Origin of the sequence: Bacteroides oleiciplenus YIT 12058 (assembly GCF_000315485.1) — a bacterium.
Taxonomy (GTDB): domain Bacteria; phylum Bacteroidota; class Bacteroidia; order Bacteroidales; family Bacteroidaceae; genus Bacteroides; species Bacteroides oleiciplenus.
In genome coordinates this window covers 115,343-173,013 of sequence record NZ_JH992946.1, presented here as the reverse complement: position 1 = coordinate 173,013, position 57,671 = coordinate 115,343, and the positions used below count along the sequence as shown (strand labels likewise).

The following is a 57,671-nucleotide window of genomic DNA, read 5'->3' as shown; positions in this document are numbered from 1 at the left end:
TCTTTATCAGTTCAAAACGGTCCGTCTTATAGAAAAGGGAACAATATTCCCCTGCCTCCTTTCCATCCGCACGCCCCACGCCCAGAGCGGTATATTGGGGAAGACGGTTCTTTAAATCGTCCAACTGGTTCTTCACGACTTCCTGCATGCCCACCACATCGGGAGCATAGTAGGCAATCATCTTTGCCGCATTATCCTTGCGGTACTTCCAGTTGTTCAGACTATCTGCCACGTGGTCCAGACGAATATTGTACGACATGACATCAATCTTAGCTTCCGGCTGCCTGCCGCACGAAGCGACAAGCAGGACGAAAGCAACTAATACACTATTAAAAAACATCTTTTTCATGGTATCTTGTATTTATTTTAAGTAAGGGGACGTAAACCCTAATTTCTTCAGTCCGCTCTGTACATCCGGATGGCTCATAAAGAGCTTCCAGATGAGACCCGTGCGGTAGTTTTCAATCATCACCACAATAGGTCCCTGGTCGATGGCCAGATACGAAGGTGCAAACCAGTTCTCCGTCAAGTTGAAAGCATCCTTAAAACCATATTCCCCCCAAAGTTTACCGCCCAACTCTTCATAGAAGTAGCGCATGGCCTGAAGCGAATATTCCGGCGCGTAAGGGATGGAAGACAAGGCAGCTGTGGGAGTAATCACTCCACGGTCGTTGCCGGGGCAATGGGCCGAATAACCTTTATCCCCGTCACTGGCTGTCAGTCCCCAGCATTGTGCACCATATCCTTTGTATCCCTTCGGGTTGTCGATGCAATAGGCACGGTTTATCAAAGTATGAGCCTTCATCTGCTCCTCGTAATCTGCATAACGGTCTTTCAATCCGCGCGGGTCGAGCCCCATATAGGAATAATGGGTAAAGAACAGCGGGCCGCCAAAATCAGTTCCCAAAGGCAATGTTATATCATAGAACTGTTTACCGTTCCTGAAAACGATGGAGTTGGCCCATCCTTTATGATACACCGATTCCGCAATGGGATAGGTGGGCGAAGCAGCGGCAAGGATATAAGTGATGTGACACTCATTATGCCCCTTAATCTGATGGTTCATTGCCCAACCGTTATTAGGCGACCAGTGCCAGTAAAGCACGTCTTCGCCATTGGTGAACCAGTTCCATTCCGCCTGACGCCACAATCCGTTGATAAGCCCCCGGATGTTTCTTTCCACCGGGGTATCTTTGTCAAAGTACTGGTGTGCAGCCAGCAAGCCTTCGAACATAAAGGCAGATTCCACCAGGTCGGCTCCATCATCTTTCCGGCTGAAAGGGACGGTCTTTCCTGTCTGCCCGTCTATCCAGTGCGCCCAGATGCCATGATAACTGTTCGTGCTCTTGTCGTTCAGGAAGCTAACAATCTTCAGCATACGCTCCGCTGCCTGCTCGCGGGTAACGAAACCACGCTCCGCACCGACGATGATAGCCATCACTCCGAAACCCGAACCGCCGATAGTCACAATATCATCGCTACCATTACTACGTTCGCGCGCCAGCCCCGAAACCGGATGCCCGTAATCCCAGAAGTAACGAAAAGTTTGCTTCTGCACCAGAGTCATCAGTTCTTCATCGGACAATGACTTCTCTTTCTTGCCCCCCGAAGCTGCCGGAAGCAGGCTGAATGGATAGAGCAAAAGTATTAAATATATCAATATTCTCATAATAATCAATCTATTAGTTTAATGCCGGGCTCTCAAAACCCAATTTCTTCAATCCTTGCTGAATGTCCGGTATAGCCATGAACAAATTCCAGAGCATTCCTGTCCTGTGGTTCTCTATCATGCAGATAATCGGTCCCTGGTCGATGGCGATACATTGATTATCATACCAGTTGGCTGTCAGGTTAAAAGCATCTACAAAGCCATAGTCCCTCCAGAGTTTGTCACCCATCTTATAATAGAAGAAGTGTAAAGCGGACAAAGACTCTTCCGGTGTATAGGGGAAAGCCGAAAGGGCAGCCGTAGGAGCAATCACACCTTTATCGTTGGAGGGTGAATGGGCGGAATATCCACTGTCGCCATCGCTGGCCGTCAATCCCCAGCAGGAAGTTCCATAACCGGCATAGCCTTTGGGATTCTCTTTACAATAGTTGTAGTTTATCAAGGTGTGGTTCCGGTTCTGTTCCCAGTAGTCTGCATATGAGTCTTTTAGCCCTTTCGGGTTAATGCCGAGAAAGGAGTATTGGGACAAAAACAACGGTCCGCCCTTCTCGGCACCTAACGGGAGTTTATAACCGTAATAAGTGTTGCCATTCCTGAAGCCGCCATTCCTTGCCCATCCTGCCTCATAGACAGTCTTGTCGATGGGGTACGTAGGCGAAGAAGCAGCGAGTACATACGTAATCAGACACTCATTCCACCCTCTGATGGGCAGGTTCTTCTCAAATCCGTAGTTAGGACTCCAATGCCAATAGAGCACTGATTCCCCGTTTTTCTGGAACCAGGTCCATTCGATGGCTTCCCATAGGCGGGTGATGTCGGAACGCAACTTGCTCTCGGCTTCCGAAGCTTCTTTGAAGTAAGCACGGGCTGCCAGTAGTCCCTGAAAGAGCAGGGAGGTTTCCACCAGGTCGGCACCGTCATCTTTATCACCGAAAGGCTGGGTCTTGCCCGTAGAGCCGTTAATCCAATGCGAATAGGCACCGTGATAACTCGTGCACTCTTCATCCAGGAAAGTAACAATCTTCTGCACTCTGCCGAGAGCTTCCTGACGGGTAACAAAGCCTCTTTCGGCTGCCACCAGCATAGCCATCACCCCAAAGCCTGTGCCTCCGGTGGTTACCACATCGGCGGAAGTGGTACGTTCACGCGCCATTCCCGAATGTTCGTGCCCGAAATTCCAGAAATACTTGAAAGTTTGCTTCTGCACCAAGGTCAGCAATTCTTCATCGGGAATACGGTCGAATTTATCCGAATCGTCCATTCCGGTTTTAATTTCATAAACCTTGCCGTTGGAGAGTAATACTCCGGAGGTGGATTTCACCCCCGGATTGATTACCAGTTTGTATGAGGAAAAGCTCTTAAAGCCACCTGTTGGTGTCAAAGAGAGTTTATCGGCACCCGATAAACTGAAGTTGCATGCCACTGCCTGATCGTTCTGTTTCAGGGCAATGTTGGCACGGGCCGATGCCTCATCCACCGCATCCGTAAAGGTAAGCACGATACCGGCATCGGGAGCTACATTGTCGAAAGAGCTCTGATCCTGCTTGTCACCGATAGAGATGCTTTTCAGTTCAAACGCACCGGGTGTTTCCGGGGCATCATCTTTGCTGCAAGCCGCCAACAACAGGCATAGCATGAAATAAATGACTCTCATATTCACTACGTTCTTCATGTTTGTTATTCTTTACCGGAATAAAGTTGTTTTATCTCAGATGCGGATATAGCTCTGTCGTAGAAACGGAACTGGTCTAACTGTCCCGGGAAATTGGATGCCCAACTCTGTGCACCCGCACCTTCCGTCAGGCTGGGCTTAGTGCTGAACTGGAATGCTCCGATAGCAAACGTACCCCAATCTTTGAATTTAAGCTTTCCATATCCGGGAAGTTCCTTTGTAAGAGCACTTTCACCGTTCCGGTAAACCGTCATCATCGAGTTATCCCCGTCGTAAACGAATGCCATATGCACCCATTCAGTACCAAAGACATTGTCAACCTTAGCCTCCACCCATCTCTCGTCATTGTCCTTCACTGATGTACAGTTGTAGAGGTGCATCTTGAAGAAAGCCTGGGTTTCGCTGCCCGTATTTTCCAGGTAGATATCGAAATTACCCCAGAAAGTCTTGGTGTTGGGGATACTGAAAATACCGTAAGCTGACGTGTTTCTCGTTGTTTTCATCCAGAAAGCAACCGTACAGCTTCCCAGTTCGGGTATGGTATCGTTCAGGTAAGAAGGGACACGTGCCAGCAGGTAAGAGTCTTTCGTTCCCTGATAAGCCTGTCCGTTGACTCCGTCAGTATAGGTGATTTCTCCACCGGCGCTCATCAAAAAGGTGTAGTTGCCTTTATCGCGCATATCATTCTCAAAAGGCAGGAATAGTTTCATCGGTGAATACTCTTTCCCGGCGGAACTGTCCGGATAGTCGAAAGCCGGATGATCCATATCCTGGAAGCAAGATTGCAGTGTGAATGCCGACAAACCGAAGGCCAGCAATAAGTTTATATATCTTTTCATGGTCGTTACTATATGGATTAATAATTAGGGTTCTGAACTAATACACCGTTTGATTTGTCAATCTCGTCCTGAGGCAGAGGCAACAATGCGTGCTTGTCCTGATAACCGGTCTTTCCGGCAGCATGCAGCACTTCTTTGGCAATTCCCCAACGCACGAGGTCGTAGAAACGGTCGAATTCCATGCCCAGTTCAACCCGACGTTCGTGACGGATAGCTTCGCGCAATTCGTTCTGGTCATCGGTAGTCACCTCCGGCAGGATATTGCCGTTCGTGCCGCGGGCACGACTACGCACCATCTCAAGGTATCTCTTCGCATTAGTCTTGTCGCCCGTTTCGCAAGCTGCTTCCGCAGCCATCAATACTACATCAGAGTAACGGATCAGACGGATGTTCACCCAATATCCACTCTTTGTGTACAGTGTACGCAAAGCCGGATCAGTATATACTTTCTTATTGAAATACTTAGCTATCACGTCAGCATTGGCAATCGGCTTTTCACCATAAGGTTTGTTGGCAGGAATTGTCGATGGGTCTTCTCCCGTCTTGATGAAATACAACAGGGTCTCATCTTTTCGGGGATCACCTTCTTCAAATGCGTCGGCCAATAATTGGGTAGCAGTATGTTGTCCCCAACCTAAATTCCATTCACCGGCTCCACGACATCCCTGCACTTGGGCATACTGGCTACCGATATCATTGGAACCCGGGAGAGCCGTAGTAGAAGTACATTGCAGTTCCAGGACAGACTCACTACAGTTTTCTCCTTTTTCACGGAAAATGGTTTCGTAAGGTGTATTCAGGTTATATAAACCGGAAGCGATCACATCTTCTGCCGCAGCACGCATATTATTCCAGTCATTACGCATCATGTAGGTACGGGCATGCAAAGCGCGGGCTGCCCCCCAGCTAAGACGGCCAACGTATTGTGCCTCCCAGGTACGCGGCAAACAAGATTCCGCATTGCTCAGGTCTTCATCAATCAAGGTGTAAATCTGGGCAACAGAAGACTTGGGTATATTGGCATCTGCCACAGTCTCTACCTTAAAATCAATCAGAGGCACTTCACCAAAAGCACGCACCAGATTGAAATAGCAGAAAGCACGCATGAATAGGGCTTCCCCTTTATTTATCAGGTCGCCGCCTGTCAATGACGGGTTCGACTTCATCTCTTCCAATACATCATTGGCTTTATGAATCAACGTATAGTTAGCGTTCCAGTAACTTTTTATCATGCCGTTACTTGCAGCATATTCAAAGTCATCGAACATCTTTCCCGTCGCAGCTCCGTCAGACAATGTACTTCCCTTTTCCGCATCTTCCGAGCGCATGCCATGAATAGCCAGCGCCGTGTTTCCCGACACGATATGATAACCACGGAGCAGAGCATACATATTAAAGATCTGTGTCTCATAGGTACCTCCGGTCAGGTCATCTTCGGTCAATGATCCCTGAGGTTTCTGGTCTAACAGGTCACTGCATGACATCTGAGAACATCCCAGTGCCAAAGCCATTATATAATAAAATATCTTTTTCATACTGATCGTCTTTCTTTTATTAGATTTCATGTTTAGAATGATAAATTAAAGCCCAAGGTATACACAACCGGCATCGGGTATCCTCCACCATCAATACCGAACGAGGTTGCGCTACCACCCACTTCCGGAGTATATCCGGTGTTACGACTCCACGTCTTGGGGTTCTGGATGTTACCATAGATGCGCAAAGCTTGCAACTTGATGCGGCTCAGCAAACGGGGATCGAAGGTATAGCCCAATTCTATGTTACGGATGCGGAAGAAACTGCCGTCCTCTACGAAGTAAGAAGAGGCTTCCAGGTTTACGGAACGGGACGGATCAAGAATCGGTTCCCAATTGGATGTTCCTTCGCCATGCCAGCGGTTCAGACGCTCTGTGCGATAGTTGAACTGTGCATAAGCACTGCCATCCCAATCGCGATAAACCTCATTTCCATAAACTCCCATCATATCCACACTCAAGTCAAAGTTCTTATAGCCCAGACTTACATTAAAGCCATACGTAAAATCAGGAGTAGGATTACCAATCATCGTACGGTCTTTCTCTGAAATGATACCGTCTCCATTGACATCGGCAAACTTCAAGTCACCCGGCTTCACGGAAGCTACCTGATTGGGGAATGAGGTTTCGATATCCGTCTCGTTCTGATAAACTCCTGCCACTTTATATCCATAGAAGTAACCGATGGGATAACCTTCGGACACACGGGAAACACCGTTGATGATGGAGTAGTCCTTGCTTATCAGTGACACCACTTTATTATCAATGGTAGTCAGGTTGGCAGAAACGCCATAACGCCAGTCTTCACCGATTTTATCGTTCCAGGATGCCGACAATTCAAAACCACGGTTACGAATCTCACCTGTATTCTGCAATGCAGGAACCGTGCCTGAAAGCCCGGGAACAGTGGTCAGCAAATCTTTCGTTGTCTTGTTGTAATAAACGGGAGACAACTGCATGCGACCACCCAGCAGATGCATATCGAAGCCTACTTCCCATGAGTAGTTGCGTTCCCAGCCCAATGTCTGCGAAATAAGTTTGTCCGGTCCTTTACCTGCAATCACATTGTCACCGAAGACGGCTGAGCCCGAACTTGTGATGTTGGGATAAGCCGGATACCGGGAACCGCCTGTGTTCTGACTTCCCAAAACTCCCCACGAACCTTTCAGCTTCAGATAATCAATCACATTTTGTTTCTTCATGAAGTCCTCTTCACTCATTACCCAACCGGCACCGAATGAGTAGAAGTTATCCCATGTATTTCCTGTTCTCTTGAATACGGAAGAACCGTCGCGACGATAAGAGGCATTAAACAAGTAACGGTTTTTATAGTTATACAGTGCACGGAACAGATAGGACATGGTGAAACGCTTGTATTGGGATGCTCCGTTAGTAGCTGATGTGGGATCGTCGATAATGGAAATCCACCACTTATCCTCGTCTTCGCCAATGGGAACACCATAACCCGGCAACTGGCTGCGACCGCCTGACAAGTCAGAGTACTCATTATAGTTTGTCGTAAGACCGGCCGTCAGTGTCAGTCCATGATCGCCGAACTGGTTGATATAGGTCAATACATAGTCAGACTGTGCAGCCATTGAGGTAGACTTGGACTGGCTGACACTTTCTTTATCCGTCAGCCTTTCTTTACCGCCTTCCACATCCGGATTGTACACATAGATGAGCGGAGAATAAGAACGTGACTGGTTGGAAGCATAATCCAGAGAGAAAGTAGCTTTAAAAGTCAGGTTCTTCATCAGGTCAAGTTCACCATAGATATTTCCAGCCATACGGTAATTGGCAGACTTGTTATGAGCACCTCTCAATACGGGCTCAATCATCGGATTCCATACCTGGGCGCGCTGGAAATCGGGAAGCGTGTGCAGTAGACCGCTTTCCTGCTCATAGACAGGAGCAATCGGAGCTGCTTTCAGGGCAGAACCCACACCCTTTGCATCAGGATACAAGGCACGCACACCGTTCACCTGAAAACCGAAGCGCAGGAAGTCGGTTACTTTATGTTCGCTATGCAGATTTACTGTAAACTTATTCAGCTTTTCACTTTGAATGGAACCTTCTTCCATCACATATCCCAAACCTAAATAGAATTTGCTTCTTTCTCCCGAAGCCATAATGCTAACCGTATTGTTAGTGAGGAAACCAGTCTGGAACATTTCATCCTGCCAGTCGGTATCTGCATTCCACACGGTGTAGTCGTACGGATCACCGCCTTGGTTCATACGTTGTTCATTATAGAGCATCTTGAACTGCTCTGCATTGGTCAGGCTGACATGGTCGGTAACTGTCTTCCAACCTACTGAACCGTTGATGTTGACCTGAGTCTTGCCTTCTTTAGCCTTCTTGGTAGTGATAATGATAACTCCATTGGCACCGCGTACACCAAAAATAGCCAGGGAAGAAGGGTCTTTCAGAATTTCCATGGATTCAATATCAGCCGTATTCAAATAGTTGATATTATCGGTGAACAATCCGTCGACTACATACAGCGGAGTATAACCGTTGATAGAGTTCGTACCGCGAACACGGATTTCAGGATCTTGTCCGGCACGGCCTGTATTGACTACCTGCACACCGGCAACCTTACCTTGAATAGAAGCTAAAGGATTAACAGATGGTTTGGAAGCAATGTCGGCAGCTTTCACCGTTACGATAGAACCGGTCAAATCGCGTTTCTTGGCACTACCGTAACCCACTACAACCACTTCTTCGATGAGCTGGCTATCTTCTTCCATCGCTACGTTGACGTTAGAACGACCGTTAAGTGCCACTTCCTGCTCTTTCATACCAATATAGCTGAATACCAAAGTGGCATTGGCCGGCACGCCCGAAAGCTGGTACTTTCCGTCAATATCGGTAATCGTTCCCATATTCTCCTGTCCCTTTACCCGGACCGAAGCGCCTATAACAGTCTCGCCTGTCTTGTCAGTAATGACACCCGAAACTGTAATCTTGTTCTGTGCCATCGAAACGACAGCGAACAACAACATCATACATGTAATTAATAGATTCTTCTTCATTTTGTATTGATTTAAAATTACTCCGCAAACGTATAGCATAAATTGATTTAAGTCAAAAAACGGGCTACCACAAGAGTACCACGCTTTATCAAAGTACTACTTTATAACTACTACACTCTAGCGGAACAAACTAGTTATCAGATGTTTATTTTCAATAAAGTTTCCATGTTCCCATATCGTCCTTACCCGCTTCCGATTCCGGAGCTTTATTGGAAGAACTCTTTCAGTATAACTTTACTTTAGGAACCCGTTGGCGGAATTAATGTTTTCTTCCTCGCGTCTGCAAGGACTCAAGACTGGGTCTGTTCACACCTGGTCCGTATCTGGTCCGTACCTGCTCCGTAGCAAATTCGGTTAGAGGTACCTTTAACCGAATTTGCTACGGAGCAGGTACGGACCAGATACCTATTTGATATGTTCCTGACTAAAGCCAGGCCAACGGCTAATTCCGCCAACGGGTTTTAGGATTATTAAAAGGGGTTAATGAAGGGTGAACAAAGCCTTATTCACGTTGCGGCTGTCAGTACCTATCATCACTTCAAAGTCACCCGGTTCGCACACAAAATCCAGATTGTAGTTGTAGAACTTCAGCATATCGGACGTTATCTTAAAAGATACTTGTCTCGCTTCACCAGCTTTCAGGAAGATTTTCTCAAAGCCTTTCAGTTCTTTCACCGGACGGGTTACACTGCCCACAAGGTCGCGGATGTAAAGCTGCACCACTTCGGCACCATCACGCTTTCCGGTATTGGTCACCGTTACGGTGGCTGTGATTTCACCGTTAATGTTCATGGACGATTGATCCAATGTAATGTCACTGTAAGAGAAAGTAGTGTAGCTCAAACCATATCCGAACGGATAGAGCGGCTCATTATCAACATCCAGATAGTTGCTGCGGAACTTCTGGAACCATTTGCCCTCCGCCAGAGGACGGCCGGTATTCTTATGGTTATAGAACAAAGGAATCTGCCCCACATTTTTCGGGAAAGTCATCGTCAGTTTGCCGCTCGGATTTACATTGCCGAACAATACATCACCAATGGCAAGGGCGGCTTCACTACCACCAAACCATACATTCAGGATGGCGGGCACATTTTCCTGTTCCCAGTTCAGCACCAAAGGACGGCCGGTGAACAATACCAGTACTACCGGTTTACCGGTTTTCAGTAATTCCTGCAAAAGTACACGTTGCGTATCCGGCATTTCAAGGTCTGTGCGGCAACTGCTTTCACCGCTCATTTCAGAAGATTCACCCAGGGCGGCAACAATCACATCCGACTTGGCTGCCACAGCGAGAGCTTCATCCAGCAATTCTTTGTCTGTACGGTTATCACGGTGCAAAGTGCGTCCAAACATGGTGGCACGTTCTTCATATTCGGCATCGCTCATCAGGTTGCTGCCTTTTGCCGTAAGAATCCTGGCTTTGCCGCCTACCACATCTTTCAGTCCTTCAATCAGCGAAGGATATTTATTCATCACGGCAGCCACGCTCCACGTACCCGGCATGTTGCTACGGCTATCCGCCAAAGGCCCCACTACGGCAATCGTTCCTTTTTTTGCCAGCGGAAGCACATTGCCTTCATTCTTCAACAGCACAAAACTTTCCGAAGCTGTTTTGCGGGCAATGGCACGGTGCTCTTTAGTAAAGACTTCTTTCTTCGGACGGGTTACATCGCAATACTTATAAGGATTATCAAAAAGACCAAGTTTGTACTTAGCTTCCAGAATACGGCGACAAGCAGCATCGACAGCCTTTACGGAAACCTTGCCTTCTTCCAGAGACTTCTTAAGGGTACTCGTGAAAGCATCGCTCACCATATCCATATCGACACCTGCATTCAGTGCCAAGGCGGCAACTGCCTGCGTATCGCCCATGCCATGGTCCGTCATTTCGGTGATACCGGTGTAATCCGTCACTACGAATCCGCCAAAGCCCCATTGCTTGCGAAGCACATCCGTCATCAACCATTTATTTCCGGTGGCCGGCACTCCGTCCACTTCGTTGAACGAAGCCATAACACTGCCCACACCTTCTTCTACAGCTGCCCGATAAGGCAACATATATTCATTGAACATACGCTGATGGCTCATATCCACTGTATTATAATCACGTCCGGCTTCCGGTGCACCATACAAGGCAAAGTGCTTCACGCAAGCCATGATTTCATTATTACGGCTCATATCTTTTCCCTGATAACCACGCACCATGGCGCGTGCAATTGCAGCTCCCAAGAAAGGATCTTCACCGTTACCTTCGGAAACACGCCCCCAACGGGCATCGCGGGAAACATCCACCATCGGGCTGAATGTCCAGCAAATACCGTCGGCACTGGCTTCAATGGCAGCGATGCGCGCAGATTCTTCAATGGCTTTCATATCCCACGTGCATGACAGGCCCAAAGGTATAGGAAATACTGTTTCATACCCATGAATTACATCCATACCAAACAGAAGGGGAATACCGAGGCGACTCTCTTCAATCGCCTGTTTCTGTACGTCGCGGATGCGTTCCACCCCTTTCAGATTGAAAAGACCGCCCACTTCACCGGCGCGGATACGTTTGGCCACATTACTGCTCTTGGCCTGGCCGGTAGTAATCTCTCCCGTCACCGGAAGGTTCAACTGGCCTATTTTCTCTTCGAGGGTCATCTTCTTCATCAAATCGTCGATGAAGCGGTCCATGTCTAAAGGAGATTTCTGTGCTTGTACACTAACAGATACAAACATCAACAACATTAAAAACAATTGTAACTTAAGGGATAAATGTCTCATGCTTTTCATTCTTTATTATTATTGGAGAAAAATGATTTCTCTGCAAATAAAGGGAAAGCCCCTCAAACTTTCATAATCCGGTACTACAACAAAAGTACCTTTAGGGAATATTACCCAAAAAGGAAGTACTATTTTAGTACTTCCTTTTACTTTATCAAACTAAGAATCAACTACTTAAAGTTTATCATAAAATCCGTCAGACTATCTTCCTGAGGCAGGTTGAACTTCTTACGCAGACGGTATCTTGCCGCATCCACTCCACGTATCGAGATGTTCAGCAGCTTCGCAATCTCCTTCGTCGGAAGGTTCAGGCGAAGCAAAGCGCAGAAGCGCAAGTCACCCGATGTCAGGTCAGGATACTGTTGTTTCAGATTCCGGAAGAAGTTCTCGTGTATCCGGTCAAAGTTAGCCTGAAACATGTTCCAGTTCTCTTCGTCCGAAACGATGTTGTTATTCACCAAAGCAAGCAGTTTATCCAGGTTCTTCCGTGTGTATTGTCCAGATAGCTTCTGCTGCTGTATCTCTTCTTTCAAGGAATTCAGGAATTCCTGATGGGCAATATTAGTCATTACTACTCCCGATAATTCCTTGCTCTTGAAACGCAGGTCCGCTTCAAGTTGCTCTTTCTCAAGCTCGATAATCTTCTTCTCTTGCAGTTCAATCTCAGCCTGGTGGGTTATCCGCTGTTGTTCAATCACACGGTCTTTCTTCTTCTTTACGGACTGATAGACCATGTATTGCAACAATAACAACAGAATCAGCCCTACAAGCACATAACCACTGATAGCCCAATAGGACAGGTACCAAGGCCTCAATATTACGAAAGGAAGTGTTGCCGATGCCAGAATCTGGTTTCCATCATATACTTCCGCTTTGAAAACATAAGAACCAAAAGGCAAACGGGTATATTTTTTCTCCAGACTACGCCCATCATCTACCCATTGGTCATTAAGACCTTCCAACTTGTACCTGACTTTATAGGTATAGTTATTATAAACCGGATAACACAAAGAGAAACTCACCGTACTAAACTCTGCCTCTATCTTGTTTTCTTCCTGTACAGGCAAATACTTCTTCTGCCCCGTCCATTCAGCTTCTGCCGTTATACCCGCAACCCATAAAGAACGCCTGACAGGAGACTTATACAGTAGAGCACTATCCGCCTCGATACGGGCAATGGCATTGTTCAAACAGAGATAAGAACTCTTACTACCTTTGTCATACACCATTGCCGCCCGCTCTTCTATCGACAGCCCTTCGAACAAAGAAAATGGAACCCGATGTTCAATCTGAAAGACATTCATCTCACACTTCACCAGATACGCCATCCGCCCACTGACAAACCAATACATATTACCGCCTGCATGACTCACATCATTTATCCCTTTCAGCTCCGGTAACTGCTCATTCATCACCTCGTAGGGGATTATCGAGTCAGTCATATCTTCATAAGTATAGAATGCCTTTCCGTTTGAAAAGACTACCCGACCGTTAATTTTAAAGAGAGAGAAATTCCCATCTTTCACATCTCCCAGTTCCATATATATTTTGAGGTCCTCTACCCTCTTCAGATCCGGACTGATCCGTAAGCGGAACAATCCCTTCCGCAAATGCTTTATCCAGATATTCCCCCGGTGATCCACTTCTATGCCTCGCACCATATGAGTAAACCCACCTAATGAATTCAGGAAACTCCAGACGCCGGAAGGATTTTCCTTATATAGATTCAAGAACGTATAAGTCCCCTGCAATAACCAAGGACGTCCTTCGAAATATATTTCCCGCATGCACATTGCCCCCCTTACGTCCGAAATCAATGATGCCTGCAAGCCTGATATCTGAAAAGTACCTTTATTATGCCCGCAAAGAATCTGGTTTCCCCACTCTTTGACGTACCATGCTTGTTCCTCCAATCCCGGAACAAGTTCCAACTTTCCACTCTTCATCCGATAAACGCCCTGATTGGAAGCCACATAAGCCTCATCTTCTTTTACCAGTACATCATAAATCATACCAATCTTCCGGTAAGGAGGTTCATAATAATATACCAGGGAGTTATTCAGTATATAAGCTATTCCTTCGTCCAAAGCCACCCAGACATTATTATCGGCATCACAGTAAAGTCCCAGAACCGTGTTGTTCTGCAAGCGACTATCCGTGTTTTCCTTCCAGAGTAACCGCCCCTTTTTATCTATCGCATAAACTCCGTTGGATATAGTACCGATGACATAACAGCTATCTTTCGTCATCACTGCCCGGTTAACGGTGTACTTCTCCAGTTCAGCATCACATTCCGTATGCCATTTCACTACCTTTCCATGTTGATAAATGAAGCCGCCACTATTCCTGGTCAGCAGCAAAGCGCCGTCATCATATGAGAGTCCTGCCATGACATCACTGTCTCCAAGCAATTTTCGATCAATCAGGTGCTCAAACCCATCATTTATAAAGATAGAAAGCCCTTCATTTATCAGTTGGGAATAAAAGGTATCACCTACCTGAAACAGATTCAGCGGGAGCGATTTCGTGCGGATACCTCTCACGGTATGTCCATCATAAATGAATAAAGAACCAAAAGACTGGAATACAATCTCATCCTGCACCGGCACAATACTCCAGATTTCATCATTCTGAAACCGGAAATCTTTCACTTCATCTTTCAATGAATGGTATACAAGACTGTCCAACGAGTCACGTTCAAAGTAGCCGAACTCTTCAAAAGAGCCTACAAATATTTTTCCGTCTTCACCAATGTATACAGCGCGCACAATATTCTTAGTAGGCAACTCATGCAGTTTCCACCTGTTCCCGTCAAATTCCAACAACCCCTTGTTGTTACCAATATACATGATTCCCCTCTCATCCTGGGCAACAGACCAGTTCTGAATACCTGCATTATAATTGGATACGGAATAACTTCTCACGATGGGAGAGAACGGAATAGAAGAACCTCGTGATAAACTACTAAATAGAGAAAAGATACAAAATAATAGCAGAGTTGTTCTCATAGACGTTGCTTTACGGTAATCTTTAAGCAAAGGTAGGAGTTTCTATCTAAAAAACGGGTAAATCTGCCGATTATCTTTAAAGAAAAGAGAAAAGATAATTGACGGATTTACCCGTTTATAGTTTTATAATCAGTTCTTTGCAACCGGAACGCTCAGCATTTCCTTGTATTTTGCAGGATCGTTCAACACCTTCACGGCTTCATTCAAATCATTATCATCCTTCAACTGCTGGATGATGCCGCCGCGTTGGAAATAATAACGCTTGATGATGTCCTGTGCAATCATGTTCTTGATGTCCTTTGAGAAGTAATCAAGGTCGCGATCCAGATTATGGGTGAGTTTCTGTTCAAGTGCCTTGAACTCTTCGGAAGCATCCGTCAGGTATCCTTCGAATTCGGCCATTTCTTTCAGGTTCTTCAGAATCTTCTCACTCTGCTGGTCATATTTGAAGTCGGCTTTCTTCACCATCTCCTTGAATTCGGCATAATCAGCATCAGTTACCTCAAAGTTCTCAGGAGAAGCAATTGTGGGATGTTTCTGGCAATATTGCGTTGCATAATTGAATATCAGATTATCATTGACCAGATAGAACAAGATATTCGGCAGTTTTTCCTGCTCCACTACCACATCCGGTGTCACACCTCCACCATCACGCACTTCACGTCCGACAGCTGTATGGAATACGGTGGTCAGACTATCGGGAATACGTCCTACACTACCGTCAGGATTCCGGTGTTTATAGTCTATCGCCTGTACACAACGTCCGCTGGGAATATAATACTTAGAAGTGGTCACCTTCATCGTACCGCCGTAAGGCAACGTGCGAGGCACCTGTACGAGACCTTTTCCGAAAGTACGGTTACCTACGATCAACGCCCGGTCATAATCCTGCAAAGCACCTGCAAGGATTTCAGAGGCAGAAGCTGTATTACTATTCACCAACACAGCCAGAGGGATATCCGTATCCAAAGGTTCGCGTAACGTCTTGTAGCTATTGCTAGCCTGTTTAATCTTGCCTTTTGTCGTTACAATCATCTTGCCACGGGGCAGGAAGTAATTAGCTATCTCCACCGCTTCTTCCAACAATCCACCTGTATTATTACGCAAGTCAATAATCAACGAGGTAATGCCCTGTTTCTTCAAATCCAGAAAAGCCTTTTTGAACTCCTTGGAAGGATTGCCGGAGAAAGTGCTCAAACTGATATAACCTACATTATTATCCAACTTTCCATAATAAGGAATGAACGGCAACTGGATACTCTTACGAACAACCGTAAATTCCAAAGGTTTCGTTTCGCCGGGGCGCTCTACTTTCAATTGAAAGCTCGTACCTACCTGACCGCGCAGCATTTTACTCACGTCCGTATTTCCGGCCAGGTCTTTCCCATCTATCTCAAGCAAAATATCGCCGGCTTTCAGTCCTACTTCCGCAGCAGGCATATTCTCATAAGGTTCTACAACCACCGTACGTTTCAATTTCGGCTCATAACGAATGATAGAACCTATACCGCCATAAGAACCCTTCAGCATCTGCTCCAGTTCGCTCCGATCTTCTTCAGGATAATATTCTGTATAAGGATCCAGTGAATAAAGCATTGCATCGATACCCTCACGTATCGTCTTATTCGGATCCAGCGTATCCACATAGAACATATCCAGTTCCTTCACAATGGAATTGAATACATCCAAGTTCTTTGCAATCTGGAAATTGCGGTTATCACCACTCTTGAAACTAAAAAAGACAACCGCACCTACCACCAGAACCGAGGCAGTTATCCAGCGCACTTTCAGAAATCTCTTCATATCTTATTTATTATAATTCACTGATTTTCGTTTTAATGTCTTCCCACCACTCGGCCGGCATCTCAGCACCAATCACCCGGATGATGTTCCCTGATAAAATAGAACCGGTCTTACCACATTTCTCCAATGAGTGTCCGCAAGTCAGTCCGTATAAGAATCCGGCGGCAAAATAATCGCCTGCACCGGTTGTGTCTATCACTCTATCCACTACAACAGCATCCACATGCACTTCTTCCGTACCCTTACGGATGAGTGAACCCTTGGCTCCCATCTTCACAATGGCTATGCTGCACATTTTGGCAATGATGCCCAGTGCTTCCTGCGGCTCCTTACCGGTAAATGCCTTTGCCTCTTCTTCATTGGCAAACACAATATCCACATACTTGTTTATCAATAAAGAGAAGAATTCATGGTCTTGCTCCACGATATTATAACTTGCCATATCCAGGCAAACCTGCAATCCGGCTTCCTTGGCCAACTCTATGGCACGAAGTATCATGTCGTGGTCCTGCACCAGATAACCTTCAATGAACAAATAAGTGTACCCCTTGAACATCTCTCTCGAAAGCTCTTCGGCCTTCAATGTGGCGGCAGCACCCAGATAAGTACCGAACGTACGTTCTCCATCAGGTGATATAAAAGTAGAAGCTACCCCCGAAGGCAGTTCGGTTGAAACTAACAGATTCGCTTCTGTTCCCCGTTCCAGTAAGCTCTCCCTATAAAACTTTCCGTAAGTGTCGTTGCTGACTTTACCGATGAAACCTGTTCCTGCACCCAAGCATGCCAGCCCACGTATAGCATTACCGGCAGACCCACCGGTTGCAAGCTGAGTCTCCATCTGGCTGAAACATTCATTAATTATCTGCAGTTTATTCTCATCAATCAGAGTCATGCTTCCCTTGGGCAAATCCATTTCCTTTAGAAGATGGTCATCGTTTAGAGTAGCAAGAACATCAACAAGGGCGTTGCCCATACCAATTATTTTGTCCATTTCGATATTTTTTTTGCAAAGATATTGCATATTTCAAAATATCCTATTACTTTTGCACCGCATTTGAGAAAAAACAACATTCTTCCTTAGCTCAGTCGGTTAGAGCATCTGACTGTTAATCAGAGGGTCCTTGGTTCAAGTCCAAGAGGAAGAGCGAAAGAAAATCAGATGCATATTCTTCCTTAGCTCAGTCGGTTAGAGCATCTGACTGTTAATCAGAGGGTCCTTGGTTCAAGTCCAAGAGGAAGAGCAAAAAGGTTCGTCATTGCGGCGAACCTTTTTTGTTTTCTATAAAAACCACTTCATTTATTGCCGCACTTTTTAAGGAAAGCCAGAGGAAAGTGAGGACGTTTAGTATTATTTAACTATCCGCCACAGCTAAGGTCAGCACACTGATGCGTATTCCGGCCACCTCACAGAAAACATCGGCACAGGCGGTAGTCGTGGAACCGGTAGTCAGCACATCGTCTATTATCAATACGTGCTTTCCCTTGAAGCACTCCGGATGGTGCAGCCGGAAGATGCCGTCTACATTCTCCCAACGCTCATAAACCGACTTACGTGTTTGTGTATCCGTATGCTTTTCTCTCACCACTGAAGAAACATCTACAGGTATTCCAACAACCTGAGATACTCCGCGGGCAATCCATTCACTTTGATTATATCCGCGAGCTCTTCGTTTGCGAGGATGCAAAGGGACGGGGATGATGACATCAATATCCTTAAAAAAGTCTGTAGACGACAATTCTGCTGCCATGAAGCGTCCCATAGTTGCGCCTAATTCTTTCCGGCCACCGTATTTGAATTGATGCAAAATCCTGCGGAAGTCACTCCCCTTGCGGTAGAAGAAATAGGAAGTGGCACGTTCTAAAGGAATTTTCCCCCAGAACATACGTTCTATAAGATTATCTTTTTCTTTATGATAGTTAGTGCGAGGCATGTCCATATTGCACCGGGTGCAGATAGCTTCTTCACCTTCTGCAAGTGGCGCTCCGCAAACAACGCAGCAACGCGGAAAGAAAAGATGAACGAAGGGTAATAACCAGAATTTAAGTATGTTTTCCATAATAAGAGGATTATTCTATTTCTTAATTTTATTCAGCCACCTTCTCACATCCCCAGCGGAGGTACTTCCTGTATAAGCCCCTGGAATACCGGATGCAAGTGCCCGTTTGTAGCGATAATATGGTGGCCTTCCATAAAATTCTCATTTCCGTAGAAATCTGTCACCCTACCACCGGATTCCAGCACCAACAAAGCAGCAGCAGAATAATCCCACTTGCCAATGAAGGCTTCCGCCCAGGCATCAAACCGCCCGGCAGCCACATAACAAATCGCTAGGGCAGCAGAACCGGTCATGCGTATACCACCCACTTTACCATATAAATTATGTATCAGATGTTCTCCCGTACGGGCATATTGACGGGAATTATAAGGCAGTTCAACTACCAGAAAGGCATCTTCCAGTTGTTGCACATCGGAAACCCGCATTCGCTGGCCATCCACATAAGCGCCGCCACCTTTCCAGCCATAGAAACACTCGTCACGACAGGGATCATAAACCACTCCCACCAATAGCTCTTCTTTGGAGCGAAGACCTATACACACACAGTAAGGTGCATTATCATGAATGTAATTCGTCGTTCCGTCCAGCGGGTCCACCACCCAGCAATAGGGTTCGTCCCGATACACCGCAGAACCTTCTTCCGTAATAAAACCGGCCTCGGGCAACAAAACGGAGAGCTCAGCTACAATCTGTTTCTCCGACTCTTTATCCACATAAGACACGTAGTCGTGCGCTTGTTTCTTCTCTACGCTTTCACTGCGGAACGTTTTCCTTTCTTCTTTCAGGAAACTTCCCGCATCCATAGCGATGCGGCACACTTCCGCCGTAAGTGATGCTAAATCCATATTCGTTATTTTTTCTTCGTTATTCTATTATCTCCCGCGCAATCCAGGCACAAGCCTCAGCATCTGCCAATGCATGGTGATGTTGCTCCAACTCATAACCGAAATAAGCGGCTACCGTATGCAGTTGATAGTTTGGTAAGCCTTTCACCCGCCTGCGTGCCGTACTCAACGTACAATGAAATTCATAGTCAGGATAATCCAGACTATAAGTCTTGAAAACCGCCTTGAGACAACTTTCATCAAAACCTTTATTGTGGGCTATGAGCGGAAGCCCTTCGATAAGCGGTGCAATTTCTTTCCACACGTCCGGAAATATCGGTGCTTCTGCCGTATCCGCCATCGTCAACCCATGTACACGAGTATTCCAATAGCTATAATATTCCGGTTCAGGACGAATCAGACTATAATAACTATCTACAAACTCCCCCTCCCGAACAATCACAACACCCACACTGCACACACTGGTGCGTTGTTCGTTGGCAGTTTCAAAGTCTATGGCAGCAAAATCTTCCATTCTTATAATATCAAAATCTATTGGACATCCTCTGCCTGCTGATAAATCAGATTTCCTCTCTGGCTGATCGTCCATTTACCATTTTCCATACGGACATTCTTTGTGTCATCATCTTCTACATTCCAGGCGTAACCTCCGGCAGGCAATGAGCGGCGGTCCAGGATATCATTGGGACGCTCATCAGAGAAAAACAATTCCACCTGCAAAGAATCGGGCGCAAAAACAATATATGCCGACTTTTCCTTATCCGCCACATCTTCCATGCGGACTCCTTTCTCCCAAAGGCGAATGCAGTCTTTTTGCACTTCACTCCACGTATATCCGGCGGAAGCAATGCAGCCATGCTCGTCTTTATCATTACCTACGGCATTACTTTCAGCCTTTTTATTTTTGGTATTACCACATGCTGTGAGTGCGACACTCGCACCCATTAAGAGCAATAAACAGATGTATCCTGCTTTCATAAGAATCATTCATTAATATTTCGTACGCCAAAAGTACAAATAAAGCCGAAAACTTCTCCATCTGCTTCACTCTTTTATTTTCCAGTCTACAACATGGACAGGCTGAACCTTACAAGATAACATACCGAACCTGATATGCTTAAATATGCACAAACTGTTGGATATGTCATTTCTTTTTCTTAATATTACAACCTCATAATAATATCCGCTAATATATTATTTCTAATAAATAATCAGTGCATAGCTCTCAGAATAAACCTCTCATCACACAAGCACCGCTTATCAGACAGAAAATTAAAGTTAACCCTATAATACGAAAGGACATGAGAGTTCTATTATTCCTGTCAGGCAGTATTTTTACACTGGGCCTCCATGCACAGGCGTTAAGCACTGCCTCCAATATACCCAGAAGTGGCGATCAGCTCATTAAACATGTAGTCACCACTTGTGAACCCGGCGATACAGGTTCCGAACAAATCTGGGATTTCAGCAACCTAAAACTCCAGGATGCAAGTTATGAGTTAAAGTACACGACACAGGGTTCTGACAGCATTGTCGCCACAGAACATCGTACGATGTATTATTACCTTCTATCCGGAGATAGCCTTTTCTGCCTGGGATATGAAAACCCCACAACTTCCATCACCTATCAAAAACCGGAACTGCTTCTGTCTTTCCCTGTTTTACAAGACCGGACAGTCAGCGATTACTACGATGGAGAGGGCAATTATTGTGGACACTTGCACATCCGTCAACGTGGTAAAAGCACCATCACAGCCGATGCATCCGGTGATTTAATACTACCTGAAAGCGATACCCTACACAAAGTTCTTCGCATCCGTACACACAAGCTGATTCATCAGAGAATGACCCCGAAAGAAAACGCATCAGCTTCGTTACAGCCGGACACCCTTCCTTATACCCTAAACCGTGACAGCATCGAGTATTTATTGGCTAACGACTCTATCCACTTGGAAACTGAGACATGGCGTTGGTATGCTCATGGCTACCGTTATCCAGTAGTAGAAACAGTCAAAAGTACTGTTTACCAATACGGCAATCCACATGAGCATTTCTCCACTTCTTTTATCTATCTGCCGGAAGAACAATATTATGACTTGCCCTATGACGCCAACAATCAGAAGAGGCGCGACATAGCAACCGAGGAACAAGTCGAACGTGAATGGAGAAATACAGTCAAAACCGGAAAAAAAGGAAGAAACGATGAGAGTATCAGCTATAACTATGAATTAGAAAGTGGTGGTGACTTGCAGGTCAGCTATGAACTGAAACAGCCGGAAAAAGTCACAATTTCTCTTTTCAACTTGCAAGGGCAACAACTGACAATAATACAACGCACAAGCCCCAAGACAGGTCTATATAGCGAAACAATTCCAATGAACAGCTATCCGGCAGGAAAATATCTGCTCCGGATAACAACCGAAAAAAGAGTTTACGCTGAGAAAATACTAAAGAAATAGTCAAACTAATCATAATCATCACTATGAAAAAGATTTTATCGACTCTATTTATATTAACATTATTCCTGCCTATCTATGCCCAGAGTCAGGACAGTATACCTATTCCCAGTCCCCTTCCGTTGAACAGTTCGGACAACTCTCCGTATGTCGTACCCCGTACAATATCAGATAAAACAGTACTTCCATCTCCCGAAGCTGCTCAAATGAACCGTTACGTGGACTATCCCGTTTCACGGAATACAGGGACTGCTGATGTGCATATCCCTTTATACGATTTATACCTAAAAGATATTCCTTTTTCGATATCCATGTCATACCATACTTCCGGGTGCAAAGTAGACGATATTCCCGGAGTGCTTGGATTGGGATGGACCTTGAATGCAGGCGGATGCATCTCCAGAGTGATTCACGGACAACCGGATGAATCGCTCCCATTTCAGCAGAAAACCCGTCAACAAATAGAGAATAGTGCCGATTTGAATTACCTGAAAGACATCGTTCACTTGCAGAAAGAAGCAAATCCTGACCGATATTACTATAACTTCGAAGGATATTCGGGAAGTTTTACATGCACTCCTAACGGGACGATTACACAATTACCTCCGACTAGTCTGAAAATAGAAAGCATAAATAAGACCTCCAACGGTATTTATAATTTTCTGATAACGACTCCTTCCGGTTGTACCTATTATTTCACAGAGCGCGAACAGGTAAGTTATGAATACTTTCCAACCATTATTGACAATCTCTACCACAGCCCTAATTACAATACGGTATCATGCTGGCATCTCTCAAAAATAGTATCTCCATACCGCACAGACAGCATTTCACTAACGTACACGACCATCCCTTCGTGGCAACGTTCTGAGTCATCCAATAGTCTATCCACCTCTTTCGTAACCACTACCAACGGGGCTACCGGAACCAGTAGTCAGCAACCAAATGCAGTTGCAGCCATACATAGAACCACATTTTCTAATCAACGAGCATTATCCCAGATAAAATGCCGGACTGCTACTATAAACTTCACTTCTTCTACCATATCAGGTACCCGCAAAGCCGGAACTCCCAACATACGTATGGCTAAAATTGAAATCAAAAATACGCTTGGAAATACTGTACGCACCATCACGTTTGATAACGACAAACTATTTGGAGATAAACGTTTACGCATGGAAGGTGTCAGTATTTCATCCGGAACCAAACTGCTTGACAAACGTACTTTTGCTTATTACGACCAAAGTAACAGTAACAACAATGATAAAAAAGATTTCTTCGGATATAGTAACTCCAGAATCACCACGACTTTATCCCACAACAGTATTCTTAATTATTCAGGAGAACTTTCCGGCAACCGAAGTTACCATTTTGAAAGCGCCCGCACATATGCTTTAAAAAGTATTCAGGAACCCACAGGGGCCACCACTACATATACATATGAAGCCAATCGCTGCTATCTTTTCCGCTCTCCTGTAAACATAGGTTTACGCATTCAAAGCATATCTGTAGCTGACCCGGTGAGCGGGAAAAATAAGACGCACGAATTCACATATGAGAATGAAGCCTGCACCATCAACTTCGATGACATTGGTACAACAGCTTTCATTTCCTTGTCTGGAGTCCGCGCCTCTTACATAGGATCTCCTACCAGCATCAGCAGTGGAAGCGTTCGTACCACTTCCTGCCGCATTCCGGGTCATCGTGCCGAGAGTGCCATTATATATTATGGTAAAGTGACCGAAACAGTATCCGGGAGTGATGTTTTACAAAGAATGAAGACTGTATATGAATATGATACTTCCAATTGCCTGCATCCTTTCAAAGGTGCAGGTATATCTTCCAACCCCTCACTTGACCCCGACAATGCCCGTTATCTGGGTACCAAAATATACTATCCTAATTTAAGTCAGGAAACATTCAAAGAGATGAACCGCATTTATGGTCCACAATTCGTAGGTGGCTATTTTCAGGAAACCTGTTGGGAAAAGGCTCCACTCATCCACCGTACCATATATAAATATACAGCTTCGGGCTATGAACCCATAGAAGAAGAAATCAACCGATATTCTCTTGAACGTACAGGAACCGTACAAACAGGACTTTATGTAGAAAGCATTCTGCGCACCATAGATGCGTCAGGAATAAACAAAGAAGATTTCCAGAGTATATCCGACTTTAATTTCTTTGAAACAGAAACTGTCTGCGGACGCTTATTCAAGGATACAACGATTACCATCAGACATTATCCAAACTCCGTCTCACACCAGGAGATTACTTCATATACCTATAACCGCTCCCGAGTGTACCTCAACCCGGCACACTTATTACCTCCTCCGTTAAGAGTTATACTTCCAGGATTCACGGAAGACAGTACACAATTGGCTGACCACGGTTTACTGCAATCCATCAAAACAGTTTGTGGTAACCAGACATTTGAACATTATTATTGTTATTCGTCCAATATAACAAGCGGTTTACTGCAAAGGATAGCTAATAGCGGAAACATCAATCTTCCTGTTATGGAAAAATGGGTTATAAATACGAAAGATACTATTCTATTAAGCTGGAAATATACCGATTTCGGGAAAGGAAATATACGCCCTTCACGTAAGATTCTGTCATGGAACAGAAAAGAGACAGCCTCACAAACCTTAGCAAATTATTTACTTGAATTTCCACAGGAAATCCGATTGAATGACCTTACTCCCACTGCCTACATTTGGGATTTATCCTGCAATTCTCCTGTTGCCGTAGTTAGTGGTGCTTCCTACCTTGACACACAGACGCCACTAGCCTTTGCTTCCGGACCTCCATTGCAGCCTGGAGTGTGGGTAAGACCGCCTTGGGCTCTGATTACGCAATACGAATACGAACCGCTCGTTGGCTGTACAAAAGTAACCGCACCCAACGGGGAAGAAACCAACTATCAATATCAGGGAGGTAAACTCAGCCGAATAACGGATCACTTAAAAAAGACTGTGTCAGAATTCGCTTACACCCTGCGTGCAGAAGGAGCAGCTGAGAATAGCATTACCACCAAGAACTACCTGTATGGGACAATGAACTATCTGGAACAGACCCAATACTACGACGGATTGGGAGAGCCGATACAATTACTGGAGAAACAAATCACCCCTCTTCAGAATAACCTGCTCCACGTTTTTGAATATGATTGTCTGGGACGTGAGACGCGTAGTTGGTTACCTATCCCAACCGCAGCAAATGGGCGTGCCACTAATTATGCCAATCTTTCTGCAAATTATTATGGCGATTCATACGCCTACACGGAAAGTACCTATGAAGCAGCACCTATAGAACAGTTGTTAAAGAAAACGCCTCCCGGGAGTGATTTCCGGGCACACCCGGTTACTTACGAATACCTGGCTAATAAACCACAGATACCGGTCTTAAATTGCAACCGTTATGAAGCTGTAAACAGCGAGCAATTCCGTTGTACCGGCACTTACCCGGCAGGAGAACTGGAAGTAACATTAACTACGGATGAAGACGGACACAAACAATATACATTCACCGACTTCCGGGGAAACATCGTCTTGGTGCGGCAAGTTAATAACGGAGAATTTCACGATACTTATACCGTGCATGACGCGCTCGGCGATCCTCTGCTAGTGCTTCCACCGATGGCTTCCGCCGCACTTGGCAGCAGTGGCACATGGAGTATCCGAAACAACGACATCTTGCAGAAGTACGCTTACTACTATCGTTACGATGCCCGCCATTTATGCATCGAAAAGAAACTTCCCGGAGCGCAACCAGTCTATTATGTATATGACAAGACAGGACGTCTCATGTTCTCACAGGATGGCAACCAGCATACCACAGGAGAATGGACATTCTATCTTTACGACAAATTCCAACGACTGACAGTACAAGGCATATGCAAAAACACCAATACCGCCTCAGCTGTTTCAGTCATCATCAATTGCGAACGCAGTAATACTAACACAGGTTTAGAGAATAGTGGATATAGCTCTACATTTTCACTGACCTCGCCCGAAGTACATCTAGTAAACTACTACGATGATTATGAGTTCAAAGTGCTGTCCGGATTCAATAACAGCAAATTTACCACTGCTTTCTCAACTGCTAACCAAGGATATGTCAAGGGATATCCGGCAGGCAGTATCACAAAAGTGCCGGGAAGCAATACCAAACTTTATTCGGTTAATTTCTATGATATCAAAGGGCAGATTATCCGAAGCTTGTCAAGTAATCACCTGGATGGATACGAAACTGTGGAGAACACTTATACTTTTACGGGAAAACCCAAGACAGTGAACCATGTTCATACCACTAATGAGAGTAATGCCAATAAAAAAACTGTAGAAGAGAATTACACTTATAATTATGATCATGCCGAACGTATCACATCGGTAATTTATAAACTGGGAAACAATACCGTAACACTGGCAACAAACACCTACGACGAACTTGGAAGATTGAAAAGCAAGTCACATCACGGATCTAATGCCAACAGTATTACGTATGATTACAACATACGGGGATGGACAAAAAAAATAGAAAGCTCGAAATTCATCCAGAAGTTATATTATACGGACGGGAGCGGTACTCCATGCTACAATGGTAATATCAGCAGTATGACCTGGAAAGCAGATACCGAAACCATACGGGGATATAAGTTCACCTACGATCATCTAAACCGCATGCTGAATGCCGGTTATGGAGAGGGAAATGATTTATCGGCTAACACAGAACGTTTCTCCGAGATTATCACCGGATATGACAGGAATGGAAACATCTTGGGACTGAAACGTAATGGAAAGAGTTCATCTTCCGCCTACGGGATGATTGATAACCTGACTCTGACATATGACGGTAATCAACTAAAAAATGTTACTGATGCCGCAACAGATCCTCTCTACAACGGCGTGTTCAACTTTGTAGACGAGAACAAGGGAAGCGGAACAGAATATTTCTATGATTCCAACGGAAATATGCAGCAAGATTATAACAAGAAAATTAGTAAAATCCAATATAATCTTTTAAATTTGCCTACAACACTGCAATTTACCAATGGAAACCGGAAGGACTATACCTATAGTGCGGACGGAAAGAAACTGAAAGTCGTACACAAGACGGCAATCGCCAATATATCCGTCCCCATGGGGCAGATAAAAGAGCTTGCGGCAAGTCAGGTTTCACAAACCCATACGGTGGATTATTGTGGCAATGTGATCTATGAAAACGGAAGTCTGAGCAAGGTGCTCACAGAAGAAGGTTATGCCACTCTGGACGGGACAATTCCAACATTTTATTATTACCTGAGAGATCATCAGGGAAATAATCAAATGGTAGTACGCTTGAACGGAACGTCATGGAACACAGAACAGATGAATCATTACTATCCTTTCGGAGGGGTATTTGAAGTGAATACTGAAACTTCGGGAAAACAGCCTTATAAGTATAACGGAAAAGAACTGGATAGGATGCATGGGCTGGATTGGTATGATTATGGGGCGAGGATGATGGATGCGGCATTGGGGAGATGGCATGTGGTGGACCCATTGGCAGAAAAGTATTATTCAACTAGCCCATATACATACTGTCTGAATAGTCCAGTGAAGTATGTAGACCCTGATGGGAGGATTGTAGGCACTGCCTTAGGTGGAATTATTGGTGGCATAGCAGGTGGATATAGAGCCTATAAAGAAGGTAAAAGTTTTTGGGCAGGTGCAGCGGAAGGTGCCGTTTCAGGTGCAATAACAGGTGCTGCCGTTGATTTGGCAGTCGGAAGTGCTGTAGCAACTGGAGGGGGTTCCTTACTTGTCTTGGGAGTCGGAGCTGCTGCAGGGACTATTGGTGGTGCTGGTGGTGCCATTGTCGGAGATGTTGTTGGACAGGTTGTCGATCAACGTTCAAACAATAATATTAAGATATCTACAGAAAACTTTTCCAGTAAAGCCATAAATGGAGCAATTGCAGGTGCAGTTGGAGGAGTAGCAAGCGGTGTTGCTAGTAATCTGGGGAAAATGGTTGCTACCTCTTCTAAATCTATTCAGCAAACAATGTCTAATAATATAAATTCCACAGCAACTGTATTAGGCGAAATGGGGGCATCTGCAAAAACAACAAGTGTGATCGTTAATCAAATAACAAAAGGCATGAGTGAAGTAGGCAAAACTACAGCAAACTCAATCTGGAAAATTGATGCAGGGACTTCTACTATTACTGAATTTTCATTAAAAATAACGGAGGACAAATGGAAAAAATAATTAGATTTATTTATAAATCAGCTTTATATCTATGGCTTTTTATATGTGGCACATTTTTCATATATTATTATTTTCTATATATAGCACATAATGGTATCGTAGATATTTTTTCGTATGCTCCGACATCTGTTATAGATTTTTCTATAGATTTTAAACAACAACCAGTTACTATTAACTACTCTTATAAGGTAAATCAGAAGAAGTACTCAGGAGCACAAGAAGTCGCAGTTGAAGTTGCCGAAGAAATACAGAATACAGAAATAACCATTTTATATAATAAAACATTTCCCATGATTAGTGAAATAAAGGATATCAGTGGGAATAGCTCTAAGTTGAACGAATGTATTTGGAAAATGGGATTAACATTCATAGGTTTCCTTTTTGCTTTTCTCATTTTGAAATTTGCAGATCATGAGAAATGGATTGGAGTGTACGCACGTGGGGAATACAAGAGTAGAAAACAAGGAGAACAGAAATAGGAGAAAGTCTACATTCATGGCTCCAATGGACTACAAGCCACAGTCCCAATGAAATATTTTGTAACTCCTAAAACCAAATAATATGAGAAAATTAATTCTATTATCAGTTATGCTTTTTATATGCTTCTGTATAAAAGCCCAAAAAAACAAGCCAAATAGACAGCTTAATTAATGTAAGTTTACTCTCCTATATAAATAGGATGTTTTCGCTACGGTAATCGGTAGGGTTAGCACGCTTATTGTTTATTAAATATTAATAAATTAATAGAGGACTTATTGGAGAGCTAATATACGCTAATTCAGCTCTTCCATAACTAATTATTTTATATTATGGAATGGAGAAAAAAGATAAAAGATTATTTTAAGAATGGCAATTATGCATATTCTATTGCTTTACTGAAAAGAAATATATTAGAAAAAAATGATTTATTAGATACATTTATCAATCTAATCTATGTGTATTTGTATTCTATTGTTGAAACAGATATGTCGAAAGAAACTAAACAGGTCTATTTAAAGGATTTAAATTCTACTTTTAAGATTTTTATTGAAGATGAAGAGTATATAAACGATCCTGAGTTTTTGTTTTATACAGCTTACATAGCGTCTTCTTTTGGTGAGTTTTACTTAGATTTGACCTGTAATGATATAGAACAAATGTTTGAGAAGTCTTTCCAAATAGATTCTTTAAATTTGCTTTATATTTGGGGGTATTCTCCATATTTGAATGTAGACTATGCTAAAATGAGAAAAGAGCATGCCATAAAAATAGTAAGTAATAATAAGTATCTGGAAAATATTAAAGAAAAAGCCATTGTTGGAGATAATCTATTAGCTACCTTATGCTTTGAGGCTGGCATCAATAGTATTTAAAATAAGGTCTTCCTATTTCACTTTACAGTCAGAATATGTTTTTTTGATGTATATGTTATTACGTAAGCATAGAGAAGAAACTTCCCGGAACACAACCGGTCTATTATGCATACGGCAATATGAGATGCCTCATGCTCTCACAAGATGGAAACAGCAAGCCATGCTACAACGGCGTGTTCAACTTTGTAGACGAGAACAAGGCAAGCGGAACAGAATATCTCTATGATTCCAACGGAAATATGCAGCAAGATTATAACAAAAGAATTAGTAAAATCCAATATAATCTTTTATATTTGCCTACAACACTGCAATTTACCAATGGAAACCGGTAGGATTATACCTATAGTGCGGACGGAAAGAAACTGAAAGTCGTGCACAAGACGGCAATCGCCAATATATCCGTCCCCATGAGGCAGATAAAAGAGCTGGCGGCAAGTCAGGTTTCACAAACCCATACGGTAGATTATTGTGGCAATGTGATCTATGAAAACGGAAGTCTGAGCAAGGTGCTCACAGAAGAAGGTTATGCCACTCTGGACGGGACAATTCCAACATTTTATTATTACCTGAGAGATCATCAGGGAAATAATCGGATGGTAGTACGCTTGAATGGAACGTCATGGAACACAGAACAGATGAATCATTACTATCCTTTCGGAGGGGTATTTGAAGTGAATACTGAAACTTCGGGAAAACAATCCTATAAGTATAACGGAAAAGAACTGGATAGGATGCATGGGCTGGATTGGTATGATTATGGGGCGAGGATGATGGATGCGACATTGGGGAGATGGCATGTGGTGGACCCATTGGCAGAAAAGTATTATTCAACGAGTCCGTATGTGTATTGCGGAAATAATCCGGTGAGATATATTGACCCTACAGGTATGCTATACACAGGATATACCGTTGATAAAGATGGTTATATACAAAAAGTAAATAATGAGGGAGGTGATAAGTATGACGTGCTATATAACAAGGATAATTATTCATCTGCTAAAATAAAAGACTACGATACTTCTGGGAATAAAACTGGAATACAAATAAGTAAGGGTATTTTAAATGAACAAGCCGGAGAAAGCAGGAATATGAGTACCAAAGCAATGAAAGGTCCATATGTGGATTCAGAAGGGCATAAAACAGGGAAATCATATGCTAATCACTCCTATGAAGTTCAGGATGACAAAGAATCTTTAAACTTAATGAACTTCTTAGATAAGAATACAAATGTTGAATGGGCAAATACTTTAATGAAAAATGCACAAGGCGTTTCTATCAATTTATTATCAACTAGTCACAATGGTACCACTGTTGAGGCTGGAAGTTACCAAACGGCTAAATACACCCTAAATGGTATCCAGATTATTCGGGCTGACCATATCCATCCAACTCCGGGAGCCATTAAACCATCAGATGAAGACGGAGATAGAGGAAATGCTGCTAATATCTTAAAACATTCCCCCAATGCCATATTTAGAATATTAAATCAAGGGAAGTATTATCCTTACAATCCATGATAATGTTAAAATAAAAAGTGAACAATATGACAAAAATATCAACCTATTTATTGACAACATTGGGTACACTTTTGTTTGTATCCTGCCATTCTTATGTCGAATCTGTGAAAATCAAAACTTATAAGGCAAAGGATTATATAACAAAGGAATTGAAAGTTTATGAACCTAAAGAATTACTCTACCCCATATTGGACTCTATCATAACAAAAACTAAGGAGTGCCCAGAGTACGAGGGAACAAAAGATTGCCAATCTTTTTATTTTTCTTTGAGAAAAGAGCCTATTTATGGTTTGGAGAACAAAAAGGAATATCCTTATTTAAGTATTTCTGCCATATACTATGTTCCCCGTTTGACTTATCACCGCCGGACAAAAGCAGTTTTATATTATAAAGGATGCAATTTTTATATTAGTGGTTCTTTTATGACCCCCTTCTTATTGCAAACAGATCGAACAACTTCAATAAAATGTATTGATCCTGATAAGTATCAATTTGAGGTTCTACAAAGAGGTGACAAAGATATGTTTTGGGGTTATCTATATAAAAATAATGTTTTGCACAATATCTGCTATGGCCGTTGTGCCACACCATAAACTAAGAGCGCTTCTGTTCTGTCGAGTATCTTACATGGTAATATCGACAGCATACCCTGGGAAGCAGATACCGAAACCACCCGTGGATATAAGTTTGCCTACGACCACTTGAACCGCATGTTGAACGCCGACTATGGGGAGGGCGATAATTTATCTGCCAACGCCGGACGCTTCTCCGAGATTATCACCGGATATGACAAAAACGGAAATATCGAGGGATTGAAACGTAGTGGCAAGAGTTCGTCTACCACCTATGGGATGATTGACAATCTGACCTTGACTTATGACGGAAACCAACTGAAGAATGTTACCGATGCGGCAACCGACCCTCTCTACAACGGCGTGTTCAACTTTGTAGACGAGAACAAGGGAAGCGGAACAGAATATCTCTATGATTCCAACGGAAATATGCAGCAGGATTATAACAAGAAAATTAGTAAAATCCAATATACTCTTTTATATTTGCCTACAACACTGCAATTTACCAATGGGAACCGGAAGGACTATACCTATAGTGCGGATGGAAGGAAACTGAAAGTCGTACACAAGACGGCAATCGCCAATATATCCGTCCCCATGGGGCAGATAAAAGAGCTGGCGGCAAGTCAGGTTTCACAAACCCATACGGTAGATTATTGTGGCAATGTGATCTATGAAAACGGAAGTCTGAACAAGGTGCTCACAGAAGAAGGCTATGCCACTCTGAGCGGGACAACTCCAACATTTTATTATTACCTGAAAAACCATCAGGGAAATAATCGGATAGTAGTACGCCTGAATGGAACGTCATGGAACACAGAACAGATGAATCATTACTATCCTTTCGGAGGGGTATTTGAAGTGAATACTGAAACTTCGGGAAAACAGCCCTATAAGTATAACGGAAAAGAACTGGATAGAATGCATGGGCTGGATTGGTATGATTATGGGGCGAGGATGATGGATGCGGCATTGGGGAGATGGCATGTGGTGGATCCGTTGGCAGAAAAGTATTATTCGATTAGCCCATACGTGTATTGTGGAAATAATCCTGTTAGATATACAGATCCAGGTGGAGATTCGATTAGAGTTTATAATGAAACTCAAGCTACAGGTCATACATGGATTAGTGTGGGAGAAGGAGAAGATTTGGTTGTTTACAGTTATGGCCGATATAGTGGGACAAACAAAAGACCAGATGGAAGTTCCAACTCTTTGGCAGATGGACCTGGAGTTCTTTTAAAATTAACAGGAGAAGAAGCTAAAGCTTACAATGAGAAAAAAGCTACAAATGGAATGTCAGTATTTGTTGTAACAGACGTAGCAGATGAAGTCATAGCAACTGCAATTGATGAAAAATTTAATTCATCTACAGTAATGCCAAATACAGGAGAATATCAAGACAGTCCTTCAGCACATGTAACAAACAAATATAGTTTAACAAGTAACAATTGTACAACCATCGTTTCAGATGTTTTAAATAATAATGGTTCCAAAGTCCTGAACGGGACTATGTATCAACAAACAAGCAGCTTCGGTACATGGACAACAGTTCCTGTTCAACATAGGTTTGTAGTTCCAGCATCCATGCAAAACTATTTAATTAAAACGTCTAAGCCAGGAGGTACAGTCTATAGAACTAGATAAATTATGAAGTGGATCAGAATTGTATTTTTGATAGCATCCATTGCTTTTTTATTTATAATTGCTTATGCAATTATAAACAGTATGGTCAGTTACAAATATGAAATAGAAGAATCTTCTAATCTATATAAAATAAATATAGAGTTTGCTACAGCCTATTTAAAATCGCACATAACATGGTTATGGTATTTTTTAGGCTACGTAGTTATTAGTACTATTTTTCTACTAATCTCAGTATTCAGTAAAAAGAACAAATAGGAATAAGGCTATGTCTTCATAGTACAAAACCTTTTGAATCAAAAAATAACTCAATTACTAAAAGCTGCTAGCAAAGCCTCCAAAGCAGATTTAACAGCAGCTGGACGTGTATTAAAGAAACATGGGAATAGAGCAGGAATATGAAATATCAATATCATTGTGAAAATCACGCTTATAATAGTGAACATTCTTTTTTGCTAAAGACATGAAAGAAAATATTGATTCAGCAACAGTATATTACAATTCTGTTATCCCGTCTCTTAGTGTGGTGAAAGGAATCCCTAATCCTACATATAAACAAAGACTTTATTTGGTTTACATATGTGTTTCCCCTTTCTTTTTACTTTTTACTTTTCTTATCTGGAGGTTCACAGATCATGAGAAATGGATCAGAGTGTATGCACGTGGGGAATATAAGAATAGAAAGCAACGGGAACAAGCATAGCAAGTCAGGCTCAGAGCTAATTTTATAAAAACAAAAAAAGACCTATTTTACCTACATCCTACACCCAAAGCGCTAATACATTCATTAATAACACCTTGTGTGACATGAAAGATTAGCATGCGGGTGTAGGCAAAGCGTCTTCCTACACCGCATTTTTTCAATATATTTACTTACCATCAATATAACATTCTATTTTTCAACATTATATACATTTCACACAGGACTCACCAAATTATCTTCAAACAGCACCTTTCTACGAGTAAATTAAACTCATTCAGTGCTTTTTTCTTCAAAAATCCCGCAACATTACCATAATTCTTGCAAATAATGAAGGAATACAGCACCAAACACACCGGAAAACAAGGGATAACACAATCCTTTACAAGGATTCAAGAACAGCAACAAAGTAGATAAATGCATATTTAGCCTAATGATTTTGCTCTTTTGAACCGGACAAAATGTTCTTTTGCCTAATTGAAAACTTCGTCCCGCAATTGTGGGCTGTCCGGTGACCAACTGCGGGCTGTCCAGCCCCCATATCGAAACTGTTGGGCCCGCAATTGCGGGACAAAGTTTTCAACCAGGTAAAAGTGCAAAATCAATAGGATAAAAGCAAGTTTACACTCAACCATTAGCTCTTTTCTCTTATGCATTTAGGAAGCTATGCTTTAAAGACAAACACAAAATGAAAGGCACAGGCTTCAAAATGCCACTTATCCCCCACTACCTATTGTTATACTGCCACACATTCCGTACATTTGCAGAAACATCTATAACGTAATATGGTTTTACCTATAAAAATAGAAGATTTAATAAACTCATAAAACCTCATGGAACACCCTCTTTCACAATTCAAATACTGCCCCAAGTGTGGCTCCGTACACTTTGAAAACAACAACGAAAAGTCCAAGCGTTGTACCGACTGCGGATTTGTCTATTACTTCAACCCGTCTGCCGCCACCGTAGCACTGATAATGAACGAACAAGATGAACTGCTGGTATGCCGTCGCGCCAAAGACCCGGCTAAAGGAACACTCGATTTGCCCGGTGGTTTCATTGATATGGCGGAAACCGGAGAAGAAGGAGTAAGCCGCGAAGTGAAGGAAGAAACCGGAATGACAGTGAAAAAGGCAGAATACCTCTTTTCACTACCTAATATATATGTGTACTCCGGTTTTACTGTTCACACCCTGGATATGTTCTTCCGTTGTTCAGTAACCGACACACTGCATTATAAGGCTATGGATGACGCGGCAGATGTTTTCTTCCTGCCCCTAAAAAGCATACATACAGAAGATTTCGGACTGCGCTCCATCCGGAAAGGATTAGAAATATTCCTGAAAGAAATGAGCGAATAATTATTCACCTGACACCTATATATCCTAAAAAAGCCAAACAAGTGTAACAAATTCGACTTAAAACCCGTACTTTTGTAAAAACGCGTTGTATCATGAAGAATAAACTCTCCCGAATACTATGCACGGCGCTTTGCTGTGCACCCCTGCTCGCTACGGCACAGACTAGCGAGAAAATCACTTCCCCCCAACGGCTCTATAAGGAAGGACACTCACTGTTTCAACAAAAAGCATATGCAGCCGCTATCCCGCCGCTGCAAGCATTCGTACGCCAGATGGATGCAGAAGGCAAACCACTGCCCGCCGCAGGCGAACGGATGGAAGCGGAATACATGCTGGTATGCGCCGCCTATGAATTAAAAGACTCCAAAAGCATAGGCAAGTTGCAGGCTTATCTGGAAGAATATCCCGATACGCCATATGCCAACCGCATTTATGCACTGATGGCCTCCGTATATTTCTTTGAGGGAAACTATGATGCAGCCATGGCAATGTTCAATGCCACCCGCCTCGACCTGCTGGCCAACAAAGAACGTGACGATATGACGTATCGTCTTGCCACCTGCTACCTGAAAACAGGAAATGTGAAGGAAGCCGCCATATGGTTTGAAACACTTCGCAGCACCAGCAAGAAGTATGCGGCAGATTGTACCTATTATATTTCTTATATCCGCTATACACAGCAACGGTATGATGATGCCCTGAGCGGATTCCTGTCTTTACAGGACAATGCGAAGTATAAAGCGCTGGCACCTTATTATATAGCGGAAATCTACCTCATCAAGAAGAATTATGATAAAGCGGAAATCGTGGCACAAAATTATCTTTCCGCTTATCCGAATAATGAATATACGGCCGAGATGTATCGCGTCCTTGGTGATGCGGACTATCACTTCGGAAAGTATCACGAAGCAATGCAGGCTTTCGAAAAATATCTGGAAAGTAACCAAGAAGAGGCTGCCCGCCGGGATGCGCTCTACATGCTGGGACTTTCATACTATCACTGTGGCGTATTCTCCAAAGCCGCCACCACCCTCGGCAAAGTAACCACCGAAAGCGATGCGCTTTCACAGAATGCTTATCTCCATATGGGTTTGTCCTATCTGCAAATGTCGGATAAGAACAAGGCACGCATGGCATTTGAACAGGCTGCCGCCTCTAATGCAGATATGCAAATCAAGGAACAAGCCGCTTACAACTACGCTCTCTGTATTCACGAAACCTCCTACTCCGCCTTTGGCGAGTCTGTTACCGTTTTCGAGAAGTTCCTCAACGAGTTCCCGAGTTCCCAATATGTAGATAAAGTAAGCAGCTATCTGGTAGAGGTATATATGAATACCCGCAGTTACGAAGCCGCCCTGAAATCCATTGAACGTATCGCACATCCGGGTGCAGCCATTCTCGAAGCGAAACAGAAAATTCTGTTCCACCTCGGCACACAGTCCTTTGCAAATGCACAGTTCCAGGAGGCTATCGGTTACTTCAACCAGTCAGTGGTTTTAGGACAGTACAATCTGCAAACGAAAGCTGATGCCATCTACTGGCGAGGTGAGTCTTACTACCGCCTGAACCGAATGCAGGAAGCTGCTGCCAACTTCAGCGAATACCTGAACCTCACTCCGGACAGAAATACCGAAACATATGCACTGGCATACTACAATCTGGCATATATCGCGTTCCACCAGAAAGATTACTCTCTTGCCCAGAACCGTTTCCTGAAATTCACACAACTGGAAAAGGGAGAAAACGCCACTGCGCTTGCAGATGCTTATAACCGCATAGGTGACTGCTACCTGCACATACGTCGCTTCGACGAGGCAAAACAGTATTATGCTAAAGCTGAAAACATGGGAACCCCTGCGGGTGATTATTCTTTCTACCAACTGGCTTTGGTGGCCGGATTGCAGAAAGATTATGATGGCAAAGTAGCTTTGCTCAACCGTCTGGCAAGCAAATACCCCACTTCGCCTTATGCAGTGAATGCCCTTTACGAAAAAGGCCGGTCATACGTGCAGACCAACAACAGCCGCCAGGCAATTGCAACATTCAAAGAATTGCTGGATAAATATCCGGAAAGCCCGGTCAGCCGTAAAGCTGCTGCCGAAATCGGTTTGCTCTACTACCAGAATGATGAGTACGACCGTGCCATAGATGCTTATAAACATGTCGTAACTCAATATCCGGGTAGTGAAGAAGCCCGCCTCGCCATGCGCGACCTGAAATCTATCTATGTAGATGCCAACCGCGTAGACGAATTTGCCGCCCTGGCCGCCCAAGTACCGGGAGAAATCCGCTTCGATGCCAGCGAACAAGACTCACTGACTTATATCGCTGCCGAAAAGGTATATATGAAAGGGGACATCGCACCTGCCAAAGCAAGCTTCGAACGCTATCTGCAAAGCTTCCCCAACGGTGCATTCAGCTTGAACGCGCATTTCTACCTTTGCACTATCGGCAAAGAGCAGAAAGATGAAGCCGCCGTACTGGAGCATGCCGGCAAGTTGCTGGAATATCCCGACAATCCTTATTCACAGGAAGCACTTATTGCACGGGCAGAAATCCTGTTCAACCGCAAGCAATTTGACCAGGCGCTTGCCGACTACAAACAGTTGAAAGCCAAAGCCACCACTGCCGAACGCCGCCAACTGGCAGCAACCGGAATGTTGCGCAGTGCCGCCCTGATGCAGGATGATGTAGAAACAATTGCTGCCGCCACCGACTTACTCGCTGAAGCCAAGCTGGCACCGGAACTGCATAACGAAGCACTCTATTTCCGTGCCAAAGCCTACCTGAACCAGCGTGCCGACAAGAAGGCAATGAACGACCTCCAGGCATTGGCAAAGGATACACGCACGCTCTATGGAGCCGAAGCCAAATATCTGGTTGCCCAGCAACTGTATGATGCGAAAGAATATCCTGCTGCCGAAAAAGAAATACTCAACTTCATTGAGCAGAGTACACCGCATGCATACTGGCTGGCACGTAGCTTCATCCTCTTATCAGATGTTTATGTTGCCATGGATAAGAAACTGGATGCTCGCCAATATTTGTTGAGCCTGCAACAAAATTACCAGGCTGATGATAACATCGAGCAGATGATTAATGAGAGATTGGAGAAACTGAAATGAGAAAAGTAGGTTAGTAGTAAGTAGTTAGTAGTAAGTAGAATAGCTATATGAAGAAAATACAATGCATATTCGGGACATTGGCACTCATTGCCTTCCCGACCTGGGCACAAGCCCAAACGCAAGCGAAAGACACTACCCTGAGCCGTACGGTCGTGGTAGAACAAGAATACAACCCGGACATCATGGATGCTTCCAAGGTGAACGTATTGCCCAAAGTGGCACCACCTACTGTCAGCAAAAAGACAGTGGAATATGACGCTACTCTTGTACCGGCAGGAAACATTCCCGCAAGCACAATGCAGGCTTACACAGGAGTGGAAAGCCAGGACAAAGCGCAACGCGGCTATGCCCGTCTGGGATATGGCAACTACGGCAATCTGGATGCCCGCGCCAACTATCTGTTCATCCTGCCCAACAGCGATAAACTGAACCTGAATTTCCACATGAACGGCATGGATGGCAAACTGGACATGCCCGGTTCCGATGAGAAATGGAGCGCACGTTATTATCGCACACGTGCCGGTATGGATTATGTACACTCTTTCCGGAAAGTAGATTTGAACGTAGCCGGTAACTTCGGGCTAAGTAATTTCAACTATATGCCCTACACTTCAAATAACAAACAGAAATTCCTGTCGGGCGATGTACATTTCGGAGTGAAATCAACCGGTGAAGAATTACCTCTTCAATTTCATGCCGAAACCAACCTGATGTTCTACGAACGCCAGCACGACTTTCAGTATGAGAATGCACAGGAAGCAATGGTACGGACCAAAGCCGGTGCAATGGGCGCCATCTCCGGCGAACAATATGTGGGTGTAGAGTTAGCTATGGACAATGTGTTTTACAAAAACAACGAATTCGACGATTATACATCCGTAGAGTTGAATCCCTATTACCTGTACCAGAACGACGACTGGAAAATCCGCCTCGGTGCCCACGTTGATTTCGCTTTCGGATTCGGCAAGAAATTCCGGGTAGCACCCGACGTAACCGCCCAATATATTTTCTCCGACAGTTATATACTCTATGCCCAAGCCACAGGCGGACGGCGGACGAATGACTTTCGCAGACTGGAAATGATTTCCCCTTACAGTCAGACCATAGGCCAGTTGGACGCTACTTACGAACAGTTGAATGCTGCCCTCGGTTTCAGAACCAGCCCTGTCACAGGTTTGTGGTTCAACCTTTATGGCGGATACCAGGACTTAAAAAATAACCTTGCCACTATCGGAATTTCCGGCGTTGTTGATCAGGCCTACAGTAGCTCATACCTCCTGCCGCTCCAGGCCAACATGCATAATATATATGCAGGCGCCGAAATCAGCTACAGCTATAAGGATATTATTTCTTTCTCCGCCTCAGGTGTTTACCGTGACTGGAAAACAGCAAAGACTGAAGACAACAGCGGAGAATTACTGCTGGCCTACATGCCTTCTTTCGAAGCGAAGTTTAACGTAGATATTCGCCCCATCCCTTCTGTTCTGGTTAACCTCGGTTATCAACACGCCACCCGCGAAAAAGTGGGAGACCAGCGTGTGGACCCCGTCGGAAACCTGTATCTCGGCGGTAGCTACGAAGTCTTCAAGGACATCTCCATCTATGTCCGTGCAAACAATTTATTGAACAAAAACTATCAATATTATTGGGGATACCCCACGGAAGGTATCAATTTCATGGGCGGAGTGAGTTTCCGTTTTTAACAAACGACATGGCAAAAAAAGTCATTTTTGCTAAAAAAGAATATATTCTCCACATATTATAAGGTGGAAACAATTGTTTTTTTCTACTTTTGCGGGCGAATTCAGTGGCAGGAGTCACTATAAAACAGAAATTTATGCCAAAAAACCTTGTCATTGTCGAATCACCGGCAAAAGCAAAAACAATTGAGAAGTTCCTGGGAAAAGATTATAAAGTCCTTTCCAGCTACGGTCATATACGCGATTTGAAGAAAAAAGAATTCAGTATTGATGTCGAAAAGAACTTTGAACCGGATTACGAAATTCCGGAAGATAAAAAAGCGCTGGTAAAGACATTGAAATCTGAAGCGAAAGAGGCTGATACCATTTGGTTGGCTTCCGATGAGGACCGCGAGGGAGAAGCCATTGCGTGGCACTTGTATGAAGTACTCAAGTTGGAGCCGGAAAACACCAAACGCATCGTATTCCATGAAATTACCAAAACCGCCATCCTGAAAGCCATCGAGCAACCGCGAAACATTGACATCAACCTTGTTAATGCCCAGCAGGCACGACGTATTCTCGACCGTATCGTAGGTTTCGAGCTATCACCCGTATTATGGAAGAAGGTAAAACCTGCACTCTCCGCCGGACGCGTGCAGTCGGTAGCCGTACGCCTCATCGTAGAGCGCGAACGTGAGATACATGCTTTCCAGAGTGAAGCATCCTACAAAGTAACTGCCGTCTTCCTCGTTCCCGATGCTGATGGCAAACTGGTAGAGATGAAAGCGGAACTCGCACGTCGGCTCAAGACCAAAGCGGAAGCCCAGAAGTTATTGGAAAGTTGTCAATCGGCCATATTTACCATTGAAGATATTACGACGCGTCCGGTAAAGAAAAGTCCGGCTGCACCGTTCACCACCTCTACCTTGCAACAGGAAGCTGCGCGCAAACTCGGTTTCACCGTAGCACAAACCATGATGGTAGCTCAACGGTTGTATGAGTCAGGACGCATCACTTACATGCGTACCGACTCCGTAAACCTATCAGAATATGCCATCAACGGCAGCAAAGAAGCCATTACCAACATGATGGGTGATAAATATGTGCATTCGCGCCACTTCAGCACCAAAACCAAGGGAGCACAGGAAGCGCATGAAGCCATTCGCCCCACCTACATGGAGAATGCACAGATAGAAGGCAGCGCACAGGAAAAGAAACTGTACGACCTGATATGGAAGCGTACCATCGCGTCTCAAATGGCAGATGCCGAACTGGAAAAGACAACCGCAACCATCAGTATAAGCAATGCATCCGAGACTTTCAATGCCGCCGGAGAAGTTGTTAAATTCGATGGTTTCCTACGTGTGTACAGAGAGTCTTACGACGACGATGTAGAGCAGGAAGATGAAAGCCACCTGCTGCCACCTCTAAAGAAAGGTCAGAAGCTGGAGTATCAGAACATCACTGCTACCGAACGCTTTACGCAACATCCGCCCCGCTACACGGAAGCAAGCTTGGTACGTAAGCTGGAGGAATTGGGTATTGGTCGTCCTTCTACCTATGCACCGACAATTTCTACTATTCAGCAACGTGAGTATGTAGAGAAAGGGGACAAAACTGGCGAAGAGCGTTCCTACAATGTTATCACACTGAAAAAAGAAAAAATAACAGATGCCACCCGCACTGAAATCACCGGAGCGGAAAAAGCGAAGCTTCTGCCCACGGATACGGGTACAGTTGTAACCGACTTCCTGATACAGTACTTCCCCAGCATCATGGATTATAATTTCACGGCAAGCGTAGAAAAGCAGTTTGACGAAATCGCTGAAGGTGATACGAAGTGGACAACTATCATGAAGACGTTCTATAAAACGTTCCATCCGTCCGTAGAAAGCACCCTCGCTGCCAAGAATGCACATAAGACCGGAGAACGCTCATTGGGAAATGACCCTGTCAGCGGCAAACCTGTTTCGGTAAAGATCGGACGTTTCGGCCCTGTGGTACAGATAGGAAGCGCTGAAGACGAAGAAAAGCCCCGCTTCTCTCCTTTAAAGAAAGGCCAGTCTATTGAAACAATTACTTTAGAAGAGGCTATGGAGCTATTTAAGCTCCCCCGTACCCTTGGCGAGCATGAAGGCAAAACCGTTACGGTCAATGCAGGGCGCTTCGGTCCGTATATTTATTACGGCGGAACCTACACTTCACTCCCCAAAGGTGCAGATCCGATGGAGATAGAACTGGACGAAGCCTTGGAACTGATAAAGGAGAAAGCGGAAGCGGAAGCGAAAAAGCATCTCAAGAAATTCGAAGGAGAACCAGAGCTGGAAATCATGAACGGAAGATACGGTCCTTATATCGCTTATAAGGGTAGTAACTATAAGATTCCTAAGGATATTGTTCCGGAAGATTTAAGTCTGGATGCTTGTATGGAAATCATAAAATTGCAAAGCGAGAAAGCCGCATCGGCTCCTGCTAAAGCAAAGCGAGGAAAATACGCTAAGAAGAAAGCATAAAAACGATCTCTTATATAAAAAGAATCAGCCCCGGAATGAAAATCTTCCGGGGCTGATTCTTTTATAGTACATTCTTACATTCTGTCCGGCACTTCAATGCCCAGCAATCCCATGCCAAGACGAACCACTTTCGCTACATTCTCCGACAAAGCAAGACGGAATACTTTCACCGCTTCATTCTCTTCACGCAGGATGCTGAAATCATGATAGAACTGGTTATATTCCTTCACCAGATCATATGTATAATTGGCTATGATAGAAGGGCTGTAATCCGTGCCAGCCTGTTTCACTATAGCTGCGAAATCAGCCACCATCTGGATAAGGCCTTCTTCCTTTTCACTCAACTCAATACCTACAGGTATTTCAGCCGGAATAGCAATACCTGCTTCTGCCGCCTTACGCAACACAGATTGAATACGTGCATATGTATACTGAATGAACGGGCCTGTATTACCGTTAAAGTCAATGGATTCCTTCGGATTGAATGTCATGTTCTTACGAGCATCCACTTTAAGAATAAAATATTTCAGAGCACCCAGACCTACGATACGAGCGATATTGTCCGCTTCTTCCTGAGTCAGTCCGTCCAGTTTGCCCAATTCGTTAGAAGTTTCTTTGGCAGTGTTCACCATTTCTTCAACCAAATCGTCAGCATCTACTACCGTACCTTCACGACTTTTCATCTTACCTTCGGGCAATTCCACCATGCCATAAGAGAAGTGTACAAGACTCTTTCCCCACTCAAAACCCAGCTTGTCAAGCAAAATAGAAAGTACCTGAAAATGATAATTCTGCTCATTACCTACCACGTAAATCATTTTGTCAATAGGATAGTCAGCAAAACGAAGTTTAGCAGTACCAATGTCCTGAGTCATATAAACAGAAGTACCGTCAGCGCGAAGCAGCAACTTATGATCTAAGCCATCAGCAGTCAAATCGGCCCATACGGAACCATCTTCTTTTTTATAGAAAAAGCCCTTTTCGAGACCTTCCACCACTTTTTCCTTACCTTCAAGATAAGTATTTGACTCGTAATATATTTTATCAAAACTAACGCCCATCTTACGATAAGTTTCATCGAACCCTTCGTATACCCAGTTGTTCATCTTCGCCCAAAGTGCACGTACTTCCGAATCTCCGGCTTCCCATTTCACCAACATTTCGCGGGCTTCGTTCATCAAAGGAGAAGCAGCTTCAGCCTCCTCTTTTGTCATACCTTTTTCCATAAGTTCGGCAACCTCAGCTTTGTAGTGTTTATCGAAAGCCACATAATAGTCACCTACCAGATGATCGCCTTTCTTACCGGAAGATTCCGGCGTTTCACCATTGCCATATTTCAACCAGGCCAGCATGGACTTGCAGATATGAATACCACGGTCGTTCACTATATTCGTCTTCACCACCTTGTTACCATTCGCCATCACAATGTTGGCCAAGGCATTACCCAGTAGATTATTACGCACGTGTCCCAAATGAAGCGGTTTATTGGTGTTAGGTGAAGAATATTCAATCATAACCAGCGGAGAATTATCCGTGGCAGCAATGATACCGTACTCTTTATCAGCATGGATGCCGTTCAATAATTCAATCCAGGCGGAAGAAGCGATAGTCAGGTTCAGGAAACCCTTGATAACATTGAATGCAGCTACCGAAGGCTCATTGGCTTTCAAGTATTCGCCAATCTCTTGTGCGGTCTGCTCCGGTCCTTTCTTCGACATGCGCAGGAAAGGGAAAACTACCAGTGTGAGGTGTCCCTCAAATTCTTTTTTGGTTTTTTGCAGTTGTACCTGTGCAGCAGGCACATCCTGCCCGTACAGTACTTTCAGTCCGTTGATGACGGACACTACCAGTTTATCTTCTATATTCATGATTTAAAAGTATTTTCAGGCCGCAAAGATACTATATTTTGGCGAATTACGCGCTGCATCCGTTACGGATAATAAAAAAGGAGACACGTGATGCGTCTCCTTTCTACATTTTACTCATTACTATTCTTTATTCAATAGCCGCAGTCAATTCCATACCAGGTCTAAATTTAGCAACCTTCTTTGCCGGAATCGTGATTTTTGCTTTCGTTGAAGGATTAATGCCCGTACGTTCAGCCCTTTCGGATACAGCAAATGTACCGAAACCAACCAATGACACTTTGTCACCAGCCTTTAGAGCTTTCGTAATTGATGCCATGAAAGCATCCAATGCTTTCTTTGAATCCGCCTTCGTCAAACCGGACTCTGCTGCCATAGCGCTGATAAGTTCTGACTTGTTCATAATTCTAAAATTTAATAATTAATATGTTACACAAAAGATATCTGCAATAGTTGTTCACAAACCTCTACAAAAATAGAGCAATATTTCTGAATATCAAATAAAAACATTAAAAAAAGATTGGATTTTGGCGAAAAAAAAAGAATAGAAAGGCGTTTTTCTGTTATAGAACAGAATTTATTCGTATTTTTGCCGAATAAAGCGAAAACAGGCTGCACCTCAACATAAACAAGCGAGTTTGCTTCTGTTTTCGATTTGCACTATTTTTGCGACTTATTGATTGAAATTACAAATTATGAATGCCATACCAACAGTTACTAAGAACCTATTAATCATTAATGTACTGGTCTTTCTTGCGACCATTGTTGCTCAAACTTACGGCATAGATTTAGCCAGGTATTTAGGGCTTCACTTCTTTCTTGCCGATAATTTTAATATAGCCCAACTCATCACATACATGTTCATGCATGGAGGATTTACGCATCTCTTCTTTAACATGTTTGCCTTATGGATGTTCGGGCGTATCTTAGAACAAGTGTGGGGACCGAAACGTTTCCTGTTCTACTACCTGTTATGTGGCATCGGCGCAGGCTTTATCCAGGAAATTGTGCAGTACATTCATTACGAGATGGTACTCTCCGCATATGACAGCGTCAATACGGGCTACTCCGTCATTCCAATGAAAGAGTATCTCAACATGATGACTACCGTAGGAGCTTCGGGAGCTGTATACGCCATTCTGCTAGGTTTCGGAATGCTGTTCCCCAATCAACCGCTGTTCATCTTCCCGTTGCCGTTCCCCATTAAAGCCAAGTATTTCGTAATCGGATACGCGCTGATTGAGTTGTATGCAGGTTTCGCCAATAATCCGGGCGACAATGTAGCACACTTCGCACACTTGGGTGGTATGATATTCGGTTTTATACTGATAATGTACTGGAGAAAAAAAGACAAAGGAAATGGGTACTATTATAACTGACCTTAAGGAAGCTTTTCGCAGGGGGAATATTTATATCCAACTGATTTATATCAACGTAGGTGTCTTTGTCATCACTACGCTGACAGAGGTTATTCTGCAATTATTCAACCGTAGCCTTGGCAGTGTATTCGAGTGGCTGGAACTACCGGCTTCACTGACGCAATTCATCATACAGCCGTGGTCGCTATTCACATACATGTTCATGCACGCAGGATTTCTACATATCCTGTTCAACATGCTATGGTTGTATTGGTTCGGGGCACTGTTCCTCATGTTCTTCTCAGCCAAACACCTGCGCGGAGTGTACATATTGGGAGGTATTTGCGGTGGATTGCTATATATGGCGGCATACAACATTTTCCCGTATTTCCGTCCGATGGTTGATTACTCATTCATGTTGGGAGCATCTGCTTCCGTACTCGCTATTGTAGCTGCTACGGCTTATCGTGAGCCCAACTATCCGATACGGTTATTCCTCTTCGGCACAATACGGTTGAAGTATCTGGCTCTTATCGTTATCGGAACGGATTTACTGTTCATCACATCCAGCAACGCAGGCGGACATATTGCACATTTGGGTGGTGCGCTGGCAGGAGTTTGGTTTGCTGCCGGAATAAGTAAAGGCAGAGATATAACTACCTGGATTAATAAAATTCTGGATGTCATCGTTTCCTTGTTTAGTTTCAAGGCCCGCAAGCCAAAAATGAAAGTACACTACGGCAATAGCCGCCAAAAAGATTATGACTATAACGCCCGCAAGAAAGTACAATCCGAAGAGATAGACCGTATCCTTGACAAACTGAAAAAGTCGGGATATGAAAGCCTGACTACGGAAGAAAAGAAAAGCTTGTTCGATGCGAGCAAACGATAGTACAAGAAAATGGGAATAGAACATATCGGCAAATTCGTTGCTTATCTGATTTTAGCGGTCAACATCTTCTTCATAAGCTTGTTGCTTCTTACCGCTTACAGCCCGCATATCAAGCCGGTTGCCCATCCTGTTGAGTCCTGTCTGGGGCTGACATTCCCTATTTTTCTGGTGATAAACATTTGCTTTCTCATCTTTTGGCTTATCATTCAGAAATACAAGTTCGCATTGTTTCCGCTGGTAGCCCTTCTCATTTGCTATTCGCAGATAAGGACTTACCTTCCCGTCAACTTCCATACCAGTAAATTACCGGAAGATAGCTTCAAAGTGCTGTCATACAATATCATGGGTTTTGACGGAGCTGTAAAGAAAGACGGAGAGAACCTGATTCTGAACTATCTGAAGAACAGTGGGGCTGACATTCTATGCTTGCAAGAATACCAAACTGTAGAATCTCCTCATCATCTCACCCAAAAGGATGTCGATAAAGCCCTGAAGGACTACCCATATCATAAAATCCAGCTTGTGGGAAGTGGCAAAGGGCACACCAACCGGATAGCTTGTTATTCCAAATATCCTATTCTTTCGTCGCGTAAACTGGATTATGCCAGTGAATACAATGGTTCTGTGGTTTATGAACTAAAGATGGGAGAAGACACCGTAATGCTCATCAATAACCATCTGGAATCCAACAAGCTGACAAAGGAAGATAAAGTAGTGTATGAGAGCATGCTCAAAGCCCCCGAAAAGGAGAAAGTAAAAAGCGGCATGCGTCTGCTTATCCGCAAACTGGCGGAAGCATCAGCCATCCGTGCCCCGCAGGCCGACAGCATTGCGCAAGAAATTGCCTCGTCGCGGCATCCCTACATTATTGCTTGTGGTGACTTTAACGATACGCCTATTTCTTATGCCCACCGGGTCATCGGCAAGGAGTTAAATGATGCTTTTACCAAATCCGGTCGCGGACTGGGCATCTCCTACAATCAAAATAAATTCTATTTCCGGATCGACAATATCCTGACAAGCAAGAATCTGAAACCCTACAACTGCACAGTGGACCGCTCAATAAAAGAGTCCGACCACTATCCCATCTGGTGTTACTTGAAGAAGTTGAGAGTTGAAAATTAATAATTAATACTTTATACCTAATACTTATGTTCAAAAAGTGTATTTTTATTTTAGCAACAAGTTGTATGATGTACTCCTGTGCCACGCAGACGGAAACCAATCCGTTCCTCACTGAGTTCCAAACCGAACATGGCGTACCGCCTTTCGATAAAATCAAACTGGAACATTACGAACCAGCCTTCCTGAAAGGTATTGAAGAACAAAATGCGAATATCGACGCTATAGTGAACAACTCTGAAGCTCCGACTTTTGAAAATGTAATCGTCGCTTTTGATAACAGTTCTCCGATACTCGACCGGGTTAGCGCCATTTTCTATAATATGACGGATGCGGAAAAGACAGACGGTCTGAACGAACTATCCATCAAACTCGCCCCGACCCTATCGGAACATAGCGACAATATCTCGCTAAATCAGGAACTTTTCAAAAAAGTAAGCGCTGTATATCAACAGAAAGAATCTTTAGGACTGACTACCGAACAACAGCGTTTACTGGAAGAAACTTACAAAGACTTTGTTCGTTCCGGAGCAAATTTATCTCCCGAAAAGCAAGCACGCCTGCGCGAAATCAATAAGCAACTGTCTACATTAGGACTTAAGTTCAGCGATAACATCCTGAATGAAAACAATGCATTCAAACTTTACATAGATAAAGAAGAAGACCTTGCCGGACTGCCCGACTGGTTCTGTCAAAGTGCAGCCGAAAAAGCAAAAGAAGATGGCCAGGAAGGAAAATGGTTGTTTACGCTGGGCAATGCCAGCCGCATCCCGTTCCTGCAATATTCCGCCAATCGCCCCCTGCGCGAGCAGATGTACAAAGCATACATCAGCCGTGGTAACAACAACGATAAGAACGATAACAAGAAAATTATTACGGACATCGTCAGCCTGCGTCTTGAAAAAGCACAATTGCTGGGCTTCGATTGCTATTCCAACTTCGTATTGGACAACACGATGGCCAAGAACTCCACTACAGTCATGGACTTCCTGAACAATCTGTGGAGCTATTCTTTGCCGAAAGCAAAAGCCGAAGCTGCCGAATTGCAGAAAATCATGGATAAGGACGGTAAAGGTGAAAAGCTGGAAGGATGGGACTGGTGGTATTATACCGAAAAACTTCGCAAAGAGAAATACAATCTCGAAGAAGATGAGATCAAGCCTTACTTCAAACTTGAAAACGTGCGTGAAGGTGCTTTTGCAGTTGCCAACAAGCTCTATGGCATCACGCTGACCAAGTTGGAAGGTATTCCCGTATATCATCCCGATGTAGAAGTCTTCGAAGTGAAAGACGCCGACGGCTCACACCTGGGTGTGTTCTATGTAGATTACTTCCCCCGCCCGGGCAAGAGCGGCGGTGCATGGATGAGCAATTACCGCGAACAGCAAGGCAACATCCGTCCGTTGGTATGCAATGTATGCAGTTTCACCCAGCCCGTGGGCGATATGCCTTCATTGCTGACCATTGACGAAGTAGAAACCTTATTCCACGAATTCGGTCACGCTCTGCACGGACTACTAACCAAATGTAACTACAAAGGTATTTCCGGAACAAATGTAGTACGCGATTTCGTAGAATTACCTTCTCAAATCAATGAGCACTGGGCCACTGAACCTGAAGTACTGAAAATGTATGCCAAGCATTATCAAACCGGCGAAACCATCCCCGACAGCCTCATCGAAAAGATCCTGAACCAGAAAACCTTCAACCAGGGTTTCATGACAACCGAACTGCTGGCTGCCGCCATTCTGGATATGAACCTGCATAACCTGACGGACACCAAAGATTTGGATGTATTAGCCTACGAAAAAGAAGCAATGGACCAACTGGGACTCATCCCTGAGATTGCTCCGCGCTATCGCACCACCTACTTCAACCACATCATCGGCGGTTACGCTGCAGGCTATTACAGCTATTTGTGGGCAAACGTACTGGACAACGATGCTTTCGAAGCTTTCAAGGAACATGGCATCTTCGACAAGAAGACAGCCGACCTCTTCCGCTACAACGTTTTGGAAAAGGGCAACAGCGAAGATCCAATGACTCTTTACAAGAACTTCCGCGGTACAGAACCGCAACTGGAACCGATGTTAAAAAATCGTGGAATGAAGTAAAAACAATGTCATACAAAGGTGGTAAATTCTTTGCCGGGTGCAAATATTTGAGTTCCTTTTACTTCCGAATGTGAAAAAAAAACTATATTTGCAGCCTTGTACGCAACAGAAATTAATTAAAAAAGTAATCATAATAAACTAAAAGTAACATGCAAAACAAAGGATTCGTAAGGATTTTTGCAGTATTGCTCACACTGGTGTGTGTGTTCTACCTTTCCTTCTCTTTTGTAACTCGCCATTATAACAATAAGGCAAAAGAGTACGCTAAAGGAGATTTGAAGTTGGAACAAGACTACCTGGATTCTCTGTCAAACGAGAAGGTGTGGTTCGGCAATTGGACACTGAAACAGTGTCGTGAGATGGAAATAAGTTTAGGTTTGGACTTAAAGGGTGGTATGAACGTCATCCTCGAAGTTTCCGTACCCGATGTAATCAAAGCATTGGCGGATAACAAGTCCGACGAAGCATTCAACCAAGCATTGGCAAATGCCGCCAAACAGGCTATCAGCAGCCAGGACGACGTCATTACTCTGTTTGTGAGAGAGTATCATAAGATTGCTCCGGGTGCCCGCCTTTCCGAACTTTTCGCCACTCAGCAATTAAAAGACAAAGTTAACCAGAAATCTTCCGATGCTGAAGTTGAGAAAGTATTGCGTTCGGAAGTGAAAGCCGCCGTCGATAACTCATACAACGTACTCCGTACTCGTATCGACCGTTTTGGTGTGGTTCAGCCCAACATCCAGAGCCTGGAAGATAAGATGGGACGTATCATGGTGGAACTCCCGGGTATCAAAGAGCCTGAACGTGTAAGAAAATTACTACAAGGTTCTGCCAATCTGGAGTTTTGGGAAACATACAACGCAAAGGATGTTGCACCTTATTTGCAAGCTGCCGATAACAAACTGCGCAGTCTTTTGGCAAACGAAGTGCAAAATGACAGTGTAGCTGTCGACAGCACTGCCGCTCCAGTTGTGGCACAGGCCACCAGTACAGCCGATAGCCTTGCTGCCGCACTGAAAGGTGAAAGCAAAGCACAGACTGTCGACCTTGCACAAATCAAGAAAGAGCATCCGTTGTTGGCTGTTCTGCAAGTTAACTCAAGCGGACAAGGTCCTGTTGTAGCTTATGCCAATTATAAGGATACAGCTGACATCAACAAATATCTATCCATGAAAGAAATTCAAGCTGAACTCCCGAAAGACCTTCGTCTGAAATGGGGTGTTTCTGCTTATGAATATGATCCGAAAGGACAGACTTTCGAACTTTACGCTATCCGCTCTACCGAACGCAACGGACGTGCTCCGCTGGAAGGTGACGTAGTTGTTAGTGCTAAAGACGAATATGACCAATTTGGTAAACCTGCCGTAAGCATGTCTATGAACACAGACGGTTCACGCCGCTGGGCTCAGTTGACTAAACAAAACATCGGTAAGAGCATAGCCATCGTATTGGACGGTTATGTATATTCTGCACCGAATGTAAATACGGAAATTACCGGCGGTAACTCACAAATCACCGGTCACTTCACTCCTGAACAAGCAAAAGACTTAGCGAACGTGTTGAAATCCGGTAAGATGCCGGCTCCCGCACGTATCGTTCAGGAAGACATCGTAGGTCCGTCTTTGGGACAAGCTTCTATCAACGCGGGTGTATTCTCATTCGTTGTGGCACTAGTACTGTTGATGGTTTACATGTGTATCATGTATGGCTTCATTCCAGGTATGGTTGCCAATGGTGCATTGGTACTGAATATGTTCTTTACACTGGGTATCCTTTCGTCCTTCCAGGCGGCCCTGACAATGTCCGGTATTGCCGGTATGGTATTGGCACTGGGTATGGCAGTGGATGCGAACGTATTGATCTATGAACGTACAAAAGAAGAGTTACGTGCAGGCAAAGGTGTGAAGAAAGCCCTCGCAGACGGTTACTCTAATGCGTTCTCCGCCATCTTCGACTCCAACTTAACATCTATTATCACAGGTGTCATCTTGTTCAACTTCGGTACAGGTCCTATCCGCGGTTTCGCTACGACCTTGATTATCGGTATCTTGATTTCGTTCTTTACCGCTGTGTTTATGACACGTTTGTTCTACGAGCACTTCATGGGCAAAGACAAGTTGCTGAACCTGACATTCTGCTCTAAGATTTCCAAGAACCTGATGGCGAATGTACATTTCGACTTCATGGGTGGAAACAAGAAATGGTTGACTATTACTGGTGTTATCCTCGTAATCTGTATCGGTTCGCTCTTCGTACGCGGCTTGAGCCAGAGTATCGACTTCACCGGTGGACGTAACTTCAAGGTACAATTTGAACAAGCAGTTGAACCGGAAGAAGTACGCGAACTGATTGCAAGCAAATTCGGTGATGCCAATGTAAGTGTAATCGCTATCGGTACCGATAAGAAGACAGTACGTATCAGTACTAACTACCGCATCGAAGAAGATGGTAACAACGTTGACTCTGAAATCGAAGCATACTTATATGAGACTCTGAAACCTGTATTGACTCAGAATATCAGTCTGGAAACATTTATCGACCGTGAAAACCATACGGGCGGTAGTATTGTCAGCTCACAGAAAGTAGGTCCGAGTATTGCTGATGACATTAAGACTTCTGCAATGTGGTCTGTTGTTCTCGCTCTGATTGCTATCGGTCTGTATATCTTGATTCGTTTCCGCAACATCGCATATAGTGTAGGTTCCGTAGTTGCACTGACCAGTGATACATTGATGATTATGGGTGCTTACTCACTGCTATGGGGTCTTGTTCCTTTCTCTTTGGAAATCGACCAGACTTTCATCGGTGCTATCCTGACGGCTATCGGTTACTCTATCAATGATAAGGTGGTAATCTTCGACCGTGTGCGCGAGTTCTTCGGTCTGTATCCGAAACGTGACAGAAAACTGTTGTTCAATGATTCATTGAATACAACTCTGGCACGTACCATCAATACCTCATTGAGTACATTGATTGTATTGCTGTGTATCTTCATCCTCGGTGGTGACTCTATCCGCAGCTTCGCATTCGCAATGATTCTCGGTGTTGTAATTGGTACACTTTCTTCTCTGTTCGTTGCATCTCCTATCGCATATATGATGATGAAGAACAAAAAGATTACTGAACCTGCTGCTGAAGTAGTAAAATAAGGTAGACATACCGTCTGAATAAAAAAGGGGAAGCCGATAATTAATCGGCTTCCCCTTTTTGCTTTTCCAAACTTTCAGTAGTCCCGAGGGGAATCGAACCCCTATCTAAAGTTTAGGAAACTTCTATTCTATCCGTTGAACTACAGGACCAAAAACATTTGCGGTTGCAAAGATAAAGCATTCTCTCGATTTAACAAGGAGGAACGAATCTTTTATCAACAAGATTATGAATACCAAAACAAGGCTACAGACAAGCCGGTTGGTTAAAACTGAAAAGTTAAGGAAAAGCACATCTTACAAGATTTTATCAAAATGTAAAGCTATATTAGCTACTAACAGTAGTATTTCAGTCGAAAACGCCTACACTTTGTCAACACACATAGTTCTAAAAACAAATGATAATATGCAACTTTTATTCCCTCATCCCGTACACATAGTTAGAGTTTTGTTCACTCCAAATATCAAAAAACACTCATTTTGCAATTCTTTTAGTACACAATCACAGATTACGTCCAAAAGATTTTGCCAAGTCGCATAACTTTACGACATTTGCAAATGCATCTCTAAAAGTGCAACTTAAAACGATCCTATAAATTAATCATAGTAATACGAAATTATGGCAAACGACATGATGGTAAAAGAACTGGATCAAGTGGTAGTCCGCTTCTCCGGAGACTCCGGCGATGGTATGCAACTCGCCGGCAACATCTTTTCAACAGTATCAGCTACGGTGGGAAACGACATCAGTACTTTCCCTGACTATCCGGCAGACATCCGCGCCCCGCAAGGCTCTCTGACCGGCGTATCAGGTTTTCAGGTGCACATCGGTGCCAGCAAAGTTTTCACCCCGGGCGATAAATGCGACGTACTGGTAGCAATGAATGCTGCCGCTCTGAAAACCCAGTATAAGTTTGCTAAATCCACTGCTTGTATCATTATCGACACAGACTGCTTCCAGGCTTCCGACTTACAGAAAGCTGCCTTCAAGACTGATAATCCTATCGAAGAGATGGGCATCAAGCAAGATGTGATTGCAGCACCTATCTCTCAGATGGTGAAAGATTGCCTGGCTGAAACCGGCATGGACAAGAAAGCCATGCTGAAATGCCGCAATATGTTCGCTCTCGGCTTGGTTTGCTGGTTGTTCAACCGCGACCTGAAAATCGCAGAAGACTTCCTGAAAGAGAAATTCGCCCGGAAACCGGAAATAGCCGAAGCCAATATCAAAGTGATTCATGCCGGATACGATTACGGTCACAATACGCACGCTTCCGTGGCACATACTTACAAGATAGAAAGTAAGATAAAGACTCCCGGTGTCTATATGGACATCATGGGTAACAAGGCTACCGCTTACGGTTTCATCGCCGCTGCTGAAAAGGCAGGCCTGAAACTGTTCCTGGGTTCTTATCCTATCACTCCGGCAACAGATGTATTGCATGAGCTTTCCAAACATAAATCATTGGGCGTCGTTACTGTTCAGTGCGAAGATGAAATCTCCGGTTGTGCCACGGCCATCGGTGCTTCATTTGCAGGTGCACTAGCTGTCACTACAACCTCCGGTCCGGGTGTCTGCCTGAAGTCGGAGGCCATGAATCTGGCAGTTATTACAGAACTTCCACTGGTAGTTTTGGACGTGCAGCGTGGTGGCCCTTCTACAGGTCTGCCGACCAAATCGGAACAAACCGACTTGTTGCAGGCACTGTTCGGCCGCAACGGCGAAAGCCCGATGCCGGTTATTGCAGCTACATCACCAACTAACTGCTTCGACGCAGCTTACGCAGCTTGCAAGATAGCATTGGAACACATGACTCCGGTAGTTCTGCTCACCGACGGTTTCGTTGCCAACGGTTCCGGTGCATGGAAACTACCCAATCTGGATGCATATCCCGAAATCAAGCCGCAGTATGTGACTCCCGAAATGAAGGATAACTATACTCCGTACAAACGCAACCCGGAAAATCAGGTACGTTACTGGGCTGTTCCGGGACAGGAAGGTTATACACATATCCTCGGCGGTCTGGAAAAAGACAGTAACACAGGTGCTATCTCTACCGACCCTGAAAACCACAATCTGATGTGCCACCTGCGCGCAGAGAAAGTGGCTAAGATTGCCGTACCCGATGTAGAAGTACAAGGCCACGCTGATGATGCAGACTTGCTGATTGTAGGTTTTGGTGGTACTTACGGACATTTATATTCGGCTATGGAAGAGATGAACAAAGCCGGACAGAAAGTAGCCTTGGCTCACTTCTCTTACATCAATCCGTTGCCGAAAAACGCGGCTGAAGTATTGAAGAAATACAAGAAAGTGGTAGTTGCCGAACAGAATCTGGGACAATTTGCCGGTTATCTCCGCATGAAGGTGGATAACTTCACTCCGTATCAATTCAATGAAGTCAAGGGACAACCATTCTTAGTAAGCGAACTGGTTGCCGCCTTCACCGAGATATTAAATAAATAATAACCCCGTAAAGAATCGAAAGACATGAGCGAATATACAGCTAAAGATTTCAAAAAAGGACAGCCCCGTTGGTGTCCGGGTTGCGGTGACCACTTCTTCTTGAATTCACTGCACAAAGCATTGGCAGAAATCGGTGTTAGACCTTGGGAAACAGCCGTTATCTCAGGTATTGGTTGTTCCAGCCGTCTGCCTTATTATATGAATACATACGCGATGCAAACTATCCACGGACGTGCAGCCGCAATCTCTACGGGATGCAAGGTTGCTAATCCGAAACTGAGCGTTTGGCAAGTTTCCGGTGACGGTGACGGTTTGGCAATCGGTGGTAACCACTTTATTCATGCTATTCGTCGTAATATAGATATCAATATCCTGTTGCTGAACAACCGTATTTACGGTCTGACGAAAGGACAGTATTCCCCGACGTCTCCCCGTGGATTCGTCAGCAAGTCTTCTCCTTACGGTACGGTAGAAGACCCTTTCCATCCGGCTGAACTTTGTTTCGGTGCCCGCGGCCGCTTCTTTGCACGCTGCGTAGCTACGGACGGCCCCGGCACGGGAGAGGTGCTGAAAGCTGCTGCCGGTCATAAAGGCACAGCTGTTTGCGAGATTCTGCAACACTGCGTTATTTTCAATGACGGTACTTACGACTCAGTGTACAACAAAGAGGGACGTGCCAAGAATGCTATCTATCTGGAACATGGACAACCGATGCTATTCGGCGAAAACAAGGAATTCGGATTGATGCAGGAAGGTTTCGGACTGAAAGTGGTGAAGTTGGGCGAAAATGGTATTACTGAAAAGGATATTCTCGTTCACGATGCGCACTGCATGGATAATACATTGCAATTGAAGCTTGCCCTGATGGAGGGTCCCGACTTCCCGGTTGCACTTGGTGTGATTCGCGATGTGGAAGCTCCCACTTATGACGATGCCGTCATGGAACAGATTGAAGAAGTATCGGCAAAGAAGAAGTATCATAACTTCAAGGAGTTGCTGATGACGAATGATATTTGGGAAGTAAAGTAAGAAAATACAATATTCCTTTCTGATAAAAGCCTCATTACCGTACTATAAAGTAGTAACGATAATGAGGTTTCTTCGTAATTGGTAACGGATATTCCCAAATATCAATATAATATTTGGGATTTAAACTTTAAAAGCTTTTATCACTGCATTATAACGGCGTTTCATAAGTGAACTACCAGAGTTGTTCATACGAACCAATCGAGTTGTTCGACTGAACGACTTCGGTTGTTCAATCAAACAGCACTAGTCGTTCACTTTGAATAGTAAACATTCAGGGAGTTATATATAGTTTTCGGGCTGTAACGTGCCGGTAGCTTATGCCTTGCACGGGATACTTCCTGCACAGTTATGAATTCTCCCTTCCGCCTCCCTACACACCCCCTTCCACCCGCAAACACCGATGAATAAAGAAAGAGAAGGATGTGGAAGGGGTATGGGTGGCAAATAGTGGAATCAGATTATATCCCGCAACGGTAATAAATTAACCCAACCAACGGCATAGATTTCCGAAAATATCCATAACTTTGCCCATAACAAAACTAAAAAAAATAACATGAGAACAAAACTTCTATTCGGGATACTCCTGTTAGTATCCATTATCAGCTTCATGAGCTGTGACGACGACAATTCAGAGAACACCCCCCTTGAGCCGTTTCAGATTGAGAAACAATCGTACGAAGTCATTAAGGATGGATATACTCATATATACATCCATAACGGTAGCGGCAAAATAAACTTCTCCATAGAAGACCCTCAGATAATCGACGCCAGCTATCAGGAAGGTACATCCGACAATAGTTGCTTAGGGATTGTCCGCATAGAAGGGAAACAAAAGGGAGAAACCCGTATAACCCTCACAGACCCGACAACACAGGAAACGGAAATCCTGAAAATGAAAGTCATTGACCGCTATTTGGTTTATGGTATAGAAGAAAGCAATCATCCGGCACTCAAATCGAATATTGTAATGTATTTGATTAATAATGAAAAACGGGATTGCTATTTCTTCCCCTATGTAGATTCTGAACACAAAGTTTCGAATAAACTTATAGCCAGGGGCACATACGACTTCTCAGTGAAAACAGAACATGGTACGGAAGTTTCAGCCATACCCTATCTCACATTGACTTATCCGGCTGATGAGAAAGGGAACTTTACAGACGCAACAATCCCGCCCACTCCTCATGAATTCAGGTTTATGATGGAAGAAGGAGCCACAAGCTATGCTGTGCTTGGCCTTATACAGCACTATCTGAATGTA

36 protein-coding genes and 3 tRNA genes (2 of these 39 running past the window's edge) are annotated in these 57,671 nt (G+C 44.1%); 22 read left to right on the top strand and 17 right to left on the bottom strand.

The features are described 5' to 3' along the window. The 10 genes from HMPREF9447_RS25180 to HMPREF9447_RS25135 form a co-directional block, all read right to left on the bottom strand. Positions 1 to 349, bottom strand: the 5' portion of a protein-coding gene (locus HMPREF9447_RS25180; RefSeq protein WP_009132485.1) for an endonuclease/exonuclease/phosphatase family protein. It extends 506 nt beyond the left edge of the window; 349 of the gene's 855 nt are visible here — the first part of the coding sequence; its start codon is at positions 347 to 349; the stop codon falls past the left edge of the window. A 12-nt stretch (positions 350 to 361) separates the two neighbouring features. Continuing rightward, positions 362 to 1,669, bottom strand: a complete 1,308-nt coding sequence (locus tag HMPREF9447_RS25175; RefSeq protein WP_009132484.1) for a glucoamylase family protein — start codon at positions 1,667 to 1,669, stop codon at positions 362 to 364. A gap of 13 nt (positions 1,670 to 1,682) precedes the next feature. Further along, positions 1,683 to 3,323, bottom strand: coding sequence for a glucoamylase family protein (locus HMPREF9447_RS25170; RefSeq protein WP_044138732.1), 1,641 nt, complete (start codon positions 3,321 to 3,323; stop codon positions 1,683 to 1,685). A 23-nt stretch (positions 3,324 to 3,346) separates the two neighbouring features. Next, the gene (locus HMPREF9447_RS25165) at positions 3,347 to 4,180 is read right to left on the bottom strand and encodes a LamG domain-containing protein (RefSeq protein ID WP_009132482.1); all 834 of its coding nucleotides are present in this window, start codon (positions 4,178 to 4,180) and stop codon (positions 3,347 to 3,349) included. 17 nt (positions 4,181 to 4,197) lie between these two features. Next, complete coding sequence (locus HMPREF9447_RS25160) at positions 4,198 to 5,715, bottom strand: RagB/SusD family nutrient uptake outer membrane protein (protein WP_009132481.1); 1,518 nt, start codon at positions 5,713 to 5,715, stop codon at positions 4,198 to 4,200. A gap of 32 nt (positions 5,716 to 5,747) precedes the next feature. Further along, a complete protein-coding gene (locus tag HMPREF9447_RS25155; RefSeq protein ID WP_044138692.1) occupies positions 5,748 to 8,753 on the bottom strand; it encodes a SusC/RagA family TonB-linked outer membrane protein in 3,006 nt (1,001 codons plus the stop codon). Between the two features lie 480 nt (positions 8,754 to 9,233). After that, entirely contained in the window at positions 9,234 to 11,525 is a 2,292-nt protein-coding gene (gene bglX, locus HMPREF9447_RS25150) for a beta-glucosidase BglX (RefSeq protein ID WP_009132479.1), read from the bottom strand. Between the two features lie 170 nt (positions 11,526 to 11,695). Next, positions 11,696 to 14,533 (bottom strand): triple tyrosine motif-containing protein, encoded by a 2,838-nt coding sequence (locus tag HMPREF9447_RS25145; protein WP_009132478.1) that lies wholly within the window; start codon positions 14,531 to 14,533, stop codon positions 11,696 to 11,698. A 129-nt stretch (positions 14,534 to 14,662) separates the two neighbouring features. Continuing rightward, entirely contained in the window at positions 14,663 to 16,336 is a 1,674-nt protein-coding gene (locus HMPREF9447_RS25140) for a S41 family peptidase (protein WP_009132477.1), read from the bottom strand. Between the two features lie 10 nt (positions 16,337 to 16,346). Then, positions 16,347 to 17,327, bottom strand: a complete 981-nt coding sequence (locus HMPREF9447_RS25135) for an adenosine kinase (protein WP_009132476.1) — start codon at positions 17,325 to 17,327, stop codon at positions 16,347 to 16,349. 80 nt (positions 17,328 to 17,407) lie between these two features. Here HMPREF9447_RS25135 and HMPREF9447_RS25130 point away from each other — a divergent pair. Together HMPREF9447_RS25130 and HMPREF9447_RS25125 are read left to right on the top strand one after the other, a co-directional pair. Beyond that, positions 17,408 to 17,481: transfer RNA gene (locus HMPREF9447_RS25130), tRNA-Asn, on the top strand. Positions 17,482 to 17,503: 22 nt separating this feature from the next. Further along, positions 17,504 to 17,577 (top strand) — tRNA-Asn (locus HMPREF9447_RS25125). Positions 17,578 to 17,688: 111 nt separating this feature from the next. Here HMPREF9447_RS25125 and HMPREF9447_RS25120 read toward each other — a convergent pair. The 4 genes from HMPREF9447_RS25120 to HMPREF9447_RS25105 are packed head-to-tail and all read right to left on the bottom strand — an operon-like array spanning position 17,689 to position 20,216. Further along, the gene (locus HMPREF9447_RS25120; RefSeq protein ID WP_009132475.1) at positions 17,689 to 18,393 is read right to left on the bottom strand and encodes a ComF family protein; all 705 of its coding nucleotides are present in this window, start codon (positions 18,391 to 18,393) and stop codon (positions 17,689 to 17,691) included. A 44-nt stretch (positions 18,394 to 18,437) separates the two neighbouring features. Beyond that, positions 18,438 to 19,238, bottom strand: coding sequence for an inositol monophosphatase family protein (locus HMPREF9447_RS25115; RefSeq protein ID WP_009132474.1), 801 nt, complete (start codon positions 19,236 to 19,238; stop codon positions 18,438 to 18,440). A gap of 19 nt (positions 19,239 to 19,257) precedes the next feature. Continuing rightward, the gene (locus HMPREF9447_RS25110; RefSeq protein ID WP_044138690.1) at positions 19,258 to 19,752 is read right to left on the bottom strand and encodes a 3'-5' exonuclease; all 495 of its coding nucleotides are present in this window, start codon (positions 19,750 to 19,752) and stop codon (positions 19,258 to 19,260) included. A 17-nt stretch (positions 19,753 to 19,769) separates the two neighbouring features. Beyond that, positions 19,770 to 20,216 carry a hypothetical protein gene (locus tag HMPREF9447_RS25105; protein WP_009132472.1) on the bottom strand — a complete coding sequence of 149 codons (447 nt, stop codon included), beginning with the start codon at positions 20,214 to 20,216 and terminating at the stop codon, positions 19,770 to 19,772. 323 nt (positions 20,217 to 20,539) lie between these two features. On the opposite strand from HMPREF9447_RS25105, the gene HMPREF9447_RS25100 reads away from it, so the two are divergent. The 12 genes from HMPREF9447_RS25100 to topA all read left to right on the top strand — a co-directional run bounded on the left by HMPREF9447_RS25100 (position 20,540) and on the right by topA (position 42,417). Then, positions 20,540 to 21,697 carry a T9SS type A sorting domain-containing protein gene (locus tag HMPREF9447_RS25100; RefSeq protein WP_009132471.1) on the top strand — a complete coding sequence of 386 codons (1,158 nt, stop codon included), beginning with the start codon at positions 20,540 to 20,542 and terminating at the stop codon, positions 21,695 to 21,697. Positions 21,698 to 21,720: 23 nt separating this feature from the next. Further along, positions 21,721 to 27,951, top strand: coding sequence for a DUF6443 domain-containing protein (locus tag HMPREF9447_RS29225; protein ID WP_009132470.1), 6,231 nt, complete (start codon positions 21,721 to 21,723; stop codon positions 27,949 to 27,951). After that, the gene (locus HMPREF9447_RS27525; RefSeq protein ID WP_009132469.1) at positions 27,939 to 28,430 is read left to right on the top strand and encodes a hypothetical protein; all 492 of its coding nucleotides are present in this window, start codon (positions 27,939 to 27,941) and stop codon (positions 28,428 to 28,430) included. The genes HMPREF9447_RS29225 and HMPREF9447_RS27525 overlap by 13 nt, the downstream gene beginning before the upstream one ends. A gap of 330 nt (positions 28,431 to 28,760) precedes the next feature. Next, on the top strand, positions 28,761 to 29,303 hold the full coding sequence (locus HMPREF9447_RS25085; protein WP_009132468.1) for a hypothetical protein: 543 nt from the start codon (positions 28,761 to 28,763) through the stop codon (positions 29,301 to 29,303). A 131-nt stretch (positions 29,304 to 29,434) separates the two neighbouring features. After that, positions 29,435 to 29,635, top strand: a complete 201-nt coding sequence (locus HMPREF9447_RS29220) for a hypothetical protein (RefSeq protein WP_244267669.1) — start codon at positions 29,435 to 29,437, stop codon at positions 29,633 to 29,635. A gap of 75 nt (positions 29,636 to 29,710) precedes the next feature. Next, positions 29,711 to 30,820, top strand: coding sequence for an RHS repeat-associated core domain-containing protein (locus HMPREF9447_RS29215; RefSeq protein ID WP_244267668.1), 1,110 nt, complete (start codon positions 29,711 to 29,713; stop codon positions 30,818 to 30,820). Positions 30,821 to 30,846: 26 nt separating this feature from the next. Beyond that, positions 30,847 to 31,413 carry a hypothetical protein gene (locus HMPREF9447_RS25075; protein WP_009132466.1) on the top strand — a complete coding sequence of 189 codons (567 nt, stop codon included), beginning with the start codon at positions 30,847 to 30,849 and terminating at the stop codon, positions 31,411 to 31,413. Between the two features lie 117 nt (positions 31,414 to 31,530). Then, entirely contained in the window at positions 31,531 to 33,039 is a 1,509-nt protein-coding gene (locus HMPREF9447_RS25070) for an RHS repeat-associated core domain-containing protein (protein ID WP_009132465.1), read from the top strand. Positions 33,040 to 34,569: 1,530 nt separating this feature from the next. Beyond that, on the top strand, positions 34,570 to 35,097 hold the full coding sequence (locus HMPREF9447_RS25055; RefSeq protein ID WP_009132461.1) for an NUDIX hydrolase: 528 nt from the start codon (positions 34,570 to 34,572) through the stop codon (positions 35,095 to 35,097). A 92-nt stretch (positions 35,098 to 35,189) separates the two neighbouring features. After that, the gene (locus HMPREF9447_RS25050) at positions 35,190 to 38,222 is read left to right on the top strand and encodes a tetratricopeptide repeat protein (protein WP_009132460.1); all 3,033 of its coding nucleotides are present in this window, start codon (positions 35,190 to 35,192) and stop codon (positions 38,220 to 38,222) included. A gap of 47 nt (positions 38,223 to 38,269) precedes the next feature. Continuing rightward, on the top strand, positions 38,270 to 39,925 hold the full coding sequence (locus HMPREF9447_RS25045; protein WP_009132459.1) for a TonB-dependent receptor: 1,656 nt from the start codon (positions 38,270 to 38,272) through the stop codon (positions 39,923 to 39,925). A 134-nt stretch (positions 39,926 to 40,059) separates the two neighbouring features. Continuing rightward, positions 40,060 to 42,417, top strand: a complete 2,358-nt coding sequence (gene topA, locus HMPREF9447_RS25040) for a type I DNA topoisomerase (protein WP_009132458.1) — start codon at positions 40,060 to 40,062, stop codon at positions 42,415 to 42,417. 74 nt (positions 42,418 to 42,491) lie between these two features. Here topA and argS read toward each other — a convergent pair whose 3' ends face one another. Beyond that, the gene (gene argS, locus HMPREF9447_RS25035) at positions 42,492 to 44,285 is read right to left on the bottom strand and encodes an arginine--tRNA ligase (RefSeq protein ID WP_009132457.1); all 1,794 of its coding nucleotides are present in this window, start codon (positions 44,283 to 44,285) and stop codon (positions 42,492 to 42,494) included. Between the two features lie 127 nt (positions 44,286 to 44,412). Then, entirely contained in the window at positions 44,413 to 44,685 is a 273-nt protein-coding gene (locus HMPREF9447_RS25030; RefSeq protein ID WP_009132456.1) for an HU family DNA-binding protein, read from the bottom strand. Between the two features lie 292 nt (positions 44,686 to 44,977). On the opposite strand from HMPREF9447_RS25030, the gene HMPREF9447_RS25025 reads away from it, so the two are divergent. From HMPREF9447_RS25025 to secDF, 5 genes are all read left to right on the top strand, one after another. Beyond that, positions 44,978 to 45,661, top strand: coding sequence for a rhomboid family intramembrane serine protease (locus tag HMPREF9447_RS25025; RefSeq protein ID WP_009132455.1), 684 nt, complete (start codon positions 44,978 to 44,980; stop codon positions 45,659 to 45,661). Then, entirely contained in the window at positions 45,642 to 46,532 is an 891-nt protein-coding gene (locus HMPREF9447_RS25020; RefSeq protein ID WP_009132454.1) for a rhomboid family protein, read from the top strand. The genes HMPREF9447_RS25025 and HMPREF9447_RS25020 overlap by 20 nt, the downstream gene beginning before the upstream one ends. 15 nt (positions 46,533 to 46,547) lie before the next feature. Next, on the top strand, positions 46,548 to 47,657 hold the full coding sequence (locus HMPREF9447_RS25015) for an endonuclease/exonuclease/phosphatase family protein (RefSeq protein WP_044138721.1): 1,110 nt from the start codon (positions 46,548 to 46,550) through the stop codon (positions 47,655 to 47,657). A 26-nt stretch (positions 47,658 to 47,683) separates the two neighbouring features. Next, the gene (locus HMPREF9447_RS25010) at positions 47,684 to 49,768 is read left to right on the top strand and encodes a M3 family metallopeptidase (protein WP_009132452.1); all 2,085 of its coding nucleotides are present in this window, start codon (positions 47,684 to 47,686) and stop codon (positions 49,766 to 49,768) included. Between the two features lie 149 nt (positions 49,769 to 49,917). After that, positions 49,918 to 52,917, top strand: coding sequence for a protein translocase subunit SecDF (gene secDF / locus HMPREF9447_RS25005; RefSeq protein WP_009132451.1), 3,000 nt, complete (start codon positions 49,918 to 49,920; stop codon positions 52,915 to 52,917). A 78-nt stretch (positions 52,918 to 52,995) separates the two neighbouring features. On the opposite strand, the gene HMPREF9447_RS25000 is transcribed toward secDF, so the two are convergent. Further along, positions 52,996 to 53,067, bottom strand: a tRNA-Arg gene (locus HMPREF9447_RS25000). 466 nt (positions 53,068 to 53,533) lie between these two features. Between HMPREF9447_RS25000 and HMPREF9447_RS24995 the strand changes: the two genes are divergently transcribed. The 3 genes from HMPREF9447_RS24995 to HMPREF9447_RS29210 all read left to right on the top strand — a co-directional run. Beyond that, positions 53,534 to 55,381 (top strand): 2-oxoacid:acceptor oxidoreductase subunit alpha, encoded by a 1,848-nt coding sequence (locus HMPREF9447_RS24995; protein WP_009132450.1) that lies wholly within the window; start codon positions 53,534 to 53,536, stop codon positions 55,379 to 55,381. Positions 55,382 to 55,405: 24 nt separating this feature from the next. Beyond that, positions 55,406 to 56,410 (top strand): 2-oxoacid:ferredoxin oxidoreductase subunit beta, encoded by a 1,005-nt coding sequence (locus HMPREF9447_RS24990; RefSeq protein ID WP_009132449.1) that lies wholly within the window; start codon positions 55,406 to 55,408, stop codon positions 56,408 to 56,410. A 553-nt stretch (positions 56,411 to 56,963) separates the two neighbouring features. Next, on the top strand, positions 56,964 to 57,671 hold the 5' portion of the coding sequence (locus HMPREF9447_RS29210; RefSeq protein ID WP_009132448.1) for a hypothetical protein. It continues 150 nt past the right edge of the window; the window shows 708 of its 858 coding nt (coding positions 1-708); it begins with the start codon at positions 56,964 to 56,966; its stop codon lies beyond the right edge, outside the window.

Excerpts from the sequence above, each read along its gene's own strand:
- HMPREF9447_RS25160 (WP_009132481.1), bottom strand. The coding sequence starts at position 5,715 with ATGAAAAAGATATTTTATTATATAATGGCTTTGGCACTGGGATGTTCT.
- HMPREF9447_RS24990 (WP_009132449.1), top strand. The coding sequence starts at position 55,406 with ATGAGCGAATATACAGCTAAAGATTTCAAAAAAGGACAGCCCCGTTGG.
- HMPREF9447_RS27525 (WP_009132469.1), top strand. The coding sequence starts at position 27,939 with ATGGAAAAAATAATTAGATTTATTTATAAATCAGCTTTATATCTATGG.
- HMPREF9447_RS25030 (WP_009132456.1), bottom strand. The coding sequence starts at position 44,685 with ATGAACAAGTCAGAACTTATCAGCGCTATGGCAGCAGAGTCCGGTTTG.
- HMPREF9447_RS25105 (WP_009132472.1), bottom strand. The coding sequence starts at position 20,216 with ATGAAAGCAGGATACATCTGTTTATTGCTCTTAATGGGTGCGAGTGTC.
- HMPREF9447_RS29220 (WP_244267669.1), top strand. The coding sequence starts at position 29,435 with ATGCTCTCACAAGATGGAAACAGCAAGCCATGCTACAACGGCGTGTTC.
- HMPREF9447_RS25100 (WP_009132471.1), top strand. The coding sequence starts at position 20,540 with ATGAGAGTTCTATTATTCCTGTCAGGCAGTATTTTTACACTGGGCCTC.
- HMPREF9447_RS25120 (WP_009132475.1), bottom strand. The coding sequence starts at position 18,393 with ATGGAAAACATACTTAAATTCTGGTTATTACCCTTCGTTCATCTTTTC.
- HMPREF9447_RS25020 (WP_009132454.1), top strand. The coding sequence starts at position 45,642 with ATGGGTACTATTATAACTGACCTTAAGGAAGCTTTTCGCAGGGGGAAT.
- HMPREF9447_RS25135 (WP_009132476.1), bottom strand. The coding sequence starts at position 17,327 with ATGGACAAAATAATTGGTATGGGCAACGCCCTTGTTGATGTTCTTGCT.
- HMPREF9447_RS25045 (WP_009132459.1), top strand. The coding sequence starts at position 38,270 with ATGAAGAAAATACAATGCATATTCGGGACATTGGCACTCATTGCCTTC.
- HMPREF9447_RS29225 (WP_009132470.1), top strand. The coding sequence starts at position 21,721 with ATGAAAAAGATTTTATCGACTCTATTTATATTAACATTATTCCTGCCT.
- HMPREF9447_RS25115 (WP_009132474.1), bottom strand. The coding sequence starts at position 19,238 with ATGGATTTAGCATCACTTACGGCGGAAGTGTGCCGCATCGCTATGGAT.
- HMPREF9447_RS25170 (WP_044138732.1), bottom strand. The coding sequence starts at position 3,323 with ATGAGAGTCATTTATTTCATGCTATGCCTGTTGTTGGCGGCTTGCAGC.
- HMPREF9447_RS25165 (WP_009132482.1), bottom strand. The coding sequence starts at position 4,180 with ATGAAAAGATATATAAACTTATTGCTGGCCTTCGGTTTGTCGGCATTC.
- topA (WP_009132458.1), top strand. The coding sequence starts at position 40,060 with ATGCCAAAAAACCTTGTCATTGTCGAATCACCGGCAAAAGCAAAAACA.
- HMPREF9447_RS25175 (WP_009132484.1), bottom strand. The coding sequence starts at position 1,669 with ATGAGAATATTGATATATTTAATACTTTTGCTCTATCCATTCAGCCTG.
- bglX (WP_009132479.1), bottom strand. The coding sequence starts at position 11,525 with ATGAGACATTTATCCCTTAAGTTACAATTGTTTTTAATGTTGTTGATG.
- HMPREF9447_RS25055 (WP_009132461.1), top strand. The coding sequence starts at position 34,570 with ATGGAACACCCTCTTTCACAATTCAAATACTGCCCCAAGTGTGGCTCC.
- HMPREF9447_RS25140 (WP_009132477.1), bottom strand. The coding sequence starts at position 16,336 with ATGAAGAGATTTCTGAAAGTGCGCTGGATAACTGCCTCGGTTCTGGTG.
- HMPREF9447_RS25075 (WP_009132466.1), top strand. The coding sequence starts at position 30,847 with ATGACAAAAATATCAACCTATTTATTGACAACATTGGGTACACTTTTG.
- HMPREF9447_RS25025 (WP_009132455.1), top strand. The coding sequence starts at position 44,978 with ATGAATGCCATACCAACAGTTACTAAGAACCTATTAATCATTAATGTA.
- HMPREF9447_RS25145 (WP_009132478.1), bottom strand. The coding sequence starts at position 14,533 with ATGAGAACAACTCTGCTATTATTTTGTATCTTTTCTCTATTTAGTAGT.
- HMPREF9447_RS25070 (WP_009132465.1), top strand. The coding sequence starts at position 31,531 with ATGTTGAACGCCGACTATGGGGAGGGCGATAATTTATCTGCCAACGCC.
- HMPREF9447_RS25085 (WP_009132468.1), top strand. The coding sequence starts at position 28,761 with ATGGAATGGAGAAAAAAGATAAAAGATTATTTTAAGAATGGCAATTAT.
- secDF (WP_009132451.1), top strand. The coding sequence starts at position 49,918 with ATGCAAAACAAAGGATTCGTAAGGATTTTTGCAGTATTGCTCACACTG.
- HMPREF9447_RS25050 (WP_009132460.1), top strand. The coding sequence starts at position 35,190 with ATGAAGAATAAACTCTCCCGAATACTATGCACGGCGCTTTGCTGTGCA.
- HMPREF9447_RS25010 (WP_009132452.1), top strand. The coding sequence starts at position 47,684 with ATGTTCAAAAAGTGTATTTTTATTTTAGCAACAAGTTGTATGATGTAC.
- argS (WP_009132457.1), bottom strand. The coding sequence starts at position 44,285 with ATGAATATAGAAGATAAACTGGTAGTGTCCGTCATCAACGGACTGAAA.
- HMPREF9447_RS24995 (WP_009132450.1), top strand. The coding sequence starts at position 53,534 with ATGGCAAACGACATGATGGTAAAAGAACTGGATCAAGTGGTAGTCCGC.
- HMPREF9447_RS25110 (WP_044138690.1), bottom strand. The coding sequence starts at position 19,752 with ATGGAAGATTTTGCTGCCATAGACTTTGAAACTGCCAACGAACAACGC.
- HMPREF9447_RS25155 (WP_044138692.1), bottom strand. The coding sequence starts at position 8,753 with ATGAAGAAGAATCTATTAATTACATGTATGATGTTGTTGTTCGCTGTC.
- HMPREF9447_RS29215 (WP_244267668.1), top strand. The coding sequence starts at position 29,711 with ATGAGGCAGATAAAAGAGCTGGCGGCAAGTCAGGTTTCACAAACCCAT.